Source organism: Klebsiella sp. GG_Kp175 (assembly GCF_040062325.1).
In the GTDB taxonomy this organism is placed as follows: Bacteria; Pseudomonadota; Gammaproteobacteria; order Enterobacterales; family Enterobacteriaceae; genus Klebsiella; species Klebsiella quasipneumoniae.
Genome location: NZ_JBEAFX010000005.1, coordinates 115,344 through 173,014 on the forward strand (window position 1 = coordinate 115,344; position 57,671 = coordinate 173,014).

49 protein-coding genes (1 of these 49 only partly in view) are annotated in these 57,671 nt (G+C 56.7%); 30 read left to right on the forward strand and 19 right to left on the reverse strand.

Annotated features, from left to right (window positions below; all coding sequences use genetic code 11):
- Positions 1-193: 193 nt before the first annotated feature.
- The gene (locus ABLU73_RS12065; protein ID WP_004204315.1) at positions 194-1,090 is read left to right on the forward strand and encodes a LysR family transcriptional regulator; all 897 of its coding nucleotides are present in this window, start codon (positions 194-196) and stop codon (positions 1,088-1,090) included.
- A 37-nt stretch (positions 1,091-1,127) separates the two neighbouring features.
- Here ABLU73_RS12065 and aroD read toward each other — a convergent pair whose 3' ends face one another.
- From aroD to leuL, 9 genes are all read right to left on the reverse strand, one after another.
- The gene (gene aroD, locus ABLU73_RS12070) at positions 1,128-1,883 is read right to left on the reverse strand and encodes a type I 3-dehydroquinate dehydratase (protein ID WP_099441391.1); all 756 of its coding nucleotides are present in this window, start codon (positions 1,881-1,883) and stop codon (positions 1,128-1,130) included.
- A 30-nt stretch (positions 1,884-1,913) separates the two neighbouring features.
- Positions 1,914-3,128, reverse strand: a complete 1,215-nt coding sequence (locus ABLU73_RS12075) for an MFS transporter (protein ID WP_062914367.1) — start codon at positions 3,126-3,128, stop codon at positions 1,914-1,916.
- A 10-nt stretch (positions 3,129-3,138) separates the two neighbouring features.
- Positions 3,139-4,002 carry a shikimate dehydrogenase gene (locus ABLU73_RS12080; protein ID WP_017901194.1) on the reverse strand — a complete coding sequence of 288 codons (864 nt, stop codon included), beginning with the start codon at positions 4,000-4,002 and terminating at the stop codon, positions 3,139-3,141.
- Positions 4,003-4,013: 11 nt separating this feature from the next.
- Positions 4,014-6,047: an FAD-dependent oxidoreductase gene (locus ABLU73_RS12085; protein ID WP_004204320.1), complete on the reverse strand. Its 2,034-nt coding sequence runs from the start codon at positions 6,045-6,047 to the stop codon at positions 4,014-4,016.
- A gap of 397 nt (positions 6,048-6,444) precedes the next feature.
- A complete protein-coding gene (leuD, locus tag ABLU73_RS12090; RefSeq protein WP_264923628.1) occupies positions 6,445-7,050 on the reverse strand; it encodes a 3-isopropylmalate dehydratase small subunit in 606 nt (201 codons plus the stop codon).
- Between the two features lie 10 nt (positions 7,051-7,060).
- Positions 7,061-8,461, reverse strand: a complete 1,401-nt coding sequence (leuC, locus tag ABLU73_RS12095; protein WP_004177417.1) for a 3-isopropylmalate dehydratase large subunit — start codon at positions 8,459-8,461, stop codon at positions 7,061-7,063.
- Between the two features lie 2 nt (positions 8,462-8,463).
- A complete protein-coding gene (gene leuB, locus ABLU73_RS12100) occupies positions 8,464-9,555 on the reverse strand; it encodes a 3-isopropylmalate dehydrogenase (RefSeq protein ID WP_017901193.1) in 1,092 nt (363 codons plus the stop codon).
- Positions 9,555-11,126 carry a 2-isopropylmalate synthase gene (gene leuA / locus ABLU73_RS12105; protein WP_004204323.1) on the reverse strand — a complete coding sequence of 524 codons (1,572 nt, stop codon included), beginning with the start codon at positions 11,124-11,126 and terminating at the stop codon, positions 9,555-9,557. The genes leuB and leuA overlap by 1 nt, the downstream gene beginning before the upstream one ends.
- A 95-nt stretch (positions 11,127-11,221) precedes the next feature.
- Entirely contained in the window at positions 11,222-11,308 is an 87-nt protein-coding gene (gene leuL, locus ABLU73_RS12110) for a leu operon leader peptide (RefSeq protein ID WP_017901192.1), read from the reverse strand.
- A 614-nt stretch (positions 11,309-11,922) separates the two neighbouring features.
- Here leuL and leuO point away from each other — a divergent pair.
- The 23 genes from leuO to mutT all read left to right on the forward strand — a co-directional run bounded on the left by leuO (position 11,923) and on the right by mutT (position 39,239).
- Positions 11,923-12,891 carry a transcriptional regulator LeuO gene (gene leuO / locus ABLU73_RS12115; protein WP_072140386.1) on the forward strand — a complete coding sequence of 323 codons (969 nt, stop codon included), beginning with the start codon at positions 11,923-11,925 and terminating at the stop codon, positions 12,889-12,891.
- Between the two features lie 394 nt (positions 12,892-13,285).
- Positions 13,286-15,010 (forward strand): acetolactate synthase 3 large subunit, encoded by a 1,725-nt coding sequence (gene ilvI / locus ABLU73_RS12120; protein WP_017901190.1) that lies wholly within the window; start codon positions 13,286-13,288, stop codon positions 15,008-15,010.
- Positions 15,011-15,012: 2 nt separating this feature from the next.
- A complete protein-coding gene (gene ilvN, locus ABLU73_RS12125) occupies positions 15,013-15,504 on the forward strand; it encodes an acetolactate synthase small subunit (RefSeq protein ID WP_002888536.1) in 492 nt (163 codons plus the stop codon).
- 180 nt (positions 15,505-15,684) lie between these two features.
- The gene (gene cra / locus ABLU73_RS12130) at positions 15,685-16,689 is read left to right on the forward strand and encodes a catabolite repressor/activator (RefSeq protein ID WP_004145952.1); all 1,005 of its coding nucleotides are present in this window, start codon (positions 15,685-15,687) and stop codon (positions 16,687-16,689) included.
- A 640-nt stretch (positions 16,690-17,329) separates the two neighbouring features.
- Positions 17,330-17,788, forward strand: coding sequence for a division/cell wall cluster transcriptional repressor MraZ (mraZ, locus tag ABLU73_RS12135; protein ID WP_004204327.1), 459 nt, complete (start codon positions 17,330-17,332; stop codon positions 17,786-17,788).
- Between the two features lie 2 nt (positions 17,789-17,790).
- Positions 17,791-18,732, forward strand: coding sequence for a 16S rRNA (cytosine(1402)-N(4))-methyltransferase RsmH (rsmH, locus tag ABLU73_RS12140; protein WP_064795061.1), 942 nt, complete (start codon positions 17,791-17,793; stop codon positions 18,730-18,732).
- Positions 18,729-19,094 carry a cell division protein FtsL gene (gene ftsL / locus ABLU73_RS12145; RefSeq protein WP_002888550.1) on the forward strand — a complete coding sequence of 122 codons (366 nt, stop codon included), beginning with the start codon at positions 18,729-18,731 and terminating at the stop codon, positions 19,092-19,094. The genes rsmH and ftsL overlap by 4 nt, the downstream gene beginning before the upstream one ends.
- 15 nt (positions 19,095-19,109) lie before the next feature.
- Positions 19,110-20,876 (forward strand): peptidoglycan glycosyltransferase FtsI, encoded by a 1,767-nt coding sequence (locus ABLU73_RS12150; RefSeq protein WP_004204330.1) that lies wholly within the window; start codon positions 19,110-19,112, stop codon positions 20,874-20,876.
- The gene (murE, locus tag ABLU73_RS12155; RefSeq protein WP_264923627.1) at positions 20,863-22,350 is read left to right on the forward strand and encodes a UDP-N-acetylmuramoyl-L-alanyl-D-glutamate--2,6-diaminopimelate ligase; all 1,488 of its coding nucleotides are present in this window, start codon (positions 20,863-20,865) and stop codon (positions 22,348-22,350) included. The genes ABLU73_RS12150 and murE overlap by 14 nt, the downstream gene beginning before the upstream one ends.
- Positions 22,347-23,705, forward strand: a complete 1,359-nt coding sequence (gene murF / locus ABLU73_RS12160; RefSeq protein ID WP_053810767.1) for a UDP-N-acetylmuramoyl-tripeptide--D-alanyl-D-alanine ligase — start codon at positions 22,347-22,349, stop codon at positions 23,703-23,705. The genes murE and murF overlap by 4 nt, the downstream gene beginning before the upstream one ends.
- Positions 23,699-24,781, forward strand: coding sequence for a phospho-N-acetylmuramoyl-pentapeptide-transferase (gene mraY / locus ABLU73_RS12165; protein ID WP_004204335.1), 1,083 nt, complete (start codon positions 23,699-23,701; stop codon positions 24,779-24,781). The genes murF and mraY overlap by 7 nt, the downstream gene beginning before the upstream one ends.
- A 2-nt stretch (positions 24,782-24,783) precedes the next feature.
- Complete coding sequence (gene murD / locus ABLU73_RS12170; RefSeq protein ID WP_004204336.1) at positions 24,784-26,100, forward strand: UDP-N-acetylmuramoyl-L-alanine--D-glutamate ligase; 1,317 nt, start codon at positions 24,784-24,786, stop codon at positions 26,098-26,100.
- A complete protein-coding gene (ftsW, locus tag ABLU73_RS12175; protein ID WP_004204337.1) occupies positions 26,100-27,374 on the forward strand; it encodes a cell division protein FtsW in 1,275 nt (424 codons plus the stop codon). Before murD ends, ftsW begins: the two co-directional genes overlap by 1 nt.
- The gene (gene murG / locus ABLU73_RS12180) at positions 27,371-28,441 is read left to right on the forward strand and encodes an undecaprenyldiphospho-muramoylpentapeptide beta-N-acetylglucosaminyltransferase (protein ID WP_048294155.1); all 1,071 of its coding nucleotides are present in this window, start codon (positions 27,371-27,373) and stop codon (positions 28,439-28,441) included. Before ftsW ends, murG begins: the two co-directional genes overlap by 4 nt.
- A gap of 47 nt (positions 28,442-28,488) precedes the next feature.
- Positions 28,489-29,964, forward strand: coding sequence for a UDP-N-acetylmuramate--L-alanine ligase (gene murC, locus ABLU73_RS12185; RefSeq protein ID WP_264923626.1), 1,476 nt, complete (start codon positions 28,489-28,491; stop codon positions 29,962-29,964).
- Positions 29,957-30,877 carry a D-alanine--D-alanine ligase gene (locus ABLU73_RS12190; RefSeq protein WP_043522234.1) on the forward strand — a complete coding sequence of 307 codons (921 nt, stop codon included), beginning with the start codon at positions 29,957-29,959 and terminating at the stop codon, positions 30,875-30,877. Before murC ends, ABLU73_RS12190 begins: the two co-directional genes overlap by 8 nt.
- Position 30,878: 1 nt before the next feature.
- Complete coding sequence (gene ftsQ, locus ABLU73_RS12195) at positions 30,879-31,709, forward strand: cell division protein FtsQ (RefSeq protein WP_004204342.1); 831 nt, start codon at positions 30,879-30,881, stop codon at positions 31,707-31,709.
- Positions 31,706-32,968, forward strand: coding sequence for a cell division protein FtsA (ftsA, locus tag ABLU73_RS12200; protein WP_004204343.1), 1,263 nt, complete (start codon positions 31,706-31,708; stop codon positions 32,966-32,968). Before ftsQ ends, ftsA begins: the two co-directional genes overlap by 4 nt.
- A gap of 62 nt (positions 32,969-33,030) precedes the next feature.
- Positions 33,031-34,182: a cell division protein FtsZ gene (ftsZ, locus tag ABLU73_RS12205; protein WP_002888628.1), complete on the forward strand. Its 1,152-nt coding sequence runs from the start codon at positions 33,031-33,033 to the stop codon at positions 34,180-34,182.
- Between the two features lie 100 nt (positions 34,183-34,282).
- Positions 34,283-35,200 carry a UDP-3-O-acyl-N-acetylglucosamine deacetylase gene (gene lpxC, locus ABLU73_RS12210; RefSeq protein ID WP_002888632.1) on the forward strand — a complete coding sequence of 306 codons (918 nt, stop codon included), beginning with the start codon at positions 34,283-34,285 and terminating at the stop codon, positions 35,198-35,200.
- Positions 35,201-35,523: 323 nt separating this feature from the next.
- Entirely contained in the window at positions 35,524-36,021 is a 498-nt protein-coding gene (secM, locus tag ABLU73_RS12215) for a secA translation cis-regulator SecM (RefSeq protein WP_004204345.1), read from the forward strand.
- 62 nt (positions 36,022-36,083) lie between these two features.
- Positions 36,084-38,789, forward strand: a complete 2,706-nt coding sequence (gene secA / locus ABLU73_RS12220; RefSeq protein ID WP_004204346.1) for a preprotein translocase subunit SecA — start codon at positions 36,084-36,086, stop codon at positions 38,787-38,789.
- A 57-nt stretch (positions 38,790-38,846) separates the two neighbouring features.
- Entirely contained in the window at positions 38,847-39,239 is a 393-nt protein-coding gene (gene mutT, locus ABLU73_RS12225) for an 8-oxo-dGTP diphosphatase MutT (protein ID WP_017901183.1), read from the forward strand.
- A gap of 52 nt (positions 39,240-39,291) precedes the next feature.
- Here the strand turns inward: mutT and yacG are convergent, their stop codons facing one another.
- Genes yacG through coaE form a run of 3 tightly spaced genes read right to left on the reverse strand, consistent with a single transcriptional unit; the run spans position 39,292 to position 40,859 of the window.
- A complete protein-coding gene (gene yacG / locus ABLU73_RS12230; protein WP_004204348.1) occupies positions 39,292-39,486 on the reverse strand; it encodes a DNA gyrase inhibitor YacG in 195 nt (64 codons plus the stop codon).
- A 9-nt stretch (positions 39,487-39,495) separates the two neighbouring features.
- Positions 39,496-40,239: a cell division protein ZapD gene (zapD, locus tag ABLU73_RS12235; RefSeq protein ID WP_017901182.1), complete on the reverse strand. Its 744-nt coding sequence runs from the start codon at positions 40,237-40,239 to the stop codon at positions 39,496-39,498.
- Positions 40,239-40,859, reverse strand: coding sequence for a dephospho-CoA kinase (gene coaE / locus ABLU73_RS12240; protein ID WP_048294157.1), 621 nt, complete (start codon positions 40,857-40,859; stop codon positions 40,239-40,241). Before coaE ends, zapD begins: the two co-directional genes overlap by 1 nt.
- A gap of 343 nt (positions 40,860-41,202) precedes the next feature.
- Here coaE and ABLU73_RS12245 point away from each other — a divergent pair, with 343 nt between their 5' ends.
- Positions 41,203-42,246: a GMP reductase gene (locus ABLU73_RS12245; protein WP_004204353.1), complete on the forward strand. Its 1,044-nt coding sequence runs from the start codon at positions 41,203-41,205 to the stop codon at positions 42,244-42,246.
- A 36-nt stretch (positions 42,247-42,282) separates the two neighbouring features.
- On the opposite strand, the gene hofC is transcribed toward ABLU73_RS12245, so the two are convergent.
- The 4 genes from hofC to nadC all read right to left on the reverse strand — a co-directional run bounded on the left by hofC (position 42,283) and on the right by nadC (position 46,379).
- Complete coding sequence (gene hofC / locus ABLU73_RS12250) at positions 42,283-43,488, reverse strand: protein transport protein HofC (RefSeq protein ID WP_264923624.1); 1,206 nt, start codon at positions 43,486-43,488, stop codon at positions 42,283-42,285.
- The gene (gene gspE, locus ABLU73_RS12255; RefSeq protein WP_032455557.1) at positions 43,478-44,863 is read right to left on the reverse strand and encodes a type II secretion system protein GspE; all 1,386 of its coding nucleotides are present in this window, start codon (positions 44,861-44,863) and stop codon (positions 43,478-43,480) included. The genes hofC and gspE overlap by 11 nt, the downstream gene beginning before the upstream one ends.
- Before the next feature lie 10 nt (positions 44,864-44,873).
- Positions 44,874-45,305 (reverse strand): prepilin peptidase-dependent pilin, encoded by a 432-nt coding sequence (gene ppdD, locus ABLU73_RS12260; protein WP_004204358.1) that lies wholly within the window; start codon positions 45,303-45,305, stop codon positions 44,874-44,876.
- Between the two features lie 180 nt (positions 45,306-45,485).
- Positions 45,486-46,379 (reverse strand): carboxylating nicotinate-nucleotide diphosphorylase, encoded by an 894-nt coding sequence (nadC, locus tag ABLU73_RS12265; RefSeq protein ID WP_017901176.1) that lies wholly within the window; start codon positions 46,377-46,379, stop codon positions 45,486-45,488.
- A gap of 133 nt (positions 46,380-46,512) precedes the next feature.
- Here nadC and ampD point away from each other — a divergent pair, with 133 nt between their 5' ends.
- Together ampD and ampE are read left to right on the forward strand one after the other, a co-directional pair.
- On the forward strand, positions 46,513-47,076 hold the full coding sequence (ampD, locus tag ABLU73_RS12270) for a 1,6-anhydro-N-acetylmuramyl-L-alanine amidase AmpD (protein ID WP_017901175.1): 564 nt from the start codon (positions 46,513-46,515) through the stop codon (positions 47,074-47,076).
- Positions 47,073-47,927: a beta-lactamase regulator AmpE gene (ampE, locus tag ABLU73_RS12275; RefSeq protein WP_004204361.1), complete on the forward strand. Its 855-nt coding sequence runs from the start codon at positions 47,073-47,075 to the stop codon at positions 47,925-47,927. Before ampD ends, ampE begins: the two co-directional genes overlap by 4 nt.
- Positions 47,928-48,150: 223 nt before the next feature.
- Here the strand turns inward: ampE and ABLU73_RS12280 are convergent, their stop codons facing one another.
- From ABLU73_RS12280 to aroP, 3 genes are all read right to left on the reverse strand, one after another.
- The gene (locus ABLU73_RS12280) at positions 48,151-49,101 is read right to left on the reverse strand and encodes a family 43 glycosylhydrolase (protein WP_264923623.1); all 951 of its coding nucleotides are present in this window, start codon (positions 49,099-49,101) and stop codon (positions 48,151-48,153) included.
- A complete protein-coding gene (locus ABLU73_RS12285) occupies positions 49,101-50,507 on the reverse strand; it encodes an MFS transporter (protein WP_017901173.1) in 1,407 nt (468 codons plus the stop codon). Before ABLU73_RS12285 ends, ABLU73_RS12280 begins: the two co-directional genes overlap by 1 nt.
- A 185-nt stretch (positions 50,508-50,692) precedes the next feature.
- Positions 50,693-52,063 carry an aromatic amino acid transporter AroP gene (gene aroP, locus ABLU73_RS12290; protein WP_017901172.1) on the reverse strand — a complete coding sequence of 457 codons (1,371 nt, stop codon included), beginning with the start codon at positions 52,061-52,063 and terminating at the stop codon, positions 50,693-50,695.
- A gap of 644 nt (positions 52,064-52,707) precedes the next feature.
- On the opposite strand from aroP, the gene pdhR reads away from it, so the two are divergent.
- From pdhR to aceF, 3 genes are all read left to right on the forward strand, one after another.
- Positions 52,708-53,487 carry a pyruvate dehydrogenase complex transcriptional repressor PdhR gene (pdhR, locus tag ABLU73_RS12295; RefSeq protein WP_002888699.1) on the forward strand — a complete coding sequence of 260 codons (780 nt, stop codon included), beginning with the start codon at positions 52,708-52,710 and terminating at the stop codon, positions 53,485-53,487.
- Between the two features lie 137 nt (positions 53,488-53,624).
- On the forward strand, positions 53,625-56,288 hold the full coding sequence (aceE, locus tag ABLU73_RS12300; RefSeq protein WP_004204365.1) for a pyruvate dehydrogenase (acetyl-transferring), homodimeric type: 2,664 nt from the start codon (positions 53,625-53,627) through the stop codon (positions 56,286-56,288).
- A 14-nt stretch (positions 56,289-56,302) separates the two neighbouring features.
- Positions 56,303-57,671: the 5' portion of a pyruvate dehydrogenase complex dihydrolipoyllysine-residue acetyltransferase gene (gene aceF / locus ABLU73_RS12305; protein WP_264923621.1), read on the forward strand. It continues 515 nt past the right edge of the window; 1,369 of the gene's 1,884 nt are visible here — the first part of the coding sequence; the start codon lies at positions 56,303-56,305; its stop codon lies off the right edge, out of view.

Consider the following 57,671-nt stretch of genomic DNA (forward strand, 5'->3'; position numbering starts at 1 on the left):
TTTGTATATGCAAAAACATCTCCGGGAACTATAGGTAGTATCTATGAATGGCAACGCTTTGTGGCACATTCATACGCTTCAGAAAATAATATTTGATACACCGCCGATATTTACCCGCTCATGCGCATTATTGGTGGCTTGCATGGTATATTAGCATCAGTGGATTTATTCTTATATTATACGGGCAAAAATAATGAACCTAAAGCAACTTTATTATTTTAAACGTCTGTCTGAAACTGAACATTATACCGAAGCGGCCTCCAGTCTGTGCATCACCCAGCCTTCGCTAAGCCATGCGATATCAGAGCTGGAGAAGGAGTTAGGGGTCGCGCTGTTCGCCAGACAGGGACGGAACGTTAAAATTACGCAAAACGGCAAGCGTTTTCTGCCGTATGTCGAAGATGCCCTGGCCTCACTGGAAAATGGCCGCACAGTTTTGCAAAAAAACGGCGCTGAAAATAAAGAAAACATTCGTATCGCCTTTATTTACACGATGGGCGAATATGTTGTTCCGCAGTTAATTAATAAATATTCTCTTTCACCTGAGTTTCACAATGTGACTTTTTCTTTTACTCAAGGGACCTCGCTGACGCTGTTGCAGGAGCTGAAAGCGGGAAAAGTCGATCTGGCGATCTGCTCTTATATTGCCGATGAGCCCGATATCGATTTTATTCCGGTTATTCAGCAGGAGCTGGTGGTGGTGACCGCCAGGGATCATCCGCTGGCCCGTCTGTATGAACATGAAGTCGACCTCGTGGAGACGATTCATTATCCCTATATCTATTTTTCAGAAAATAGCGGCTTACGTCCGTTTATCGATAATGTATTTATGCAGCAAAAGCTGGTGCCGGAGATTGCCTGCTACGTGGAAGAGGATACCGCGATGGCCGGGCTGGTCAGCATTGACTACGGGATCGCGATCATGCCGCGGATCTCGGCGCTCTCCCATTACAACGTCCATATCCTGAAGATTAAAAACACCCTCCCTCCGCGCTATATCTATCTGGCGACCATGAAAGACCGGGGACTTTCCCCGGCGCTGCAGTCGTTTAAAAATGTGGTCATCCACGACAGCCAGAAGATCTGTTAGCGAATAGCCCGGAGAGGTCCTCCGGGCTAAGGGGTTATCAGGAGAGAATATCCATCACTTCACGCAGCTTATTGATGGCGATCTGTCCCGGCGCGGAAGCCTGACCCACGGTACCGAAGGTCATGGCTGAGCCAAAAAGACGCCCGGTCACCCGGCTGACGCCGCCTGATTTTCCCATCGACATGGTGATCAGCGGGCGGGTGGCATACTTCTCTTTCATGGTCAGCGTGGCGGCGAGCAGGGTCAGAACATCCTGCGGCGATTGCGGCATCACCGCGATCTTCGGCAGATCGGCACCCAGATCCTGCATGCGGCGTAGGCGATAGATGATATCTTCCTGGGCGGGGGTTTTATGAAAATCATGGTTACTCATGATCACTTTGACGCCCGCGGCATGCGCATCGTCAACCAGCGCGCGGATCTGCGCTTCATCATTGAACAGCTCGACATCGATGATATCAACCAGTCCACTGCGCGCCGCTTCGCGGTTGAGCGCGAAGTAGGCATCGTCGCTGAGCTCGGTCTCGCCGCCTTCTTTCTTGCTGCGGAAGGTGAACAGCAACGGCAGCGCTTTCAGCGCACCACGGATTTCCGCCAGCGCGGCCATCACCTGGGCCATCTCTCTGACCTGCGTAAAGTGGTCAACGCGCCATTCGATGATATCGGCGCCGGCGTCGACCAGGCCGTGGGCGTTACCCAGTATTTCATCCAGCGTTTTGCCGATCAGCGGTACACAAATTAAGGTTTCCCCTTCCTGGAAGGTGATGTTCTTTACGGTAACTGCATTTGTCATGTAGGCATCCATTATTATTCGCGTTGAACCTCAGGCGGTGACTGCGGTGGGTGATACTTTTTGCGCCGCCCGAGCCTGCAGTTGACGATAGCCGATGTACAGGGCGATCACAAAGCCGATCACGGCGATCGCAAAATCAAACCACATAATGCTGGCAATACTGATCTGCGAAAGTTTGGCGGTGATCAGCGGGATCGTGAAGCTGGCGATACTGCCGGCGGTGTAGAAGATCCCGGTTGCCTTGCCTTTCCCGTTCGGGAAGCTCATCGCCATGATCGTCGCTCCCAGCTGTAGCACTCCGCCCGCGGCGGCAAAGCCGATGACAAAGGCGAAGCCGGTAACCATCATCGGCGTCGGGAACAGGCACACCAGCAGCAGCGAGACCATCGACAGGCCAGTATAGATGATCATGGCGACGGCAGAGCTGAACACCTCTTTGACGAAGGCAGCAGTCACGAAGACGCAGACCAACGACCCAACGGTATAGATGCTGAGCAGCTTAATCGCCGAGGCATAGGGCAGCCCGACCACGAACTGGCCGTACTGCGCCAGCCACTGGCTGACCAGATAGAACGTCGCCATGCCGATATAGCCGTACAGCGTGAAGATCATCATATCCAGTTTGTTGGCCTGCGGACGGGCGAACGTTTCCGCCTGTGGCTCAGGAGATTCCTCTTTTTTCGCTGCCTGGCTGTCAGGGAATGGCATTTTAAGCAGGTAAATCCCGCTCAGTACAAAGAGCGCCGCCGCAATCACGAACGACCAGCCGAACCATAGATTCGCCCAGATCAGGAAGCTGATAATGAACGGCAGCAGGAACTGCCCGGCGGAAACGAAGGCTTTGATCAGCACGTTGGCCCGGCTGGCGGAGTGCGGGAAAGATTCCATCAGCGCCGGATAGGTGCCGGAGTCGAGGAAGCTGTTCGCCAGGCCCGCCATAATGCCGAAGACATAGGCCAGATAGATATTTTTGGTCAGCAGAATGCCGACGAAAAAGATCAGGTAGCTCAGGATCCCAAGATAGATAAAGGGCTTGCGACCGAAGCGATCCGAGAGAAATCCGGTAACGATGGTCGCTAACTTACCAATACCTAACGAGGAGATAACGATCGATACGCCGGCTTTATCTGTTCCCCACTGCTCCTGAAGATGGGCCATGTTGAGGGTGATTAACAGCACCCCCATGCCGTGGATCAGGTAGTTGAGGTACAGCCCTGCCGCGGTAGGGACGTATTTATTTTTCATCGCTTGCCCCTTAGAACAGGATGCTTTTGATGTAATCAACCGGCATCTGTTTACCCGTCCAGATTTCGAACGCGCGCGCGCCTTGCCACAGCATCATCCCGAGGCCGTTTAGCGTGCGGCAGCCTTTTTTCTCAGCCACTTCCAGCAGGTGGGTTTTGCGCGGGTTGTATACGACGTCGGAGACGATCAGATCCGGACGCAGAAAGCTGTCGTCCGGCAGCAGCATCTGGCCTTCGAACGGCTTCATGCCGACCCCGGTGGCATTGGTCAGGATCACGCTGCTATCGATTTCGGCACGCAGTTTGTCATGATCGTCAAGATCGAACAGATGGATCTCACAGCGCGTGTTGTTGCGGATCTTGGCGACCGTTTCTTCGGCGTTGGCGAAGAATTTATCGCGACGGTTGAAGATGGAGATCGCCTTCACGCCATCCAGTGCCGCCTGGACGCAGAGTGCGGTCGCCGCACCGCCGGCACCGAGCACGGTCATCTTCTTGCCAATGATATCGATACCCGCTTCGCTAAGGGCGCGCATATAGCCGGTGCCGTCGGTGATATGCCCGGTCAGGACGCCGTCGTCATTGACCACGGTATTCACCGCCCCGACCAGCTGCGCCGCCGGCGACAGCTTATCGAGATACTGGCAAATCTCGGTTTTGTTCGGCATAGAGACGTTAAAGCCGCGCAGCTTCAAAGCCCGGAAGCCCTGGACAACGTCTTTCAGCTCCTGATTACCGACTTCAAAAGCCAGGTAGACGTAGTCCAGCCCGAGATGGGCGAAAGCCTCGTTGTGCATGGTGGGCGACATGCTGTGGCGAATCGGGGTGGCGATCAGACCAATCAGCTCAGTGTGTCCAGTAATACGTTCTGCCATGACAAAAATCCTCAATAAGTTAGAAAGGGAATTCGTTGTGCTTCGCGGCTGCCCAGCGCACCCATGTCTTCGAGGGTGTCCAGCACGTTGCGGCCTTCGCGGATGCCGTCGATAATGCGTCGCGCCATCACGCTGTCGCCGATATTCATGATTTTGACGTTATTGGCATTGGCCCAGCGTTCGATCTCGTCGAGACCCGTCCGGTTGGCGCGCATCCCCAGACAGACAAAGCCGTAGTCGAAGGGGATATCGAAGGTGTGCTGTGTATTTTTCACCTGGAAATGGTCGGCAGCCACCGCCATCAGTTGCGTATTCATGTGCTGTTCGACCTGGTGCTCGTCGAGCATGGTCAACATGGCATTCTTGGTAATGATGTCGAGATCGCGACCGGCGGCGTCCTGCATTTCGATTAAGACCGCCTGCGCGCCGCGAGCGGTAAAGTATTCGATGACGTCGAGGCCAACGGCGCCCGCGCCGACAACGGCGATGCGTTTGCCCTCGACATGGGTAAATTTCGCCAGATTGTCGATCATGCCGGTAATGGAGAAGACTTTGCCTTCCGCGGCGTCAATATTCTCCCGCAGTCCAGCAATGGGCGGCAGCAGGGGGGTTGAGCCGGTGGCATTGACGATCAGATGTGGACGCAGGGCGGAAACCGAGGCCACGTCTGCCCGTTTGCCGACCTGCAGCATCAGGTTGTCCAGCGCGGCGATGCGGTTTTTCATAAACTGCGGGAAATCCGCGATGCGTTTTTTCTCCGGCAGACGGGCGATATCGCTGGCGAGACCGCCGACGTGATTTTTCGCCTCCAGCAGCCAGGTGTGGCAGCCGACTTCCGCCGCGGTGCAGGCGGCCTCCATCCCGGCAGTGCCGGCGCCGATGACGACCACGTTCGTTTCGCGATTAACGCGCCGCGTTTTGTAGGCATCGCCGTGAATGATGTCCGGGTTAATTGAACAGCGCAGCGGACGCGAGCGGGCGATGCGATGGTCGGCGCAGCCGATGTTGCAGGAGATGCATTTGCGCATCACGCGCTCTTTACCGCTTTGCACCTTCTGGACCCACTCCGGCTCGGCAATCAGACCGCGACCAATGGCAATGAGATCGGCATCGCCGCTGGCGAGGATATCCTCGGCCACCTGCGGGGTACGGATATTGCCGGCGATGACCGTGGGCTTATGGAATTTATCGCGCACCGCGCGGGAGAGGTAACGCTTCCAGCCATCCTCCAGCGACATCTGGTCGATTTGCAGATTCAGGTTGTCGTTCTGCGCCGCCGAGACGTTGATGATATCGACCTTCTCCTGACAGAGCTCAAGGATGCGCAAGGAATCTTCGAGGGTATTGCCGCCTTTGAGGAAGTCGTCGGCGCTGATGCGCAGGCTGACCGGAAAACGTGGCCCGACGCAGGCGCGAACTTTATCGACAATCAGACCTAATATTCGAGTGCGGTTTTCGACGCTGCCGCCAAATTCATCGGTGCGTTTGTTAAATAACGGCGATAAAAACTGGCTAATTAAATAGGAGTGGCCGGCATGAATTTCGACGCAGTCAAAACCCGCGCGACGAACGCGCTCTGCGGCGTCCCCGAATTTTTCCACCGCGTGATAAATTTCCTCATGGGTCATTGGCCGCGGAATATTACCGTGCTTTTTCGAGGGCGTCGTCGAGGAGGAGAGCGGTGTCTGACCCTCGAGGCGGTAGGCATAAGCGGAAGCGCCAGCGTGATTTAACTGAATGGATACGCAGGCGCCGTGTTTATGCAGGGTCTCGGTTAATTTAAACAGCCGCGGGATATATTGATCGTTATCGATCCGCAGTTGGGTGGTGCCGTTGGAAGCGAAAGGGAAATCAATACAGATGTTTTCGATGGTGATAAGACCGGTGCCGCCTTTGGCCCGTAGTTCGTAGTATTCCAGCTGTTCCTGCGAGACCTCGCCATTGAGCGTAGCCATATTGGTGCCCATCGGGGGCATAATAATGCGGTTTTTTAGCGTCATGCCGTTGATGGTCAACGGACTGAAAAGGTGCGGATAGTGGCTCATCTCTTCTCTCCACAGGAGGCCGGGAGGCCGCTATGCGGGGGCCCGGGCGTGTCCTTAGTTAATATTTCTCTGTGGAAAAAGATAGCGAGGGGAAAAATTGAAAAATAATGTTTTTTTTTGCTGTGAGCTATAGGGGTTCTCTATGAGATTAACGCTTCTTTCACATTGTTATATTTTTATATTAAACACTCATACCTTATTTTTACTTGCAGTGAAAGGTTAATACATAAACCGCGCAGGTCAGGGGGAAGAAAGCGAAATCATTCGTCTTTATCGCGTCGGGCAGGCCAACGTCATGGGCTGACGTTCGAAGAATTAATATTGTTTTTTGTGCGTGAGATCTCAATTTTCTGCCGCAATAAATTAAAAAGCCCGGCCAAATGACCGGGCGCGAAGCTTAATTCATAAACGCCGGCAGCTTGTGCTCATAGTCGTAAATCGCCGCTTCATGTTGCAGCGTCAGGCCGATGCTATCCAGGCCATTAAGCATGCAGTGGCGACGGAAATCGTCGATCTTAAAGCTGTAGGTTTTATCCCCCGCTTTCACCACCTGCGCTTCCAGGTCCACTTCAAACGTAATGCCCGGGTTGGCCTGCACCAGTCTGAACAGCTCGTCGACCTGCTCATCGCTCAGCGTCACCGGCAGCAGCTGGTTGTTGAAGCTGTTGCCGTAGAAAATATCGGCAAAGCTTGGGGCGATAACGACTTTAAAACCGTAATCGGTCAGCGCCCACGGCGCATGCTCGCGGGAGGAGCCGCAGCCGAAGTTTTCCCGCGCCAGCAGGATAGAGGCGCCTTTGTACTCAGGAAAGTTCAGCACGAACTCCGGGTTCGGCTGTTGACCTTTATCATCGAGGAAGCGCCAGTCGTTGAACAGGTGCGCGCCAAAGCCGGTGCGGGTCACTTTCTGCAGAAACTGCTTGGGAATAATCGCGTCGGTATCGACGTTTGCAGCATCCAGCGGAACCACCAGGCCGGTATGTTGGGTAAATTTCTCTGCCATGATGGTCTCCTTACTTCAGATTACGGATATCGGCGAAATGGCCGGTCACAGCCGCCGCCGCGGCCATTGCCGGGCTCACCAGGTGCGTGCGTCCGCCGCGGCCCTGACGGCCTTCAAAATTACGGTTGCTGGTGGAGGCGCAGCGCTCGCCCGGGTTCAGGCGGTCGTTGTTCATCGCCAGACACATCGAGCAGCCCGGTAAGCGCCACTCAAAGCCGGCTTCGATAAAGATCTTATCCAGGCCTTCCGCTTCCGCTTGCGCTTTCACCGGACCGGAACCTGGTACCACCAACGCCTGGACGCCCGGCGCCACTTTACGCCCTTTGGCGATTTCCGCCGCGGCGCGCAAATCTTCGATACGCGAGTTGGTACAGGAGCCGATGAACACTTTATCGATAGCCACTTCCGTCAGCGGGATGCCGGATTTCAGTCCCATATAGGCCAGCGCTTTCTCAGCGCTGGCGCGTTCCACCGGGTCGCTGAATGACGCAGGATCGGGGATATTATCGGTGACCGAAATCACCTGGCCTGGGTTGGTGCCCCAGGTCACCTGCGGAGCAATCTCAGCCGCCTGCAGCGTCACCACGGTGTCAAATGTGGCGCCGTCGTCGGTTTTCAGGGTTTTCCAGTACGCCACCGCATCGTCAAAATCTTTGCCTTTCGGCGCGTGCAGACGGCCGCGTACGTAATTGAAGGTGGTTTCATCCGGCGCGACCAGGCCCGCTTTGGCGCCCATCTCGATCGCCATGTTGCACAGGGTCATGCGACCTTCCATGCTCAGATCGCGGATCGCTTCGCCGCAGAATTCCACCACGTGGCCGGTGCCGCCGGCGCTGCCGGTTTTACCAATGATCGCCAACACGATATCTTTGGCGGTGATGCCCGGCGCCGCTTTGCCTTGCACTTCGATTTTCATGGTTTTCGCACGACCCTGTTTCAGGGTCTGGGTCGCCAGCACATGTTCCACTTCGGAAGTGCCGATGCCGAAGGCCAGCGCGCCGAACGCGCCGTGGGTGGCGGTATGGGAGTCGCCGCATACAATGGTCATCCCCGGCAAGGTCACCCCTTGTTCCGGGCCCATTACGTGAACGATGCCCTGGTACGGGTGATTCAGGTCGTACAGCTCAACGCCGAACTCTTTACAGTTCTTAATCAGCTCCTGCATCTGAATGCGGGCCATCTCGCCGGACGCGTTAATGTCTTTGGTCTGCGTCGAGACGTTGTGATCCATGGTGGCGAAGGTTTTACCCGGCTGGCGCACCTGGCGGCCGTGGGCGCGCAGGCCGTCAAAGGCCTGCGGGGAGGTAACTTCATGCACCAGATGGCGGTCGATATACAACAGCGGGGTTTCGTTTTGCGCCTCATACACCACGTGCGCATCAAACAATTTTTCGTATAACGTCTTCGCCATGATTACACCCCTTCTGCGACATAGCGGGCAATGATATCGCCCATTTCATCAGTGCTGACCGCCGCCGTGCCGCGCGCTAAGTCGCCGGTACGAACCCCTTCCTCCAGAGCGCGGTTAATCGCGCTTTCAATTGCGCTCGCCGCCTCGTTAGCGTCAAGGCTATAGCGCAGCAGCAGCGCCAGGGAGAGGATCTGCGCAATCGGGTTAGCGATATTTTTGCCAGCGATATCCGGCGCCGAGCCGCCTGCAGGCTCGTACAGCCCGAAACCTTGTTCGTTAAGGCTGGCGGACGGCAGCATACCCATCGAGCCGGTGATCATTGCGCACTCGTCGGAGAGGATGTCGCCGAACAGGTTGGAGCACAGCAGCACGTCGAACTGAGACGGATCTTTAATCAGCTGCATGGTGGCGTTATCGATATACATATGCGCCAGCTCAACGTCCGGATACTCTTTGCCGATCTCACTGACGATTTCGCGCCACAGAATAGAGGACTGCAGAACGTTGGCTTTATCGATGGAGGTCACTTTGTGACGACGTTTACGGGCAGATTCAAAAGCGATGCGCGCGATACGTTCGATTTCAAAGCGGTGATACACCTCGGTATCAAAAGCTTTCTCATGCTGACCGCTGCCTTCGCGGCCTTTCGGCTGGCCGAAGTAGATGCCGCCGGTCAGTTCGCGAACGCAGAGAATGTCGAAGCCGTTGGCGGCGATGTCGGCGCGCAGTGGGCAGAACTCTTCCAGCCCCTGATACAGTTTGGCCGGGCGCAGGTTGCTGAACAGTTTGAAGTGTTTACGCAGCGGCAGCAGGGCGCCGCGCTCTGGCTGTTCTGCGGGCGGCAGGTGTTCCCACTTCGGGCCGCCAACGGAGCCGAACAGGATCGCGTCCGCCTGCTCGCATCCGGCGACCGTCGCCTGCGGCAGGGGAGTTCCCTGGCGGTCGATGGCCGCGCCGCCGACGTCGTACTGGCTGGTGGTAATGTGCATGGCAAAACGTTGGCGCACGGCTTCCAGTACTTTCATCGCCTGGTTCATCACTTCCGGGCCAATGCCATCACCCGGCAAAACGGCAATATGGTAATTCTTCGACATTACACGGTTTCCTTATTGTTCTCTTTATTCTGAGCTTTGCGTTGCAATTCTTTTTCGACTTCGGCGGCGCGCCAGATGTTGTTCAGCACATGAACCATCGCTTTGGCTGACGACTCTACGATATCCGTTGCCAGACCAACGCCGTGGAAACGGCGGCCGTTGTAGTCAACGACGATATCCACCTGGCCCAGGGCGTCTTTGCCGTGGCCTTTCGCGCTTAAGCCATATTTCACTAATTCAATGTTGTAATTGGTGACGCGGTTAATCGCCTGGTAGATAGCATCGACCGGACCGTTGCCGTTGGCGGCTTCAGTTTTGATCTCATCCCCGCAGACCAGTTTGATCGAGGCGGTGGCGATATCGCTGGAGCCGGACTGAACGTTGAAGTAATCCAGGCGGAAATGCTCTGGCTCTTCCTGCTGCTTGTTGATAAAGGCCAGCGCTTCCAGATCGTAATCGAAGACCTGTCCTTTTTTGTCCGCCAGCTTCAGGAACGCGTCATACAGATGATCCAGGTTGTAATCGCTCTCCTGGTAGCCCATCTCTTCCATCCGGTGTTTCACCGCCGCGCGGCCGGAACGGGAGGTCAGGTTCAACTGCACCTGGTTCAGACCGATGGATTCCGGGGTCATGATCTCGTAGTTTTCGCGGTTCTTCAGCACGCCGTCCTGGTGGATACCGGAGGAGTGGGCGAAGGCGCCGGTGCCGACGATGGCTTTGTTCGCCGGGATCGGCATGTTGCAGATCTGGCTGACGGTCTGGCTGGTGCGCCAGATTTCATGGTGGTTGATATTGGTGTGCACGTTCATGATGTCTTTGCGCACTTTAATCGCCATGATGACCTCTTCCAGCGCGCAGTTGCCGGCGCGCTCGCCGATACCGTTCATCGCGCCTTCTACCTGGCGAGCTCCGGCGTGGACCGCGGCGAGGGCGTTGCCGACGGCAATGCCCAGGTCATCATGGGTGTGAACGGAGATAATGGCTTTGTCGATATTCGGTACGCGCTCATACAGGCCGCTGATAATGTTGGCGTACTCGAACGGCATGGTGTAGCCGACGGTATCCGGAATATTTATGGTGGTGGCGCCAGCGTTAATCGCTGCTTCCACGACGCGAGCCAGGTCAGCTATTGGCGTACGGCCGGCGTCTTCACAGGAGAATTCGACATCGTTAGTGTAATTCCGCGCCCGCTTCACCATATAAACCGCTCGCTCAATGACTTCATCCAGGGTGCTGCGCAGTTTGGTGGCGATATGCATCGGCGAGGTGGCGATGAAGGTGTGGATACGGAACGCTTCGGCCACCTTTAAGGATTCCGCCGCCACGTCGATATCTTTCTCAACGCAACGCGCCAGAGCGCATACGCGGCTGTTTTTGATGGTACGCGCGATGGTCTGCACGGATTCAAAATCGCCCGGAGAAGAAACCGGGAAACCGACTTCCATCACGTCAACACCCATGCGCTCGAGGGCCAGAGCGATCTGCAGCTTCTCTTTGACACTCAGGCTTGCCTGTAACGCTTGTTCGCCATCACGTAAGGTCGTATCGAAAATAATGACTTGCTGGCTCATGGTTTGGATCCTTAGTCTGTATCCTGGCGCCTTGTTGACGAGCATAAAAAAACCCGCGCCAAGGCGCGGGTTTTATAGTCTTGCTGGAAGATGACTTAACGCTGAACGTCGCCCAACAGCCTACCGCGCAAATGGCATGCGTTTAGTAGTAGTAGGCTGGTGATACGAGTGGTGCGAATCATTGCGTCAAACTCCAGATGAAATCGTTATGCTTTTAGAGTTACTGGATAGCCGTTTCAAAGTCAACCCCTGGCATGGAAAAAGCGTTTTTGGCCCACGGCGTGAATTAGCTAATTGTGCTGATGTTTGCCCTTTTTTGCCGAAGATCCTTTTTTGGCCCTGCGGGAGCGCACTGGGATATGTTTCATTTGACAATGTACTTTGCATTAAAGGCTTCGCTCACGATGCGCCGCGAGCGAGGCGGCAAAAAATCGCTATCTAAATGAAAAGATTATATTTATTTTTCGTGTGAATATCTCCACCCCTTAGCGGCTCTTTTTTCAATGATAAATGGTTGTTAATTTTATGGGGTGGAAAATAAAATGCTTTATTATTGCTTAAGTTACAGTTAATCATTGGTGTTGTTTTTATTTTTCTGAATTATGGTTAAACTCATCATCATTAAGTAACTAGTATGGTTTGAGCAGTTCACCTATTCCGGCGGTACCGGATTTACACTGCCACTCATAGCCTTGATATATTCCTAAAATACACCTTTGCTATTTTGCAAATGTCATTAGCATGATAAATGATATTTTCGCCGCTAATCATAGCGGTTTAGTAAAGGGAATTCATCGTGACGGCGGAACTAGATATGTTAATTGAAAGTCCAGAATATAAATCAGCCCCCGGACAGGAAGTCGTAAAACCTCAACTACGGATGGTTGATCTCAATCTGCTTACCGTTTTTGATGCGGTTATGCAGGAACAGAATATTACCCGTGCCGCCCATACGCTAGGCATGTCTCAACCGGCGGTGAGCAACGCGGTTTCACGTCTGAAAGTGATGTTTAATGATGAACTGTTTGTGCGCTATGGCCGCGGTATTCAGCCGACGGCGCGGGCCTATCAGCTCTTTGGCTCAGTGCGCCAGGCGCTGCAGCTGGTGCAAAACGAATTGCCAGGCTCCGGTTTTGAACCACTGAGCAGTGAGCGTGTTTTCAATCTGTGCGTCTGTAGCCCGCTGGATAACATCCTGACGTCGGTGATATTTAATAAAGTCGCTGAAATCGCGCCCAATATTCATTTAGTCTTTAAATCAGCGCTTAATCAAAATACGGAACATCAGCTACGTTATCAGGAAACGGAATTTGTGATCGGTTATGAAGAGTTCCGTCGCCCTGAGTTTGCCTGTGTGCCGCTATTCAAAGATGAAATGGTTCTGGTGGCCAGTCGCAACCATCCGCGTATCTCCGGACCGGTGATGGAGGCTGATATTTATCGCGAGGAGCATGCCGCGGTGGCTCTCGATCGGTATGCCTCATTCAGTCTGCCGTGGTATGACACGGCCGATAAACAAGCGCGCATCGCATATCAAGGTAATGCGATGGTCAGCGTATTAAACGTGGTGTCACAAACACAGATGGTGGCCATTGCGCCGCGCTGGTTGGCAAATGAGTTTGCCGATAAGTTAGCGCTGCAAATATTACCTCTGCCGCTGAAGGTGAATAGCCGGACCTGCTATCTCTCCTGGCACGAAGCGGCGGGTCGCGATAAAGGCCATCAGTGGATGGAAGAGCTGCTGGTGGATATTTGTCAGCGCTGAGCCGATGGCAATGATCATGAAAGGGGCTTCGGCTCCTTTTTTTATATGATTGAATTACAAGAATGCAGAATTTTATGCTGTTTGCTCTTTCAGTTGCTCTCCTCCTGTTAACAAAAAATGGATCAATTCCTGCTATCGCGCCTTTTCTCCGAGTATTTACTATTCTCTTTTCTTATCTCTGAAGCATTCCACCATATTTTCCTCTCTCCGCTTGTTTTTCTTCTTATTCCACTTAGAAAGCCCCTGTCGTGGCGAATTGCCTGCCTGCTGGCGAGCAGTTATGGTAGTGGCATGCAGTCCATTCACCTCAGTGCGGAGGGGTACCCCTTCGCATCGTGCGAGCGCGCGGAAATTGAGTTCCGCTGTCGTAAAACAATAAGCCTGGAGGCAAACCATGGAGATGTTGTCAGGAGCCGAGATGGTCGTCCAATCGCTTGTCGATCAGGGCGTCAAGCAAGTATTCGGCTATCCCGGAGGCGCAGTCCTCGATATCTATGATGCGTTACATACCCTTGGCGGTATCGATCATGTGCTGGTTCGCCACGAGCAGGCGGCGGTGCATATGGCGGATGGTCTGGCGCGAGCGACCGGGGAGGTCGGTGTGGTGCTGGTGACCTCAGGGCCTGGGGCGACGAACGCCATCACCGGTATCGCGACGGCCTATATGGACTCTATCCCGCTGGTGATCCTCTCAGGGCAAGTGGCGACATCGCTTATCGGCTACGATGCCTTCCAGGAGTGCGACATGGTGGGGATTTCCCGCCCGGTGGTGAAGCACAGTTTCCTGGTGAAGCAGACCGAAGATATTCCCGGCGTGCTGAAGAAAGCCTTCTGGTTAGCGGCCAGCGGTCGCCCCGGGCCGGTGGTGGTCGATCTGCCGAAGGATATACTCAATCCGGCGAAGAAACTGCCGTACGTCTGGCCAGACGCGGTCAGCATGCGCTCGTATAACCCGACGACCAGCGGCCATAAAGGCCAGATTAAACGCGCCCTGCAGACCCTGGTGGCGGCGAGCAAGCCGGTCGTCTACGTCGGCGGCGGGGCGATCAATGCGCAATGCGAACCACAGCTGCGCGAACTGGTGGAAAAGCTGAAGCTGCCGGTGGCCTCCTCCCTGATGGGGCTGGGCGCTTTCCCGGCGACGCACTCGCAGGCGTTGGGGATGCTGGGCATGCACGGCACCTATGAAGCCAACATGACCATGCACCATTCAGACGTGATTTTTGCCGTCGGCGTTCGCTTTGACGATCGGACCACCAATAACCTGGCCAAATACTGTCCGAACGCGACTGTGCTGCATATTGATATCGATCCGACCTCAATCTCGAAAACCGTGCCGGCAGATGTGCCGATCGTCGGCGATGCCCGGCTGGTGCTGGAACAGATGCTGGAGCTGCTGGAACAGGAAGAGGCGCAGCAGCCGCTGGACGATATTCGCGACTGGTGGCTACAGATTGAGCAGTGGCGCGCCCGCCATTGTCTGCGCTACGACGACCAGAGCGATAAGATCAAACCGCAGGCGGTGATTGAAACGATCTGGCGACTGACCCAGGGCGATGCCTATGTCACTTCCGATGTGGGTCAGCACCAGATGTTCGCCGCCCTTTATTACCCCTTCGACAAACCGCGGCGCTGGATTAACTCCGGTGGTCTCGGCACCATGGGCTTTGGCCTACCGGCAGCGCTGGGGGTCAAAATGGCTCTGCCGGACGAAATGGTCGTCTGCGTGACCGGTGACGGCAGTATCCAGATGAATATTCAGGAACTTTCTACCGCGCTGCAATATGAACTGCCGGTCCTGGTGCTTAACCTCAACAACCGCTATCTGGGGATGGTGAAGCAGTGGCAGGATATGCTCTATTCCGGGCGCCACTCGCAGTCCTATATGGAGTCGCTGCCGGACTTTGTGCGTCTGGCGGAAGCCTATGGCCACGTTGGCATCCGCATCAGTGAGCCACAGGAACTGGAGACGAAGCTTGCTGAAGCCCTGGAGCAGGTGCGACAGCGCCGGCTGGTGTTTGTCGATGTCACCGTCGACGGCAGTGAGCATGTGTACCCCATGCAGATCCGCGGCGGCGGCATGGATGAAATGTGGTTGAGCAAAACGGAGAGGACCTGATTATGCGCCGGATATTATCGGTATTACTGGAAAACGAATCGGGCGCATTGTCCCGCGTTATCGGCCTCTTTTCCCAGCGCGGCTATAATATAGAAAGCCTGACTGTCGCGCCGACAGACGATCCGACCCTCTCCAGGATGACCATCCAGACCGTGGGCGATGAAAAAGCGATCGAGCAGATTGAAAAGCAACTGCACAAGCTGGTGGATGTCCTGCGGGTCAGCGAACTGGGGCAGGGGGCTCATGTCGAACGTGAAATCATGCTGGTGAAGGTCCAGGCCAGCGGTTACGGCCGTGAAGAAGTGAAGCGCAACACCGAAATCTTTCGTGGACAGATTATCGACGTGACGCCTTCTATCTATACCGTCCAGCTCGCCGGCACCAGCGATAAGCTCGACGCCTTCCTGGCCTCGCTGCGCGATGTCGCTCGGATCGTGGAAGTGGCTCGCTCCGGCGTGGTCGGCCTGTCTCGCGGTGATAAAATCATGCGCTGAGGATCGGGAATTGATGCAAAAATAGCCCGGCAGCGACTGTCGGGCTTTTTTTTTGCGAAATCAGTAGGAACTGTAAGCGAAAGCGGTTGCTGCGCTAACTATTCTGCGTTTAGATGTTATAAAAAGGGTTCCATACCTGAATAATGGTTATGTTTGGCACTTCTTACCCAAGGGGCAATTGTGAAACTGGATGAAATCGCCCGGCTGGCCGGTGTTTCAAGAACCACCGCGAGCTATGTGATTAATGGCAAAGCGAAGCAGTACCGCGTAAGCGACAAGACGGTCGAAAAGGTGATGGCTGTCGTGCGAGAGCACAACTATCATCCGAATGCGGTCGCTGCTGGCCTGCGTGCAGGACGCACACGCTCTATCGGTCTGGTGATCCCGGATCTGGAAAACACCAGCTATACCCGCATTGCAAATTATCTGGAGCGGCAGGCGCGCCAGCGCGGCTATCAGCTGCTGATTGCCTGCTCGGAGGATCAGCCCGATAACGAAATGCGCTGTATCGAGCATCTGCTACAGCGCCAGGTGGACGCCATCATTGTTTCCACCTCGCTGCCGCCGGAGCACCCTTTCTACCAGCGCTGGGCTAACGATCCGTTTCCGATTGTCGCCCTCGACCGCGCCCTTGATCGCGAGCACTTCACCAGCGTCGTCGGCGCTGATCAGGATGACGCCGAGATGCTCGCCGCCGAGCTGCGGACTTTTCCAGGCGAAACGGTGCTTTATCTTGGCGCGCTGCCGGAACTGTCGGTGAGCTTCCTGCGCGAGCAAGGCTTCCGTAAAGCCTGGCAGGACGATCCGCGTGAGGTGCATTATCTCTATGCCAACAGCTATGAGCGAGAAGCGGCGGCCCAGCTGTTTGAAAAATGGCTTGAAACCCATCCGATGCCGCAGGCGCTGTTTACCACCTCTTTCCCGCTGCTGCAGGGCGTCATGGATGTGACGCTGCGCCGTGAGGGTAAACTGCCTTCCGAGCTGGCGATCGCCACCTTCGGCGATAATGAGCTGCTCGATTTCCTGCAGTGTCCGGTACTGGCCGTGGCCCAGCGCCATCGCGATGTTGCTGAGCGGGTGCTCGAGATCGTCCTCGCTAGCCTCGATGAACCGCGCAAGCCGAAGCCAGGCCTCAGCCGTATTCGTCGTAATCTTTATCGCCGCGGCAGCCTGAATCGCCGTTAAGGGCGCAATATCGTCAGCATCCAGGATTATTCCTGGCAGGCCTGCCAGAGAGCAGGCCGCTGGCGATAAATCAGGCAACTGACGTCCAGAATGCAAAACTGAATATATTTCAGACAAATCCCTAAACTTCTTTACGCGTTATTTTGTTTTATTCCCTGGCAATCGTTTTGTGACTCAAAACAGGACACAAAAAATGATTGTGCAGGCTTTAATTGTATTATTTTGTTACATTCACCAGGTTAATTGCTGAATTAACACCCATTTTGTTCGCCACCACCGTTCTCCCCTGCCCTATCCCGCGCCTGGTCCACCCCTCAGGCAGCAACAGGTACTGTTAACGGCCGGCATAATGGCCTAAAATGCCGCTCGCGTCGCAAACTGACACTTTATATTTTCCCGCCGAAGATATTTTGTTGTTTATAACTGTTACGAGTTTGTTGGTTATTTTCTTACACGTATTCATAACGTTAATTTGCCTCGCCTGTTGATGATTTTTTCATCAGGGCTAATGTCGGCTGTAAATAATGGGTTTTTGAGCTCCGTTGGCATTCGTGCTGGCTTGACAAGCTTTTCCTCCGCTCCGTAAACTCCTTCTGGTGGGAATTTGTGGGATAAAGTGGCGAAAAGGGGTGAGGCTGGCATGTTCCGTGGAGCAACGTTAGTCAATCTCGACAGCAAAGGCCGCCTGGCCGTGCCAACGCGCTATCGCGATGGGCTGATCGAGGACGCTGCCGGTCAATTGGTATGCACCATTGACATTCATCACCCGTGCCTGCTGCTTTATCCATTGCCTGAATGGGAAGTCATCGAGCAGAAATTGTCGCGTTTATCGAGCATGAATCCCGTTGAGCGGCGCGTACAGCGTTTGCTTCTGGGTCATGCCAGCGAATGTCAGATGGATAATGCTGGTCGCTTGCTGATTGCGCCGGTGTTACGGCAGCATGCCGGGCTGACAAAAGAAGTGATGCTGGTCGGGCAGTTTAATAAATTTGAACTGTGGGACGAAACGACCTGGTATCAACGGGTCAAGGAAGATATCGACGCTGAGCAGTCCGCGACCGGTGAACTGTCGGAGCGCCTGCAGGATTTGTCTTTATAAAAATGATGGAAAATTTTAAACACACTACGGTACTTCTGGATGAAGCCGTCAACGGCCTCAATATTCGTCCAGACGGTATCTATATTGATGGTACCTTTGGTCGCGGCGGTCACTCGCGCCTGATCCTCTCCCGGCTGGGAGCGGAAGGACGCTTGCTGGCAATCGATCGCGATCCACAGGCGATTGCCGTCGCGCAAACCATCGATGATCCCCGCTTTTCCATCGTACATGGTCCATTTTCACAGCTTGCTGAGTACGTCGGCGAGCGCAATCTTACCGGTAAGATCGACGGCATTCTGCTCGATCTCGGCGTCTCTTCCCCACAGCTTGACGATGCGGAACGCGGTTTTTCCTTTATGCGCGACGGACCGCTGGATATGCGCATGGATCCGACGCGCGGTCAGTCTGCGGCCGAATGGTTGCAGACCGCTGAAGAAGCGGATATCGCCTGGGTGATTAAAACCTTCGGCGAAGAGCGTTTCGGCAAACGGATCGCCCGCGCGATCGTCGAACGTAATCGCATTGCACCGATGACCCGCACCAAAGAGCTGGCGGAGGTCATCGCCGCGGCGATGCCGGTAAAAGATAAGCACAAACATCCCGCGACCCGTACCTTCCAGGCGGTGCGCATTTGGGTAAACAGTGAACTGGAGGAGATAGAGCAGGCGCTAAAAAGCTCGCTCAGCGTGCTGGCCCCAGGCGGGCGGCTGTCGATCATTAGTTTTCATTCGCTGGAAGATCGCATTGTAAAGCGCTTTATGCGCGAGCAAAGCCGCGGTCCGCAGGTTCCGGCGGGAATACCGATGACCGAATCGCAGCTCAAAAAACTGGGCGGCCGTGAGTTACGAGCACTAGGCAAGTTGATGCCGGGCGAAGAAGAGGTGGCAGAGAATCCACGTGCCCGTAGTTCAGTGCTGCGTATTGCAGAGAGGACGAACGCATGATCGGCAGAGTGACAGAGGCCTTAAGCAAGGTTAAAGGGTCGATTGGAAGCAACGAGCGCCATGCTTTGCCTGGCGTGATCGGGGACGACCTTCTGCGGTTTGGGAAACTGCCACTCTGCCTGTTCATTTGCATCATTATTACGGCGATTACCGTGGTCACCACCGCGCACCACACGCGCCTGCTGACCGCGCAGCGTGAACAACTGGTTCTGGAACGCGACGCCCTGGACATTGAATGGCGCAACCTGATCCTCGAAGAGAACGCGCTCGGCGATCACAGTCGGGTTGAGCGGATCGCGACCGAGAAGTTGCAGATGCAGCACGTCGATCCATCCCAAGAAAATATCGTTGTACAGAAATAAGGATTATTGCGACGGATGAAAGCAGCGCCAAAAACGCCTAAAGCAAAACGTCAGGAAGAACAGGCCAACTTTATCAGTTGGCGTTTTGCGTTGCTGTGCGGCTGTATTCTACTGGCGCTGGCTTTTCTGCTGGGGCGGGTTGCCTGGCTACAGGTAGTCAGCCCGGACATGCTGGTGCGCCAGGGCGATATGCGTTCTCTGCGCGTACAGGAAGTATCCACCGCGCGCGGGATGATTACCGACCGCTCCGGTCGTCCGCTTGCGGTCAGCGTGCCGGTGAAGGCTATCTGGGCCGATCCAAAAGAACTTCATGATGCCGGCGGGGTAACCCTGGATACGCGCTGGAAGGCGCTGGCGGATGCCCTCAATATGCCGCTGGATCAGCTGGCGACGCGCATCAATACCAATCCGCGGATGCGTTTCATCTATCTGGCGCGTCAGGTTAACCCTGACATGGCCGACTACATCAAAAAACTGAAGCTGCCGGGCATTCATCTGCGTGAAGAATCCCGTCGTTACTACCCTTCCGGGGAAGTGACCGCTCACCTCATCGGCTTTACCAACGTCGACAGCCAGGGGATTGAAGGGGTCGAAAAGAGCTTTGATAAATGGCTTACCGGCCAGCCGGGCGAGCGTATCGTGCGTAAAGACCGCTATGGCCGGGTAATTGAAGACATCTCTTCCACCGACAGCCAGGCGGCGCACAACCTGGCGCTGAGCATCGACGAGCGTCTGCAGGCGCTGGTCTATCGTGAGCTGAACAACGCCGTGGCCTTTAACAAAGCCGAGTCCGGCAGCGCGGTGTTAGTGGACGTGAACACCGGCGAAGTGCTGGCGATGGCCAACAGCCCGTCCTACAACCCAAACAACTTTGCCGGCACGGCGAAAGACACCATGCGTAACCGCGCCATCACCGACGTGTTCGAACCGGGTTCGACGGTGAAGCCGATGGTGGTGATGACGGCGCTGCAGCGCGGTATCGTCAACGAAAATACCGTGCTCAATACCGTGCCTTATCGAATTAACGGCCACGAAATTAAAGACGTGGCGCGCTACAGCGAATTGACCCTGACCGGGGTGCTACAGAAGTCGAGTAACGTCGGTGTTTCTAAGCTGGCGTTAGCGATGCCGTCCTCAGCGTTAGTAGATACTTACTCACGTTTTGGGCTTGGAAAGGCGACCAATTTGGGGTTGGTCGGAGAACGCAGTGGCTTATATCCTCAAAAACAACGGTGGTCTGACATAGAGAGGGCCACCTTTTCTTTCGGCTACGGGCTAATGGTAACCCCGTTACAGTTAGCGCGAGTCTACGCAACGATTGGCAGCTACGGCATCTATCGCCCGCTGTCGATTACCAAAGTTGATCCACCGGTTCCGGGCGAACGTGTCTTCCCGGAATCACTCGTTCGTACCGTCGTTCATATGATGGAAAGCGTGGCGCTGCCTGGCGGCGGCGGCGTGAAGGCGGCGATCAAAGGCTATCGCATCGCGATTAAAACCGGTACGGCGAAAAAAGTGGGGCCGGATGGCCGCTACATCAACAAATATATTGCTTACACCGCAGGCGTTGCGCCCGCCAGCCATCCGCGCTTTGCGCTGGTGGTGGTGATCAACGACCCGCAGGCAGGTAAATACTACGGTGGCGCCGTTTCCGCGCCGGTGTTCGGTGCCATCATGGGCGGTGTATTGCGCACCATGAACATCGAGCCGGATGCGCTGGCAACGGGCGAAAAAAGTGAATTTGTAATTAATCAAGGCGAGGGAACAGGTGGCAGATCGTAATTTGCGCGACCTTCTCGCTCCATGGGTGCCAAACGCACCGGAGCGCATTCTGCGAGAGATGACGCTGGACAGCCGGGTGGCTGCTTCCGGCGATCTCTTTATCGCGGTACAGGGTCATCAGGCGGACGGGCGTCGTTATATCCCGCAGGCGATAGCGCAAGGTGTGGCTGCCATTATTGCTGAAGCCCAGGGCGAAGCTAAAGACGGTGAGATCCGTGAAATGCACGGCGTGCCGGTTATCTACCTGAGCCAGCTTAACGAACGCTTATCGGCGCTGGCCGGGCGTTTTTATCATCAGCCGTCGCAGCAGCTGCGTCTGGTGGGCGTGACCGGTACCAACGGCAAAACCACCACCACCCAGCTTCTGGCGCAATGGGCGAAACTGATCGGCGAAACCAGCGCGGTGATGGGGACCGTCGGCAACGGCCTGCTGGATAAAGTGGTCCCGAGCGAAAACACCACCGGTTCTGCGGTCGATGTTCAGCACGTGCTTTCCGGCCTGGTCGAGCAGGGGGCAACCTTCGGCGCGATGGAAGTCTCTTCCCACGGGCTGGTGCAGCACCGCGTGGCGGCCCTGCAGTTTGCCGCCTCGGTATTTACCAACCTGAGCCGCGACCACCTCGACTACCATGGCGACATGGCGCACTACGAAGCGGCGAAATGGCTGCTGTACTCCACCCACCATTGCGGCCAGGCCATCGTCAACGCTGACGATGAAGTCGGTCGTCGCTGGCTGGCGAAGCTGCCGGACGCGGTGGCGGTGTCGATGGAAGATCATATCAATCCGAACTGCCACGGCCGCTGGCTGAAGGCCACCGCGGTTAACTATCACGACAGCGGTGCCACCATCCAGTTTGACTCCAGCTGGGGCAACGGTGAAATCGAAAGCCGCCTGATGGGCGCCTTTAACGTTAGCAACCTCCTGTTGGCGCTGGCCACGCTGCTGGCGCTGGGCTATCCGCTGGCCGATCTGCTGAAAACTGCGGCGCGTTTACAGCCGGTATGCGGCCGTATGGAAGTGTTCAGCGCGCCCGGTAAACCGGCGGTGGTGGTGGATTATGCCCATACCCCTGACGCGCTGGAAAAAGCACTGCAGGCCGCGCGCCTGCACTGCAGCGGCAAGCTGTGGTGCGTCTTCGGCTGCGGCGGCGACCGTGACAAAGGCAAGCGTCCGCTGATGGGGGCGATTGCAGAAGAGTTCGCCGATATCGTGGTCGTCACTGACGACAACCCGCGTACCGAAGAACCGCGGGCGATTATCAACGATATTCTGGCCGGCATGCTCGATGCAGGTCATGCAAAAGTGATGGAAGGCCGTGCGGAAGCGGTGACCAACGCCGTGATGCAGGCGCAGGAGAACGACGTGGTGCTGGTGGCGGGTAAAGGCCATGAAGATTACCAGATCGTCGGTAACCGTCGTCTGGATTATTCCGACCGCGTCACCGTCGCGCGTCTGCTGGGAGCGGTAGCATGATTCGCTTTACGTTAAGCCAGCTCGCCGCGATCGCCCATGGCGAACGGCAGGGTAGCGATATCGCTATCGACGAGGTAACCACCGACACCCGTAAAGTCACAGCGGGCTGCCTGTTTGTGGCGCTAAAAGGCGAGCGTTTCGACGCCCATGATTTTGCCGAACAGGCGAAAGCGGCAGGCGCCGGCGCGCTGCTGGTGAGCCGTCCGCTGGCCTGCGATCTCCCGCAGGTGATCGTGAAAGATACCCGGCAGGCTTTCGGCGAGTTAGCCGCCTGGGTCCGTCAGCAGGTGCCGACCCGCGTCGTCGCCCTAACCGGCTCGTCCGGTAAAACCTCGGTCAAAGAGATGACCGCGGCGATCCTCAGCCAGTGCGGCAATACGCTGTATACCGCCGGCAACCTGAACAACGATATCGGCGTACCGATGACTCTGCTGCGTCTGACCGAAGAACATCAGTACGCGGTGATTGAGCTCGGCGCCAACCACCAGGGCGAAATCGCCTGGACCGTCAGCCTGACGCGTCCTGAAGCGGCGCTGGTCAACAACCTTGCCGCCGCGCACCTTGAAGGTTTCGGCTCGCTGGCGGGCGTGGCGAAGGCGAAGGGCGAAATCTATACCGGACTGCCGGAAAACGGCATCGCCATTCTCAATGCCGACAACAACGACTGGCTGAACTGGCAGGCGGTGATTGGCGATCGCAAAGTGTGGCGCTTCTCACCGAATGCGGCCAACAGCGATTTCACTGCGACTAACGTGCAGATCACCAGCCACGGCACCGAATTTACGCTGCAGACTCCAACCGGTAACGTTGATGTACTGCTGCCGCTGCCGGGACGCCACAACATCGCTAACGCGCTGGCGGCGACCTCGCTGGCGATGGCGGTAGGCGCCGATCTGGCGGCGGTGAAAGCCGGTCTGGCGCAGCTGCAGGCCGTTCCGGGACGTCTGTTCCCGATCCGCCTGACCGAGAGCCAGCTGCTGCTGGATGACTCCTACAACGCTAACGTCGGTTCGATGACCGCGGCGGTGCAGGTCCTGTCAGAGATGCCCGGCTTCCGGACGATGGTGGTCGGCGATATGGCCGAACTTGGCGCGGAAAGCGCGGCTTGCCACCGTGAAGTCGGCGAAGCGGCGAAAGCGGCAGGCCTGGATCGCGTTCTCAGCGTCGGCGCCTTGAGCGCGGATATCAGCCACGCCAGCGGCGTGGGCGAACATTTTAACGATAAAGCCGCCGTGGTGGCTCGCCTGCGCGAGCTGCTGGCTGAGCATAAGATAATGACCATTTTAGTGAAGGGTTCACGTAGTGCCGCCATGGAAGAGGTAGTACGCGCATTACAGGAGACTGGGACATGTTAGTATGGCTGGCCGAACATTTGGTCAAATATTATTCCGGCTTTAACGTCTTTTCGTATCTGACGTTTCGCGCCATCGTCAGCCTGCTGACCGCGCTGTTCATCTCTCTGTGGATGGGCCCGCGCATGATCGCCCGTCTGCAAAAACTCTCCTTCGGCCAGGTGGTTCGTAACGACGGTCCGGAGTCTCATTTCAGTAAGCGCGGTACCCCGACCATGGGGGGGATCATGATCCTCACCGCGATCACCGTGTCGGTGCTGCTGTGGGCTTACCCGTCCAACCCGTACGTCTGGTGTGTGCTGACGGTGCTGATCGGCTACGGCATCATCGGCTTCGTTGATGACTACCGTAAAGTGGTGCGCAAAGACACCAAAGGCCTGATCGCCCGCTGGAAGTACTTCTGGATGTCGGTGATTGCCCTTGGGGTCGCCTTTGCCCTGTATCTGGCGGGGAAAGACACCCCGGCGACCGAGCTGGTGGTGCCGTTCTTTAAAGACGTCATGCCGCAGCTGGGGCTGTTCTATATCCTGCTGGCCTACTTCGTGATCGTCGGCACCGGCAACGCGGTTAACCTGACCGACGGTCTCGACGGCCTGGCGATCATGCCCACCGTCTTCGTCGCGGCGGGTTTTGCGCTGGTGGCGTGGGCGACCGGTAACATGAATTTCGCCAACTACCTGCACATTCCTTATCTGCGCCACGCCGGCGAACTGGTGATCGTCTGTACGGCGATCGTCGGCGCGGGGCTAGGCTTTCTGTGGTTTAACACCTACCCGGCGCAGGTCTTTATGGGCGACGTCGGTTCGCTGGCGCTCGGTGGCGCGCTGGGTATTATCGCCGTGCTGCTGCGTCAGGAATTCCTGCTGGTGATTATGGGCGGCGTTTTCGTGGTGGAGACCCTGTCGGTGATCCTGCAGGTTGGCTCCTTTAAGCTGCGCGGTCAGCGTATCTTCCGCATGGCGCCGATCCACCACCACTATGAACTGAAAGGCTGGCCGGAGCCGCGCGTTATCGTGCGCTTCTGGATTATTTCGCTGATGCTGGTGCTGATTGGCCTGGCGACGCTGAAGGTACGTTAATCATGGCAGATTATCAGGGTAAAAAAGTCGTCATTATTGGGCTGGGCATGACCGGCCTGTCATGCGTGGACTTTTTCATGGCGCGCGGCGTAACCCCGCGCGTGATGGACACCCGCGTCGCGCCTCCTGGGCTGGATAAATTGCCTGAATCGGTCGAATGCCATGTCGGTGGCCTCAATGATACCTGGCTGCTGGCGGCGGATCTGATTGTCGCCAGTCCTGGCATCGCGCTGGCCCATCCTTCGTTGAGCGCGGCGGCAGACGCTGGCGTAGAGATCGTTGGCGATATCGAACTGTTCTGCCGCGAAGCGCAGGCGCCGATCATCGCCATTACCGGCTCGAATGGCAAAAGCACCGTCACCACCCTGGTGGGCGAGATGGCGAAAGCGGCCGGGATTAACGTCGGCGTGGGCGGCAATATCGGCCTGCCGGCGCTGATGCTGCTGGATACCGATCGTGAGCTGTATGTACTGGAGCTCTCCAGCTTCCAGCTGGAAACCACCTCCAGCCTGCAGGCGGTGGCGGCAACCATCCTCAACGTGACTGAGGACCATATGGACCGCTACCCGCTGGGGCTGCAGCAGTATCGCGCGGCGAAGCTGCGGATTTACGAGAATGCGAAGACCTGCGTGGTCAACGCGGACGATGCACTCACCATGCCGGTACGCGGCGCGGACGATCGCTGCATCAGCTTTGGTATCGACGTCGGTGACTATCACCTTAACCGTCAGCAGGGCGAGACCTGGCTGCGCGTAAAAGGTGAGAAAGTCCTCAATGTGAAAGAGATGTCTATCACGGGTCAGCATAACTACAGCAACGCCCTGGCGGCGCTGGCGCTGGCCGATGCCGCGGGTCTGCCGCGTGCCAGCAGCCTGAAGGCGCTGACCACCTTTACTGGCCTGGCGCATCGCTTCCAGCTGGTGTTGGATCACAACGGCGTGCGCTGGATTAACGACTCGAAGGCAACCAACGTCGGCAGTACCGAGGCGGCGCTGAACGGCCTGCAGCTTGATGGCACGCTGTATCTGCTGCTGGGCGGCGACGGCAAGTCCGCTGATTTCACTCCGCTGAAGCGCTACCTTGGCGGCGATCGTATCCGTCTGTACTGCTTTGGTCGCGACGGCGCCGAGCTCGCCGAGCTGCGTCCTGAGGTGGCGGTACAAACTGAAACCATGGAGCAGGCGATGCGTCAGATAGCGCCCCTGGTGAAGGCGGGCGATATGGTTCTCCTGTCGCCAGCCTGCGCCAGCCTGGATCAGTTTAAGAACTTTGAACAACGGGGCGAGATGTTTGCCCGCCTGGCGAAGGAGTTAGGTTGATGCGTTTCTCTCTCCCACGCCTGAGAATGCCGCAGCTGAGCTTGCCTCGGTTGAGACTGCCGCGACTGCCGGGGATGTTTATCTTCGCCTGGCTGTTCGCCGCGCTGAAAGGCTGGGTGATGGGCTCGCGCCCAAAAGATAACGACAGTCTGGTGATGTATGACCGGATGCTGCTGTGGCTGACCTTCGGTCTGGCGGCGATCGGCTTTATTATGGTGACCTCGGCATCAATGCCGGTGGGACAGCGCCTGGCGAACGATCCTTTCCTCTTCGCCAAACGTGACGGCTTGTACATTGTGCTGGCCTTTGTCCTCGCGCTGGTGACGCTGCGCCTGCCGATGGATTTCTGGCAGCGCCACAGTACCGCGATGCTGATTGCCTCGATCGTCATGCTGCTGATCGTGCTGGTGGTGGGTAGCTCGGTAAACGGCGCATCGCGCTGGATCGCCCTCGGTCCGCTGCGCATCCAGCCGGCGGAGTTCACCAAGCTGTCGCTGTTCTGCTACATCGCCAACTATCTGGTGCGCAAAGCCGACGAAGTGCGCAACAATCTGCGCGGCTTCTTAAAACCGATGGGCGTGATTTTCGTGCTGGCGATCCTGCTGCTGGCGCAGCCTGACCTCGGTACGGTGGTGGTGCTGTTCGTCACCACGCTGGCGATGCTTTTCCTCGCCGGCGCCAAGCTGTGGCAGTTCATCGCTATTATCGGCATGGGCATCTCGGCGGTGGTCCTGTTGATCCTCGCCGAACCGTACCGTATTCGCCGCGTGACCTCCTTCTGGAACCCGTGGGAAGACCCGTTCGGCAGCGGCTATCAGCTGACCCAGTCGCTGATGGCCTTTGGCCGCGGCGAGATGTGGGGGCAGGGACTCGGCAACTCGGTGCAAAAACTGGAGTATTTGCCGGAAGCGCACACTGACTTTATCTTCGCCATCATCGGCGAAGAACTCGGTTATATCGGTGTGGTACTGGCGCTTTTAATGGTATTCTTCGTCGCTTTCCGCGCCATGTCGATTGGCCGAAAAGCGCTGGAGATCGATCATCGCTTCTCCGGCTTCCTCGCCTGTGCGATTGGTATCTGGTTTAGCTTCCAGGCGTTAGTTAACGTCGGGGCGGCGGCGGGGATGCTGCCGACGAAAGGTTTGACGCTGCCGCTGATCAGTTATGGTGGTTCCAGTCTGCTGATTATGTCGACGGCCATCATGTTGTTGTTGCGAATTGATTATGAAACGCGTCTGGAAAAAGCCCAGGCGTTTACACGGGGTGTTCGATGAGCGGTCAGGAAAAGCGGTTGATGGTGATGGCGGGCGGTACCGGCGGGCATGTATTCCCGGGACTGGCGGTCGCACACTATCTAATGGACCAGGGCTGGCAGGTTCGCTGGCTGGGTACCGCCGATCGTATGGAAGCGGATTTAGTGCCGAAAAACGGCATCGAGATTGATTTTATCCGTATCTCCGGCCTGCGTGGCAAAGGGATTAAAGCACAGCTGCTGGCGCCGATACGGATCTTCAACGCCTGGCGCCAGGCGCGGGCGATCATGAAGCGTTTCCAGCCGGACGTGGTGCTGGGCATGGGCGGCTATGTGTCCGGGCCTGGCGGCCTGGCGGCGTGGTCGCTGGGGATCCCGGTGGTCCTCCACGAACAAAACGGCATTGCCGGCCTGACCAACAAATGGCTGGCGAAGATTGCGAAGAAAGTGATGCAGGCGTTTCCCGGCGCCTTTCCGCATGCGGACGTGGTCGGGAATCCGGTGCGCACAGATGTGCTGGCGCTGCCGCTGCCGGGGCAGCGTCTGGTGGGCCGTCAGGGGCCGATTCGCGTGTTGGTGGTCGGTGGCTCTCAGGGCGCGCGCGTCCTGAACCAGACCATGCCGCAGGTGGCGGCGAAGCTCGGCGATACGGTGACCATCTGGCATCAGAGCGGTAAAGGCGGCCAGCAAACCGTACAGCAGGCCTATGCCGCCGCGGGGCAGCCGCAGCATAAAGTGACGGAATTTATTGATGATATGGCCGCGGCGTATGCCTGGGCAGATGTTGTGGTATGCCGTTCCGGCGCCCTGACGGTTAGCGAAATCGCGGCTGCGGGCTTACCGGCGCTGTTTGTACCGTTCCAGCACAAAGATCGTCAGCAGTACTGGAATGCGCTGCCGCTGGAGAAAGCCGGCGCGGCGAAAATTCTCGAACAGCCGGCGTTCACGGTTGAGGCGGTAGCCTCTACTCTGGCGAGCTGGGATCGGGAAACCTTGCTGGATATGGCGGAACGAGCGCGTGGCGCTTCGATTCCGGACGCTACCGAGCGGGTAGCAGAAGAGGTCAGCGCCGTAGCTTTGGCGCGCTAATTGCGGTGATTTTCACCGCCCGAATACAGAAGTTGATGGCGTAAAGAATGAATACACAAGATTTGGCAAAACTGCGTTCCATAGTGCCCGAGATGCGTCGCGTCCGGCACATTCACTTTGTCGGCATCGGCGGTGCCGGTATGGGCGGTATTGCCGAAGTGTTGGCTAACGAAGGTTATCAGATCAGCGGCTCCGACCTGGCGCCGAATCCGGTGACCCAGCAGCTGTCGCAGCTTGGCGCCACTATTTATTTCAATCATCGCCCGGAAAACGTGCGCGATGCCAGCGTGGTCGTAGTTTCCAGCGCGATTTCCGCCGATAACCCGGAAATCGTCGCCGCGCACGAGGCGCGTATCCCGGTGATCCGTCGTGCGGAAATGCTGGCGGAGCTGATGCGCTTCCGTCACGGGATCGCCATTGCCGGGACCCATGGCAAAACCACCACCACCGCGATGGTATCCAGTATTTACGCCGAAGCCGGGCTGGACCCGACTTTCGTCAACGGCGGGTTGGTGAAAGCGGCGGGCGTCCATGCGCGCCTCGGCCATAGCCGTTACCTGATTGCGGAAGCGGATGAGAGCGATGCATCGTTCCTGCACCTGCAGCCGATGGTGGCCATTGTTACCAACATCGAAGCCGACCACATGGACACCTACCATGGCGACTTCGAGAATCTGAAGCAGACCTTTATTAACTTCCTGCACAACCTGCCGTTCTACGGACGCGCGGTGATGTGTGTGGATGACCCGGTGATCCGGGAACTGCTGCCGCGCGTCGGCCGGCAGATCACCACCTACGGTTTTAGCGAAGACGCCGACGTCCGCGTAGAAGACTACCGTCAGGTTGGAGCGCAGGGGCATTTCCGCCTGGTGCGTCAGGATAAAGAACTGCTGCAGGTGACGCTCAATGCCCCGGGACGCCATAACGCGCTGAACGCGGCGGCGGCGGTCGCCGTGGCGACGGAAGAGGGGATTGACGATCAGGCGATCCTGCGCGCGCTGGAAAGCTTCCAGGGTACCGGCCGTCGTTTCGACTTCCTTGGCGAATATCCGCTGGCGGAAGTCAACGGCAAAGCGGGCAGCGCGATGCTGATCGATGACTATGGCCACCACCCGACGGAAGTCGACGCCACTATCAAAGCGGCGCGTGCCGGCTGGCCGGATAAAAATCTGGTCATGGTATTCCAGCCGCACCGTTATACCCGTACTCGCGATCTGTACGATGATTTCGCCAACGTGCTGACCCAGGTCGATGCGCTGCTGATGCTCGATGTCTACCCCGCAGGCGAAGCGCCGATCCCGGGTGCCGACAGCCGCTCGCTGTGCCGTACAATCCGTGGTCGCGGTAAAGTTGACCCGATTCTGGTGTCCGACCCGACGCAGGCCGCGGCGATGCTGGCGTCGGTGCTGACCGGCAACGATTTAGTGCTGGTGCAGGGGGCCGGAAACATTGGAAAAATCGCCCGTCACCTGGCTGAAATCAAACTGATCCCGCAAAAAACGGAGGAGGAGCGCCATGGCTGATAAAATCGCGGTGCTTTTCGGTGGAACCTCCGCTGAACGTGAAGTGTCGCTGAATTCAGGCGCCGCGGTGCTGGCCGGGCTGCGTGAAGCCGGGGTGGATGCCCATCCGGTTGACCCGCGCGATGTCGATATTACCCAGTTGAAAAAGCTGGGCTTTAAGAAAGCGTTTATTGCGCTCCACGGCCGCGGCGGGGAAGATGGCACGCTGCAGGGGCTGCTGGATCTGATCCAGCTGCCTTATACCGGCAGCGGCGTGATGGCTTCGGCGATTTCAATGGATAAACTGCGCAGCAAATGGCTGTGGCAGGGGGCCGGATTACCGGTCGCGCCGTGGGTGGCGCTGACCCGCGCCCAGTTTAGCGCCGGATTGTCTGCTGATGTCGAACAGCAGATTGCGGCGCTGGGTCTGCCGCTCATCATCAAGCCCAGCCGCGAAGGCTCCAGCGTTGGGATGTCGAAAGTCAGCGAAAGCTGTGATTTAGCAAGTGCACTGGCGTTGGCTTTTCAGCATGATGATGAAGTTTTAGTCGAAAAATGGCTCAGTGGGCCGGAATTTACCGTCGCCATCGTCGGTGAAGAAATTTTACCGTCAATACGTATCCAGACGGCTGGAACCTTCTATGATTATGAGGCGAAGTATCTCTCTGATGAGACGCAATATTTCTGCCCAGGATTGGAGGATCCAGCGCGTGAGGCAGCCATTCAAAGCCTGGTGCTTAAAGCCTGGAATGTTCTGGGTTGCAAAGGCTGGGGCCGTATTGACGTCATGCTGGACAGCGATGGCCAGTTTTATCTGCTGGAAGCGAATACTTCTCCGGGCATGACCAGCCATAGCCTTGTACCGATGGCGGCGCGTCAGGCAGGAATGAGCTTCTCCCAGCTTGTTGTACGAATTCTGGACCTGGCGGGGTGATATGTCGCAGGCTGCGCTGAATACGCGGAACCATGAAGAGGACGTTTCTTCTTCGCGTCGGAGTAATGGAACGCGGCTGGCAGGGATCGTTTTCCTGCTGGCGGTGCTGTTTACCGTGCTGGTCAGCGGGTGGATGGTTCTTGGCTGGATGGAGGACGCGCAGCGTTTACCGCTGTCGAAGATGGTGGTGACCGGCGAGCGTCACTATACGCGCAATGATGACATCCGCCAGGCGATCCTGGCGCTGGGTTCGCCGGGCACCTTTATGACTCAGGACGTGAACATCATTCAGAGTCAGATTGAACGTCTGCCGTGGATTAAGCAGGCGAGCGTCCGAAAGCAGTGGCCCGATGAATTGAAGATTCATCTGGTTGAATATGTGCCGATTGCGCGCTGGAATGATCAACATATGGTGGATGCAGAGGGAAATGCCTTCAGCGTGCCGGCGGATCGCACCAGCAAACAGAATTTACCGATGTTATACGGCCCGGAAGGCAGCGAGAACGAAGTGCTGCAAGGGTATCGTGACATGGGGCAGGTGCTGGCAAAGGATAAATTCACGTTGAAAGTGGCGGCGATGACCGCCCGTCGCTCCTGGCAGTTGACGCTTAATAATGACATTAAGCTCAACCTTGGTCGTGGCGACACCATGAAACGGCTTCAGCGCTTTATGGAACTCTACCCGGTTCTTCAGCAGCAGGCGCAGACCGACGGCAAACGGATTAGCTACGTTGATTTGCGTTATGACTCGGGTGCGGCAGTGGGCTGGGTACCTGCTCCCGCAGAGGAAACTAATCAACAACAGAATCAGGCACAGGCAGAACAACAATGATCAAGGCGACGGACAGAAAACTGGTAGTTGGACTGGAGATTGGCACCGCCAAGGTGGCCGCTTTAGTAGGGGAAGTTCTGCCCGACGGCATGATTAATATCATCGGCGTGGGCAGTTGCCCATCGCGTGGTATGGATAAAGGCGGTGTGAACGACCTCGAGTCGGTGGTGAAATGCGTACAGCGCGCCATCGACCAGGCCGAACTGATGGCGGATTGCCAGATTTCATCAGTTTATTTGGCTCTTTCGGGTAAACATATAAGCTGTCAGAATGAAATCGGGATGGTACCGATTTCGGAAGAAGAAGTGACGCTGGACGACGTCGAAAACGTGGTCCATACCGCGAAGTCGGTTCGCGTCCGCGATGAGCATCGCGTCCTGCACGTGATTCCGCAGGAATACGCCATTGACTACCAGGAAGGGATTAAAAACCCGGTTGGGCTGTCCGGCGTGCGCATGCAGGCGAAGGTGCATCTGATTACCTGCCATAACGATATGGCGAAAAACATTGTTAAAGCGGTGGAACGTTGTGGTCTGAAAGTTGACCAACTTATTTTCGCCGGTTTAGCGGCCAGTTATTCCGTATTAACAGAAGACGAACGTGAGCTGGGCGTCTGCGTGGTGGATATTGGTGGTGGTACAATGGATATCGCCGTCTATACCGGCGGCGCGCTGCGTCACACCAAAGTGATCCCGTACGCGGGCAACGTGGTGACCAGCGATATCGCCTATGCCTTCGGGACGCCGCCGAGCGACGCCGAAGCCATCAAGGTTCGTCACGGTTGCGCATTGGGTTCCATCGTCGGTAAAGACGAAAACGTCGAAGTACCGAGCGTAGGCGGACGGCCGCCGCGTAGCCTGCAACGTCAGACGCTGGCTGAGGTGATTGAACCGCGCTATACCGAACTGCTTAATCTGGTCAATGAAGAGATCCTGCAGCTGCAGGAACAGCTCCGCCAGCAGGGGGTGAAACACCATCTGGCGGCGGGGATTGTGTTAACCGGCGGCGCGGCGCAAATTGAAGGTCTGGCGGCCTGTGCGCAGCGCGTGTTCCATACCCAGGTGCGCATTGGCGCGCCGCTGAACATCACCGGTTTAACGGACTATGCCCAGGAGCCGTATTATTCGACGGCGGTGGGGCTGCTGCACTACGGAAAAGAGTCACATCTGAGTGGTGAAGCGGAAGTCGAAAAACGCGTGACGGCGTCGGTGGGCTCGTGGATTAAGCGACTCAACAGCTGGCTGCGAAAAGAGTTTTAATTTTTTAAGAGAACGCAGACAATTAGCGTTCTCAGGCGACAGGCACAAGACGGAGAGAAACTATGTTTGAACCTATGGAACTGACCAACGACGCGGTGATTAAAGTCATCGGCGTCGGTGGCGGCGGCGGTAATGCCGTTGAACACATGGTGCGCGAGCGCATTGAGGGTGTTGAATTCTTCGCGGTGAACACCGATGCGCAGGCGCTGCGTAAAACGGCTGTTGGCCAGACTATCCAGATCGGTAGCGGTATTACCAAAGGTCTGGGCGCTGGCGCGAACCCGGAAGTCGGCCGTAATGCGGCGGACGAAGACCGTGAAGCGCTGCGTGCGGCCCTTGATGGCGCAGACATGGTGTTCATCGCGGCAGGCATGGGCGGCGGTACCGGTACCGGCGCGGCGCCTGTTGTTGCCGAAGTGGCTAAGGATCTGGGGATCCTCACCGTTGCGGTGGTCACTAAGCCGTTTAATTTTGAAGGTAAGAAGCGCATGGCGTTTGCTGAGCAGGGGATCACCGAGCTGTCCAAGCACGTTGACTCACTGATCACCATCCCAAACGACAAGCTGCTGAAAGTACTTGGCCGCGGTATTTCTCTGCTTGACGCGTTCGGCGCGGCAAACGACGTCCTCAAAGGCGCGGTGCAGGGTATCGCTGAACTGATCACCCGTCCGGGTCTGATGAACGTTGACTTCGCGGACGTCCGTACCGTGATGTCTGAAATGGGCTACGCGATGATGGGCTCCGGCGTGGCGAGCGGTGAAGACCGTGCGGAAGAAGCGGCTGAAATGGCCATCTCTTCTCCGCTGCTGGAAGATATCGACCTGTCCGGTGCGCGCGGCGTGCTGGTTAACATCACCGCGGGCTTCGACCTGCGTCTGGATGAGTTCGAAACCGTGGGTAACACTATCCGCGCATTTGCCTCGGATAACGCCACCGTGGTTATCGGTACCTCTCTGGACCCGGATATGAACGACGAACTGCGCGTCACCGTAGTGGCGACCGGTATCGGCATGGACAAGCGTCCGGAAATTACCCTGGTGACCAACAAACAGGTTCAGCAGCCGGTGATGGATCGCTACCAGCAGCACGGTATGTCCCCGCTGACGCAAGAGCAGAAGCCGGCGGCAAAAGTGGTGAACGACAATACGCCGCAAACCGCGAAAGAGCCGGATTATCTGGATATCCCAGCCTTCCTGCGTAAGCAAGCCGATTAAGAATCGACTGGAAGTTGGGCATCTGCGCTCTTTGTGCTAAACTGGCCTCCCGATAGTGGTGTACACTTCGGTTGGATAGGTAAATTGGCGAGATTATACGATGATCAAACAAAGGACTCTTAAACGTATCGTTCAGGCGACTGGTGTCGGTTTGCATACCGGCAAGAAAGTCACACTGACGTTACGCCCTGCGCCGGCAAATACCGGGGTCATCTATCGTCGCACCGACTTGAATCCACCGGTAGATTTTCCGGCTGATGCCAAATCTGTGCGTGATACCATGCTCTGTACTTGCCTGGTTAATGAGCATGACGTGCGGATTTCTACGGTTGAACACCTGAACGCCGCATTGGCTGGCCTGGGTATCGACAACATTATTGTTGAAGTCGATGCACCGGAAATCCCGATTATGGACGGCAGTGCGGCTCCGTTCGTTTATCTGTTGCTGGACGCCGGCATCGATGAACTGAACTGCGCCAAGAAATTTGTACGTATCAAAGAGACGGTTCGCGTCGAAGATGGCGACAAATGGGCTGAATTCAAACCGTACAATGGTTTTTCGCTGGACTTCACCATCGATTTTAACCATCCGGCGATTGATGCCAGTACCCAGCGCTATACGCTGAACTTCTCGGCCGATGCGTTCATGCGTCAGATTAGCCGTGCGCGTACCTTCGGTTTCATGCGCGATATCGAATATCTGCAGTCCCGCGGCCTGTGCCTGGGCGGCAGCTTCGATTGTGCCATCGTTGTTGACGATTATCGCGTACTGAACGAAGACGGTCTGCGCTTTGAAGACGAATTTGTTCGCCACAAAATGCTGGATGCGATCGGTGACCTGTTTATGTGTGGTCACAACATTATCGGCGCATTCACGGCGTACAAATCGGGTCACGCGTTGAACAACAAACTGCTGCAGGCTGTTCTGGCAAAACAGGAAGCCTGGGAGTATGTGACCTTCGAAGACGACGCAAAATTGCCAATGGCGTTCCGCGCACCGTCGATGGTTCTGGCGTAAGCCTGACCATTCAGTAAATTCGACTGGTAACCTGGTACTCTCTCCGACCAGGGAACCAGTCGTTTTTCTTTTATAGCCTCTTCCCGTTATTTTTCGCTGCGATCGCTGGGTAATAATTAGCGCGCGTTCGCTGCTTTATTAAGCGTTTTCCCCGGGCAACGGCCTTCATTCATGCTGCCTCAGCGCGCTATTAATGTTAGTATTTGAGCGCAAAATTATTTCTCCGGGTTGCTTTACCCCGTGGACATCAGGTTGTCCTGCGAAAAACGTCAATAAAGAGACAGCCTGAACGACGACGGGTATACCAAAGAAAGGTAATGAACGTGAGTGGATTGCTGACGCGCTGGCGACAGTTTGGCAGACGGTATTTTTGGCCGCATCTCCTGTTGGGGATGGTCGCGGCCAGCCTCGGCCTGCCTGCGCTAAGCAACGGCCATGAGACCGCGACGCCAGCAAAGGCGACCGCCAGCAACCACAACCCGAGTAAAGTTAATTTCTCCCAGCTGGCGCTGCTGGAGACGAATCGCCGGCCCAACTTTACCGTCGACTACTGGCATCAGCATGCCATTCGCACCGTTATTCGTCATCTCTCTTTCGCCATGGCGCCGCAGGCGTTGCCGGTGGCGGAAGAAGCGTCTCCGCTGCAGGCGCAGCATCTGGCGCTGCTCGACACGCTCAGCGCGCTGCTGACGCAGGACAGTACGCCGCCGGTAGTGATCCGCCAGGCGGTGTATATCCCTTCCTCATATTCTGCCTTCCGCGTCAGCGCCTGGATAAGCCAGGTGGCGGGGATCCGTGCAGGGCCTCAACGTCTCAGCTGAAAATAACCACGGACCATCCTATTTTTTGTGACTCCGCACCGCGGGGCGTTTGAGATTTTATTATGCTTATTAAAATGTTAACTAAGGTTTTCGGCAGCCGTAACGACCGTACGCTGCGTCGTATGCGCAAAGTCGTCAATATCATCAACGGTATGGAACCGGCGATGGAAAAACTCTCTGATGACGAGCTGAAAGCGAAAACCGCTGAATTCCGCGCGCGCCTGGAAAAAGGCGAAGTGCTGGAAAACCTGATCCCTGAAGCGTTCGCCGTCGTTCGCGAAGCCAGTAAGCGTGTGTTCGGCATGCGCCACTTCGACGTCCAGCTGCTGGGCGGTATGGTGCTTAACGATCGCTGCATCGCCGAGATGCGTACCGGTGAAGGTAAAACCCTGACCGCGACCCTGCCGGCCTACCTCAATGCGCTGACCGGCAAAGGCGTTCACGTGGTGACCGTCAACGACTATCTGGCGCAGCGTGACGCCGAAAATAACCGCCCGCTGTTTGAATTCCTCGGCATGACGGTTGGCATCAACATGTCCGGCCTGCCGGCGCCGGCGAAGCGTGAAGCCTACGCTGCCGATATCACCTATGGCACCAACAACGAATACGGCTTCGACTACCTGCGCGACAACATGGCCTTCAGCCCGGAAGAGCGCGTTCAGCGTAAACTGCACTATGCGCTGGTGGATGAGGTGGACTCCATCCTGATCGATGAGGCGCGTACGCCGCTGATCATTTCCGGCCCGGCGGAAGACAGCTCTGAAATGTACCGTAAGGTCAACAAGATCATTCCGCACCTGATCCGTCAGGAAAAAGAAGATTCGGACACCTTCACCGGCGAAGGCCACTTCTCGGTGGATGAAAAAGCGCGTCAGGTTAACCTGACCGAACGTGGTCTGGTGCTGATTGAAGAGCTGCTGGTACAGGAAGGCATTATGGATGAAGGTGAGTCCCTGTACTCCCCGACCAACATTATGCTGATGCACCACGTCACCGCCGCGCTGCGCGCCCATGCGCTGTTCACCCGCGACGTTGACTACATTGTTAAAGATGGCGAAGTTATCATCGTCGATGAGCACACTGGTCGTACAATGCAGGGCCGCCGCTGGTCCGATGGTCTGCACCAGGCCGTTGAGGCCAAAGAGGGCGTGGAGATCCAGAACGAGAACCAGACCCTGGCCTCTATCACCTTCCAGAACTATTTCCGTCTGTATGAGAAACTGGCGGGGATGACCGGTACCGCCGATACTGAAGCCTTTGAATTCAGCTCTATCTATAAGCTGGATACCGTGGTCGTGCCGACCAACCGTCCGATGATCCGTAAAGACATGGCGGATCTGGTCTATATGACCGAAGCGGAAAAAATTCAGGCGATTATCGAAGATATCAAAACCCGTACCGCAGCCGGTCAGCCGGTGTTGGTGGGGACAATCTCGATCGAAAAATCGGAAGTGGTTTCCCGTGAGCTGACCAAAGCCGGCATTAAGCACAACGTTCTGAACGCCAAGTTCCATGCCAGCGAAGCGGATATCGTCGCTCAGGCAGGCTATCCTTCCGCGGTGACCATCGCTACCAACATGGCGGGCCGTGGTACCGATATTATGCTCGGCGGTAGCTGGCAGGCGGAAGTCGCGGCGCTGGAAAATCCAACGCCTGAGCAGATTGAAAAAATCAAAGCCGACTGGCAGGTGCGCCACGATGCGGTACTGGCCGCAGGCGGCCTGCACATTATCGGTACCGAGCGTCATGAATCACGCCGTATCGATAACCAGCTGCGCGGCCGTGCCGGTCGTCAGGGGGATGCCGGTTCTTCCCGCTTCTACCTGTCGATGGAAGACGCCCTGATGCGTATCTTCGCCTCCGATCGCGTTTCCGGCATGATGCGTAAACTGGGGATGAAACCCGGCGAAGCCATTGAGCACCCGTGGGTCACCAAGGCTATCGCCAACGCGCAGCGTAAAGTTGAGAGCCGTAACTTCGATATTCGTAAGCAGTTGCTGGAATATGATGATGTGGCCAACGACCAGCGCCGGGCGATTTACACCCAGCGTAACGAACTGCTGGACGTGTCTGACGTCAGCGAAACCATCAACAGCATCCGCGAAGACGTGTTTAAGGCGACTATCGATGCCCATATTCCGCCGCAGTCGCTGGAGGAGATGTGGGATATCGAAGGCCTGCAGGAGCGTCTGAAAAACGACTTCGACCTCGACCTGCCAATCAAAGAGTGGCTGGATAAAGAGCCGGAGCTGCATGAAGAGACCCTGCGCGAACGTATTCTGCAGAGCGCGGTAGAGACCTACCAGCGTAAAGAGGAAGTGGTCGGCGCTGAAATGATGCGCCACTTCGAGAAAGGCGTGATGCTCCAGACTCTGGATTCACTGTGGAAAGAACATCTGGCGGCGATGGACTACCTGCGCCAGGGTATCCACCTGCGCGGCTATGCGCAGAAAGATCCGAAGCAGGAGTACAAGCGCGAATCGTTCTCTATGTTTGCCGCGATGCTGGAGTCACTGAAGTATGAAGTGATCAGCACCCTGAGCAAAGTGCAGGTGCGGATGCCGGAAGAAGTCGAGGCGATGGAGCAGCAACGTCGTGAAGAGGCCGAGCGCCTGGCGCAGATGCAGCAGCTCAGCCATCAGAGCGATGATGAAGCCGCTGCACAGGATCTGGCGGCACAAACCGGCGAACGTAAAGTGGGGCGTAACGATCCTTGCCCGTGCGGTTCCGGTAAAAAATACAAACAGTGCCATGGCCGTCTGAGCTAAGGGCTGATAAAAAAACAAAGGCGCAGAGTTCTGCGCCTTTTTTATGGAGCTGATTCAATGAAAAAACTGCAAATCGCCGTAGGGATAATTCGCAATCCAGAAGGCGACATCTTTATTACCCAGCGCGCCGCGGATGCCCATATGGCGAATAAGCTGGAGTTCCCGGGCGGGAAGATTGAATCTGATGAAACGCCGGAGCAGGCGTTGATCCGCGAGCTGCAGGAAGAGGTGGGAATTACGGCCACTACCTTTTCACTATTTGATAAGCTGGAGTATCAGTTCCCCGATCGCCACATTACGCTGTGGTTTTTCCTCGTGGAAAGTTGGGAAGGCGAGCCCTGGGGTAAAGAGGGGCAGCCGGGACAGTGGATGACGCGGCAGGCGCTGGATCCGGAAGCGTTTCCCCCGGCGAATGAACCGGTTATCCGCAAACTTATCGCCCAGGGCTGAACCCCAGGTTGGGAGGCTAACCCAACTGGCGTTGGGTTAGCGTGCCGTCAAATCAGGGCTGCTGCTCGCTCCAGTCATCGCTATCGGAGAGATCGCCCGCGCTGGGGATGCGCTTCTCCTCTGCTGCCCATTCTCCCAAATCGATCAGCTGGCAGCGTTTGCTGCAAAATGGACGATAGGGGCTTTGTTCGCCCCATACCACGTTTTTGCCGCAGGTCGGACAATTGACGATAGTCTCTTCTGACATGTTATCTCCTTAACAGCAGGCCAGTTCAAAATCAAAGCGCTCCGGCACGATCCCATACTCACTGTCCAGCGGCAGGAAGCGGATGGCGAAACGGCTCTTATGGCCAGAGATCTGCGGATAAAGCTGGTGGGCCAGATCGAGACGCAGGCGCAGCAGATCGGCATCTTCGCCATTATCCTGATAAAAGCCATTGAGGCTGGTCTGTTTGCGAAACTGTCCGGAGTTACGAATCAGATCGAGGATCAGGCTCAGGGACTGGACCAATGGATCGAGGCTGGCAAGCCAGCTGGCCACCTGCTCGTCACGATGCGCCTGCGGCATATGGAGCCAGATATGCAGGGTCGGTAAATCGAAGCTGCAGCAGCCGCCAGGGATACTCAGGCGCTGGCGCACTAGCGCAATCAGGCGATCTTCACGCAGAAACTGACCAATGCGCGGCGCGGCCATCAGGGTGCTGGAAGACTGCTTGAGCTGCTGGCGCAGCGCGTTAATGCGCTCCTGATCGACTCCCGGCACTTCTGCCCAGGACTGGAGCTTACGCTGCTGGCGCTCCAGCTCTTTGACCAGATCGGTACGCACCTCGCCGCGCTCCAGGACATCCAGCAGATCGCCGGCGTTACGGAAAAAATGGAGCGCATCGGCATGGCTGGCAATCATCGGATGGAAAGCCATCTGCTGGATCAGAAATTCGATGCGCAGCCAGGTGCGCATTTTCTCATTAAGAGGATGTTCAAACAGAACGGGGGTATGCATTACGAGTTTTCCTGTGAGGCGGCCTGCAATGCCAGCGTTAAATACTTTTCGTGCAGGCGGGCAACATCCGATGCCACTGCATCCGGAGTGCCAGTGTTTTCAATAACATCGTCCGCGATGGCCAGGCGCTGCTCGCGCGTGGCCTGGGCGGCAAGAATATGTTCAGCATGTTCGCGGCTGACCTTATCGCGCAGCATGGTGCGTTCGATTTGCGTCTCTTTTGGCACATCGACGACCAGTACGCGATCGGCCTGGCTGGACAGGCGGTTTTCGACCAGCAAAGGTACGACCCAGAGGAGATAAGGGGAGGTGGCGGCCTGCATCTGGCGGCGCGTTTCCTGCTGAATCAGCGGATGCAACAGCGCGTTGAGCCAGGCTTTTTCCTCCACCTGAGCAAAAATTTTTTCCCGCAGCAGACGGCGGTTTAGCGTGCCGTCGGGGGCAATCATCTGTGGCCCGAAGTGGCCGGCAATGGCCTGGAGCGCCGGGGTGCCAGGTTCGACCACCTGGCGGGCGATAACATCGGCATCGATAACCTTAATCCCGAGCTGCGCGAAGGCGTCGGCGACCGTACTTTTACCGCTGCCAATCCCGCCTGTTAACGCGACTGTGTACCCCATATCTTCTGACCCTGAAACGGATTGCTCGTATTTTTGGTATTCAGACAGCGAGGACGGGCAGTATGCCGGAGAGGCGACAGCGATCTTGTCGTGATGGCACCGTGCCAGCCGGGAGCGCCGTCCGCTATTCTGTTTCTTTTAATCAAGCAAATCAAATGGTTAAAAATAATGCGCTGGCGGGTGGAGATATAAGCGCTTTTTTCTCCATTCACCAGGTAAATTTATACGATTGTAGCGTAAAAAAAGTGAAAATCGCAGTCTTGCGCGGGCCTGATTCGTGCGTATGATAACGTCACTGGAGTTGTGCTCTCACATTAATGCCATTAACCCCAGGAATTCGCACATGCGTATTGAAGAAGATCTGAAGCTTGGTTTCAAAGACGTTCTTATCCGCCCGAAACGCTCTACCCTCAAAAGCCGTTCTGATGTCGAGCTGGAACGTGAATTCACCTTTAAACATTCAGGCCTGACCTGGTCCGGTGTGCCGATTATTGCGGCTAACATGGACACCGTCGGCACCTTCAGCATGGCGAAAGCGCTGGCCACTTTTGGCATTCTGACGGCAGTACACAAGCACTACACCGCGGAAGAATGGCAGGCGTTTGTCCAGAGCGTATCCGCAGACGTTCTCAAGCATGTGATGGTTTCCACCGGTACTTCCGATGCGGATTTTGATAAAACGCAACAGATCCTCTCTCAGAACCCACAATTGAACTTTGTGTGCATTGACGTCGCCAATGGCTACTCTGAACACTTCGTCCAGTTTGTGGCGAAGGCGCGCGAAGCCTGGCCGCAAAAAACCATTATTGCCGGGAACGTGGTCACCGGTGAAATGTGTGAAGAGCTAATCCTCTCCGGCGCCGATATTGTCAAAGTTGGCATTGGCCCGGGCTCCGTCTGCACCACCCGCGTCAAAACCGGTGTCGGCTACCCGCAGCTCTCCGCCGTGATCGAGTGTGCTGATGCCGCACATGGCCTTGGCGGCCAGATCATCAGCGACGGCGGTTGCACCATGCCGGGCGATGTGGCGAAAGCCTTCGGCGGCGGCGCTGATTTCGTGATGCTCGGCGGTATGCTGGCGGGCCACGAAGAGAGCGGCGGTACTGTGGTTGAAGAGAACGGTGAAAAATTCATGCTGTTTTACGGTATGAGCTCCGAATCGGCGATGACCCGCCATGTGGGCGGTGTCGCGAAATACCGCGCGGCGGAAGGGAAAACCGTTAAGCTGCCGCTGCGTGGCCCGGTGGACAATACCGCGCGCGACATTCTCGGCGGCCTGCGCTCTGCCTGCACCTACGTTGGCGCCTCGCGACTGAAAGAGCTGACCAAACGCACCACCTTTATCCGCGTTCAGGAACAAGAGAACCGGGTATTCAATAGCCTGTAACCGGCTGCGCTGGCGCCTGCGCGGTGCCAGCGTTGCTTATCCTCCCGCCCCGCCAATGGCATCGCCCAGATGAAAAACGGGCAAATACATTGCCACCACCAGAATCCCGACCAGCGAGCCGGTTATCACCAGCATCATGGGTTCAAGATGCGCAGCCAGACTATCGGCTCGCTGATAGGTTTGCTCGCGATGATGATGCGCCAGGTTTTCCAGCATCTGATCCAGCGCTCCCGCGCTTTCCCCCGTGCGGATGAGCTGCAGGCACAGCGGTGTAAAACCGCCGCAGCGGCTTAACGCCTGCCAAATCGGCTCCCCCTGAACGATCAGCGCGCGGGCCTGCGCCAGACGCTGGCTCCATAGCGGGCACGACAGGGACTCTTCAACGCTTTGCAGCCCCTGCAGAAAGCTAATACCGGCGCTTTGGGTTAACGCCAGGATGGTGAAGATCAGGCTCAGCTGTTGTCCGCCGATCAGGGAACCAATGAGAGGGAGCGCGTTAAGCAACCGCTGGCGGCGCAGCAGCCAGTCGCTGCGCCGCCGGATCAGCTGGTTGAGCAGCAGCGGGCTCAGCAGCGAGGCCAGCAGCAGCGGCCAGCCGCGACTTAGCATGTCGCCTGCCGCAACGACCATCCGCGTCAATAGCGGTAGCGGCGTACTGAACGTCTGGTAGATGGCGGTGAACTCGGGCAGGACAAAATAGAGCATCCCCAGCACCACCAACAGCGCCAGAGAGAGCACGATCAGCGGGTAGCGCAGCGCTTTTTTGACTTTGCTGGCGAGCCGCTGCTGCTCCTGCTGCTGATTCGCCAACTGCAGGCAGCAGATATCGAGCTTGCCCGTCAGTTCGCCGGTGCTAATCATCGCCAGATATAGGGGCGGAAAAGCCTGGGGCCACTGCGCCAGCGCGGCAGAGAACGCCACGCCCTGGGCCAGCTCGCGGCCTAGCGCCTCAAGCAGCGCCTGCCACTGGGCATGCGACTGCTGCTGCGCCAGCAGCGATAACCCTTCCGCCAGCGGCAGGCCGGCCTGCAGCAGGGTTGCCAACTGGCGGATTGTTTCGCTGCTGTAGCGCGGGTGCCACAGGCTTTGCTTCACCGTACAGCGGCGTATAGCCAGCGGCAGGATGCGCTGCTGCTGGAGGTGATGCAGCACCTCCGGACGACTGGCTTGCCATAGCATCCCCTGACAAGGAGCGCCTTGCGCATCGACGCCTCGCCAGCGCCAGAGACGCTTAGTCGCCATGGGGGATCCCCAGCACCCGCACCACCTCTTCGAGGCTGGTCAAGCCCTGTTCGATAGCCTGACATCCGCTTTCGAAGAGCGTCATCATGCCCGCGGCTCGCGCCAGAGATTCGATCTCAATGGCGTTGAGCCCCTGGACTATCCCCTGACGTAGCCCCTGAGTGACAGGCAAGACCTCGAACAGCGCCAGCCTGCCGTGATACCCGTGATAACAGTGTTCGCAGCCCGCAGCCTGCCAGCGCGGCAGTGGGCGGGGCCACAGACTGTGCGGCAGGTCGGCGGCACTGCCGGCATTGCGCCGGCAGTGGGGGCACAGCTTGCGGACCAGACGCTGGGCGATAACCAGCGAGAGCGCAGAGGAGATCATCCAGCGGGCGATGCCCATTTGCTGCAGGCGGGTGAGGGTTTCGCTGGTGGAATTGGTGTGCAGAGTAGAGAGCACCAGATGACCCGTTTGGGCGGCTTTCAGCGCGATTTCAGCGGTTTCGGCATCGCGGATTTCACCCACCATCACAATATCCGGGTCCTGACGTAACAGGGCGCGCAGTACGCTGTGAAAGGTCAGCCCGGCGCGCGGGTTGATTTGCGTCTGGTTCATCCCGGCGATGGGGATCTCCAGAGGATCCTCGACGCTACAGATGTTCACTTGCTCCCGGTTTCGCGCCTGCAGGGCGCTGTAGAGGGTTACCGTTTTCCCGCTTCCGGTTGGGCCAGTGACCAGCAGCAGCCCCTGCGGCTGATTCAGCGCCTGGCGGAAGGCCGCCAGCTGAGAGGATGAGAGGCCGAGCGCCTCCAGATCCAGCGCCTGGTCAACCTGATGCAGAAGGCGCAGGACAATTTTCTCGCCATAGCGGCAGGGCAGAGTGGCGATGCGAAAGGAGAGCTGCCGTCCGGCGAGGTTCAGCGCGAACTGACCATCCTGCGGCAAACGATGCTCGGCGATATCGAGACTGGCCATCACTTTGAGTCGTGCGATAACCGGCGCGGCCAGCTCGGGCGCCAGCAGCGGCAGGGCGTGTAGCACGCCATCGACACGCAGGCGGATCCGTAAGTGCGTTTCCGTGGGTTCGATATGAATATCGGAGGCCCGCTGACGCAGGGCCTGCTCGAGGATCTGATTGACCCGTTCGGCGATGTTTTCCGGGCCTGCATTTTGCGCCAGCAGCGCCTGCTTTTCCTGGACTTGCAGGCGCTTATCCATCTGCTCCTGGCTCCAGCATTCAATATCGATCCGTTTTTGCGTCGCGAAACGTAGCGCCTCCATTAGCTCCGTCGGCGGGGTATCGACCACCGCAATGGATATCGTCTGCTCATCGCTGTGCAGCAGCAGGGCGTGATGGCGACGACAGAGAGGGATCAGCTGTTCTGTTTTCATGTTGTCGCCCTCACTTCACGCGGAAGACGTCTTCGCAGGCCTGCTGAAGCGCGCTGTTGTCGGTGATAGTGCATACCCGCTGCCAGCCGGTGACGCCCTCGGCGTTATCCCAGGTCGGGGTTAGGGTGACGCCCAGTCCGTTGAGACTTTCCTGGCCGGTGAGGGTAACGACCCCTTTTGCCACGCTCATGGCGGAGAGGTAGCGCGTGGTGGTTGGCGAGGGGATGCCATTGCTGCCGCCGTCGCATGTCGTCAGGCCGCCATGATCGAGCGCGCAAAGTTCAATTGCCGTCCGGTAGGGGACAAAGGTCTGCAGCAGATCGGTGAGGGCGGCTTTACGCAGGTAGTTCTGGTAGGCCGGGATGCCGATGGCGCTGAGAATGGCGATGATGCCGATGACCACCATCAGTTCAATCAGGGTAAAACCTCGTTGTTTATCCATAAGTCGCTCCTTGTTGTGACAGAAGCACTGTGACGGGATTCAGGGGGACAGGCGAGGAGACGAAAACGATCCGGGAAACCGGGTTCCAGGGTTTTTAGCGGGATTGCATGGTGAGCAAGAGCGGCTGCGAGTCGGGTCGCAAATTCAGGCCTTCACGCCGGAAACGTGAAGGCCCAATCTTCAGCGAAAACGCATCGACAGGTCGAGCGCCTGCACATGTTTGGTCAGGGCCCCGACGGAGATATAGTCGACCCCGGTGTCGGCAAATTCGCGGATGGTGTCAAAGGTGACGTTGCCGGAGACCTCGAGCGCCGCCTGGCCAGCGGTGATTTTCACCGCCTCGCGCATCAGGTCGGTGGTGAAGTTATCGAGCATAATGATATCGGCCCCGGCTTTTAACGCCTGCTCCAGCTCATCCAGCGTTTCCACTTCCACTTCCACCGGCACATCAGGATGCAGCCAGAACGCCTTTTCCACCGCCTGACGGATCGAGCCGGAGGCGATGATGTGGTTTTCTTTAATCAGGAAAGCGTCGAACAGCCCCAGGCGGTGGTTGGCGCCGCCGCCGCAGAGAACCGCGTATTTCAAAGCGGTACGCAGCCCTGGCAGCGTTTTGCGCGTATCCAGGAGTTGGGTTTTGGTGCCCGCCAGCAGGTCGACATAGCGGCGGACAACGCTGGCGACGCCGGAGAGGGTTTGTACAAAGTTCAGCGCCGTACGTTCGCCAGTGAGCAGAATGCGCGATGGGCCTTCCAGCTCGAACAGGGGTTGATCGGCTTTGACCGCATCGCCATCGGCGACGTGCCAGGTGATATTCACGTCGTCACCGGCGAGCTGAATGAAGACCTCTTCCACCCAGCGTTTACCACAGAAGACGCCATCTTCGCGGGTAATGACCACCGCATGGGAGCGTGCATCCTGCGGCAATAATTGTGCGCTAATATCGTTGCTGGCGTCGACTTCGCCGCCCAAATCTTCCCGCAGGGAGTGTGCGACAGCATCGGTAATATCGAGATTAATACGTTCCAGCAGCACGTCACGGCGGCGGTCGGGGTTGTAACGACGAGGCGACATGATAAAGCTCCAGATAGATAAGATTCAGAAGTGGGAAACATGCTAACCTGAACGACGTTTCAGTACCATACACACTTCATCCTTTGGGCCGGCGTGTGGCCCGGAAGCATGAGTTCGCGAAAGGAGATCCCGCATGCAGTTGAACGAGGGATGGCTGGTCGGCGCGCGGCGGGTTCCCTCGCCGCACCATGACTGCCGTCCGGATGAAGAGGCCCCTTCCTTATTGGTGGTGCATAATATCAGCCTGCCGCCAGGTGAATTTGGTGGTCCATGGATTGACGCGCTGTTCACCGGCACCCTGGATCCTCACGCGCATCCTTTCTTTGCCGAGATCGCTCATCTGCGCGTTTCGGCGCATTGTCTGATTCGCCGTGATGGTGAAATCGTGCAGTATGTGCCTTTCGATAAGCGTGCATGGCATGCGGGTGTCTCCAGCTATCAGGGGCGTGAACGCTGCAATGACTTTTCCATCGGTATAGAGCTGGAAGGCACGGATACCCTGGCGTATACCGATGCGCAGTACCAGCAGCTGGCGGCGGTGACGGATCTGCTTATCACGATTTATCCTGCCATCGCCGCAAACATCACGGGCCATAGCGATATCGCGCCCGTGCGCAAGACGGACCCGGGACCGGCCTTTGACTGGAAAAAATTTCGTGCGCTGCTCAGCGCGCCGTCCGAAAAGGAGACCTCATGACGCTGTTTACTACGCTGCTGGTGCTTATCGCTGAACGCCTGTTTAAACTGGGCGAACACTGGCAGCTTGATCATCGGCTGGAGGTGGCGTTCCGCCGGATAAAACATTTCTCGTTGCCGGGAACGCTGCTGATGACCCTGGTCGCCGTCGCGGTGGTCTACATTATTCAGCGCTTGCTGCAGGGGCAGCTGTTCAACGTACCGCTGCTGGTGTTCTGGATTTTGCTAGGCCTGCTGTGCATCGGCGCCGGTAAGGTTCGGCTGCACTATCATGCCTATCTGAAAGCGGCGTCGCGCAATGACAGCCGCGCCTGCGATGCGATGGCCAGCGAGCTGACGTTGATACACGGCGTCCCCCCGGGCTGTGATGAGCGCGAGTACCTTAGCGAACTGCAAAATGCGCTGCTATGGATTAACTATCGTTACTACCTGGCGCCACTCTTCTGGTTTGTGGTCGGTGGGGCGTGGGGGCCGCTGACGCTTATCGCCTATAGCGTCCTGCGTGCCTGGCAGACGTGGCTGGCGCGCTACCAGACGCCGCATCATCGTTTGCAGTCTGGAATCGATGGTATCCTGCATATTGTGGACTGGCTGCCGGTGCGTCTGGTGGGGGTTGTCTATGCTCTGGTGGGGCATGGAGAGAAAGCGCTCCCGGCGTGGTTTGCATCGTTAGGCGACCGCCATTCGTCGCAGTATCAGGTATTGACCCGCCTGGCGCAGTATTCCCTGGCTCGTGAACCGCACGTGGATAAAGTGGCGACCCCGAAGGCCGCGGTGTCGATGGCCAAGAAAACCTCGCTGGTGGTGGTGGTGATCATGGCGCTGCTGACGATTTACGGCACCCTGGTGTAACGGCCTGCGCTCGTACTCTACCTGCCACGATACCCTCACATCTGGGGCGTTAATTGCCGGATGGCGTTGCGCTTATCCGGCCTGGAGACCCACACTGCGCAGGCCCGGCAAGCAACAGCGGCGCCGGATTCTATATCAGACGCCGTACCTGGCATGTTGCCGGGCGGCGGTTTCGCCTGACCCGGCCTGGAGAACCCGCGCCAGCGGGCCGCATACCGAACCGCTACAGCGTATCCGCCGGCGGGATGCCGAAGTCGGGCATGCCGTCCTCTCTCCAGCTGACGAGTTTTAGCCGGGTATGACGATTGGGGTCATACAGCGGGTCGCCTTCAATCTCGGTGTAATTCCGCGCGTGGTAGACCAGCACATCTTCCCCCGCCGGCGTTTGGGTAAAACTATTATGGCCCGGGCCATACTGGCGGTTTTCATAGCTGGTCCGGAACACCGGCTGCGGGGCTTTATGCCAGTTTGCCGGCTGCAGCGGATCGGCCTGCCGGTCAATCCAGAGCAACCCCATGCAGTAGTTTTCGTCGGTGGCGCTGGCGGAATAGCTGATGAACAGCTTATCGCCATGCACCAGCACCGCGGGTCCTTCATTGACCTTAAATCCCCGACACTCCCAGTCGAACTCCGGCTTGCTCAGCATGACCGGCTCGCCTTTTAGCGTCCACGGGTTGGCCATTTCAGCGAGATACAGGTTTGAGTTGCCCTCGATATGCGGCGATTTTTGCGCCCACAGGTACCAGCGTTTGCCCTGATGGATAAAGGTGGTGGCATCGAGGGCGAAGGTATCGAAAGGGGTGACCACCTGGCCTTTTTCCTGCCAGCGGCCGGTCAGCGGATCGTTGTCGGCGCACTCGATAACGAACATACGATTCTGGAACATGCCCAGCGCATCCAGATCGTGGGTATGGGTGGCGGCAAAATAGATATACCACTTCCCGTCTATCTCATGTAGCTCCGGCGCCCAAATCAGCTGGCTCATCGGCCCGCTTTGCGGTGCGCGCCAGACCACTACCGGCTCCGCATCGCGTAATCCTTCAAGGGTCGCCGCGCGCCTGATCTCCAGCCGGTCGTATTCCGGCACCGAGGCAATAAAGTAGTAGTGATTAAGGTGGCGCAGAATAAAGGGATCTGCGCGCTGTTCAATAAAGGGGTTGGGCCAGTTATTCATCAGGCTTTCCTTACGTGTTCACTGGTTTTCAGTTCCTGGTATTCATTCAGCTCGCTGTAGTTGCTGCGGCGCTTCTCTAAATCGCTCTGGATCTGGCGCATCAGGGTGCGGTCAACTTTCAGCAGGCGCACCACGCCGGCGGTGATCAGGTAGCCGACGCCGGGGATAACCGAGAACAGCAGCACGATGCCGTTGAGGGCGGAGGCGCTTTGCGCTTTGGCGCCAGCGTCGTAGCCGTACCATGACAACAGGAATCCGACCATCGCCCCGGCGACCGCCAGGCCGACTTTGAGGAAGAACAGATTGCCGGAGAAGCTAATGCCGGTGATGCGCTTGCCGGTTTTCCACTCGCCGTAGTCGTCAACATCGGACATCAGCGACCAGTGCAGCGGGGAGGGAATTTGATGCAGGATGTTGAGCAGGAAGTAGAGCACCATAATCAGCGTGGTGGCGTGCGGATTAAAGAAATAGAAGGCGCAGGAGAAGATCGCCAGCACGATATTGGTCCAGAAGAAGACCTGCAGTTTGCACCAGCGGTCGGTGAGGACTTTTGCCAGCATGCTGCCAATCATCATCCCGACCACGCCGAGGCTGATAAACAGAGTGGCAAAATGGGTGCTTTGCCCCATTACCCAGGTGACGTAGTACATGGTGGCGGCCATGCGGATAAAGCCCGGACAGACGTTGCACAGCGTGAGCAACAGGATGCGTACCCACTGGTCATTTTTCCACACATCTTTGAGATCTTTTTTCAGTTCATCATTGGTCTGTACCGCCGGGTGGATGCGTTCGCGCACGGTAGCGAAGCAGAACAGGAACATACACATGCCGATGAAGGCCAGCACGGTCATCGCCATCTGATAGCCCTTCGCTTTATCGGCGCCGCCGAACCAGTCGGCCATTGGCAGCAGCGTTAATGACAGCAACAGCGTGGCGATACCCACCATCACGAAACGATAAGACTGGCAGGCAACGCGCTCTTTCGGATCGGCGGTCATCACCGTTCCCAGCGAGCAGTAGGGGATGTTAATCGCGGTATAGGTAATCGACAGCAGAAAGTAGGTGACAAACGCATAGATGACTTTGCTGTTATAGGTCCACTCAGGAGTGGTGAACATCAGGACGCTGAACAGGGCGTAGGGGAAAGCAATCCACAGCAGCCATGGACGAAAGCGGCCATATTTACTGCGGGTGCGGTCGGCGAGGGCGCCCATGATCGGGTCGGTCACCGCATCGATGACGCGCACCGACAGCAGCAGTACGCCCACCAGCGCCGGCGCCAGACCGAAAATATCGGTATAAAAATAGTTAACAAACAGCATGATGGCGCCAAAGATGATATTGCATCCGGCATCCCCCATCCCATAACCAATCTTTTCTTTTATTGAAAGTCTATTGTCTGCCATGTGCGGTCTCTCCGTTGCAGTATGGAGAGAATTATTGGCTGCTATCGAGAGAATTACGTTGCAGGAACGCGTTGACGATATGGATAAAAAAGCTATGGAGGGGAAAGTGTGAAGCAGATAACAATGCTCTGCGCCCGTCATTCAGGGAGGGGGCGCAGAGCAAAGAGAATTATTGATGAGATGTATTATTGTGCTTTTATGGTGGCGGCGGCTTTCTGTTTAAACAGATAGCCCACGCCCAGCACGGCGATCCATACCGGGATCAGCCAAACGGAAATCGCCATCCCCGGGGTCATCAGCATAATTACCAGCACCGCGGCCATAAACAGCAGGCACACCCAGTTACCCAGCGGGTAGAAGAGGGCGGGGAAGCGAGTGGTGACCCCCTGCTGCTGTTTGGCGCGACGGAATTTGATATGCGCGAGGCTGATCATCGCCCAGTTGATCACCAGGGCGGAGACTACCAGCGCCATCAGCAGGCCAAATGCGGATTCCGGCGCCAGGTAGTTGATCAGCACACACAGGGCGGTGACCACGGCGGAGACGAGAATGGTATTCACTGGCACGCCGCGTTTGTCGACGCTGAGCAGCGCTTTCGGTGCGTTCCCCTGCTGGGCAAGACCGAACAGCATACGGCTGTTGCAGTAGACGCAGCTGTTATACACCGACAGGGCCGCCGTCAGCACCACTACGTTGAGGGCGTTTGCCACCAGCGTATCGCCAAGCTCATGGAAAATCAGGACGAACGGACTGGTGTCCGCAGTCACACGCGTCCACGGCAGCAGCGAGAGCAGTACCGCCAGCGAGCCAACATAGAAGATCAGGATACGGTAGATAACCTGGTTAGTGGCTTTCGGGATGCTTTGCTCCGGGTTATCCGCTTCCGCCGCGGTGATACCCACCAGCTCCAGACCGCCGAAGGAGAACATGATGATCGCCATCATCATTACCAGTCCGGTAAAGCCGTGCGGCAGGAACCCGCCTTGATCCCAGAGGTTACGTACTGTCGCCTGCGGGCCGCCGTTACCGCTGAACAGCAGCCAGCCGCCGAACAAAATCATCGCCACAACGGCGACCACTTTGATAATGGCAAACCAGAACTCCATTTCCCCGAACACTTTCACGTTGGTCAGGTTAATGGCGTTGATGGCGATGAAGAAGACCGCCGCTGAGGCCCAGGTTGGGATTTCCGGCCACCAGAACTGGATATATTTGCCGACGGCAGTGAGTTCCGCCATGGCCACCAGGACATACAGCACCCAGTAGTTCCAGCCGGAGGCGAAGCCGGCAAAGCCGCCCCAGTATTTATAAGCAAAGTGGCTAAACGAACCGGCTACCGGCTCTTCCACCACCATTTCGCCCAGCTGACGCATGATCAGAAAGGCGATAAAACCGGCAATCGCGTAACCAAGAATGATACCCGGGCCGGCGGACTGAATGACGGACGCGCTCCCCAGAAACAGGCCGGTGCCGATAGCCCCGCCCAGCGCGATGAGCTGGATGTGGCGGTTTTTCAGGCCGCGCTTCAGCCGATCGCCGTGCTGTTGACCTTCCATATGAAACCTCGTGTGTGATTATTTTTTGTGTACGTCATCCGTCAGGTTGCTGCTTCACTGCTGTCCCTGCCAGAAAGCATAGCCAGCGAAAATTTGGGCGAAGTGGCCCACTTTTTACCTGAGTGATGGCGCGCACATATTGTTGTGTTTGTGTATTTAGCGACTTCCGTTTCTGTATTGTTTTGTTTACGGAAGGCGGTGCGGTAATTCAGAAAAAGGCCTTTCGTCTCAGGGAGAATAGTGGTAAGCGCGTTTGAATGCACCTGCTTTATGAAGGGATGATGACCATGTGTCTAAAAAGACATCAATAGACACATTCTGTATTATTCCGATGCACTGCTTCTTTCTGATTATTTATTCAATGATATTGTCTTTATATTCATTTATTGGGTCGTTGAATCGGTTCAGATAGCGTAATTTTTCGTTTCCATTAAGTTAATGCTACCTCTTTATGAGTAAACGTAACATTTGTGCAAGGTTACATTTCTGAAATGTTATTTCTGTAAGGTTGTTAAAATGTCCGTCGTTTACTGATTTCAATCAAAACCTGTATGGACAGAAGGTGAATACTTTGTTACTTTAGCGCTACGAACTTTAAATTGGTAAGACCAATTGACTCCGGGCTAATGGCAGAGACAGGGAATATGGCCTACAGCAAAATCCGCCAACCAAAATTATCCGATGTGATAGAGCAGCAGCTGGAGTTTCTGATCCTTGAGGGGACCTTGCGCCCCGGTGAAAAACTCCCGCCTGAACGCGAACTGGCTAAACAGTTCGACGTTTCCCGCCCCTCGCTGCGTGAGGCGATTCAACGCCTCGAAGCCAAGGGCCTGTTGCTTCGTCGTCAGGGAGGTGGAACGTTTGTTCAGAGCCGCCTGTGGCAGAGCTTCAGCGATCCGCTGGTCGAGCTGCTGTCCGATCACCCTGAATCCCAATTCGATCTGCTTGAGACCCGTCACGCGCTGGAAGGCATTGCGGCTTATTACGCGGCGCTGCGCAGCAATGATGAAGATCGCGACCGTATCCGCGAGCTGCATCAGGCTATTGAGCGGGCTCAGCAGTCGGGCGATCTGGACGCTGAGTCCGGCGCCGTCGTCCAGTACCAAATCGCCGTCACCGAGGCGGCACACAATGTGGTTTTGCTTCATCTGCTAAGGTGTATGGAGCCGATGCTGGCGCAAAACGTGCGTCAGAACTTTGAATTGCTGTATGCCCGCCGGGAAATGCTCCCGTTGGTCAGCAACCATCGCACTCGCATTTTCGAGGCGATAATGGCCGGGGAGCCGGAGCAGGCGCGTGAGGCGTCGCACCGTCACCTGGCGTTCATTGAGGAAATTTTGCTGGACCGTAGCCGTGAGCAGAGTCGTAGAGAACGCTCGCTGCGTCGTTTACAGCAACGAAAGGACGAGAACTCCGGTTCTTAAGCGCCATTTTTAGAGCGCGGCAACTAAACGCAGAACCTGTCTTATTGAATTTTTGGTTGTTCAAAGGTGAAGAACGAAGAGTTCAATGGGACAGGTTCCAGATTAATCAACGATTAGATAGATAAGGAATACCCCCCATGTCAGAACGTTTACCAAATGACGTGGATCCGATCGAAACTCGCGACTGGCTACAGGCGATCGAATCGGTCATCCGTGAAGAAGGTGTTGAGCGCGCTCAGTATCTTATTGATCAACTCCTTTCTGAAGCCCGCAAAGGCGGGGTGAAAGTGGCTGCTGGCGCATCAACCGGCGGTTACGTCAACACTATTGCCGTTGAAGATGAGCCGGAATATCCGGGTAATCTGGATCTGGAACGTCGTATCCGTTCTGCGATCCGCTGGAACGCCATCATGACCGTTCTGCGCGCATCGAAAAAAGATCTCGAACTGGGCGGCCACATGGCTTCTTTCCAGTCTTCCGCAACCTTCTACGAAGTGTGCTTCAACCACTTCTTCCGCGCACGCAATGAGCAGGATGGCGGCGACCTGGTGTACTTCCAGGGTCACATCTCTCCGGGCGTTTATGCGCGTGCGTTCCTGGAAGGTCGTCTGACTGAAGAGCAGATGAACAACTTCCGTCAGGAAGTTCACGGTAAAGGTCTGTCCTCTTATCCGCACCCGAAACTGATGCCGGAATTCTGGCAGTTCCCGACCGTTTCTATGGGCCTGGGCCCAATCGGGGCGATTTATCAGGCTAAATTCCTGAAATATCTGGAACACCGTGGTCTGAAAGACACCTCCAAACAAACCGTTTACGCGTTCCTGGGCGACGGTGAGATGGACGAGCCGGAATCTAAAGGCGCGATCACCATCGCAACCCGTGAGAAGCTCGACAACCTGGTGTTCGTTATCAACTGTAACCTGCAGCGTCTTGACGGTCCGGTCACCGGTAACGGCAAAATCATTAACGAACTGGAAGGCATCTTCGCGGGCGCTGGCTGGAACGTTATCAAGGTTATCTGGGGCGGTCGTTGGGATGAGCTGCTGCGTAAAGACACCAGCGGTAAGCTGATTCAGCTGATGGAAGAAACCGTTGACGGCGATTACCAGACCTTTAAATCCAAAGACGGCGCTTATGTGCGCGAGCACTTCTTCGGTAAATATCCGGAGACCGCTGCGCTGGTTGCCGACTGGACTGACGAGCAGATTTGGGCCCTGAACCGCGGTGGCCACGATCCGAAGAAAGTTTATGCTGCTCTGAAAAAAGCGCAGGAAACCAAAGGCAAAGCGACCGTTATCCTCGCCCATACCATCAAAGGTTACGGCATGGGTGACACTGCTGAAGGTAAGAACATCGCTCACCAGGTTAAGAAAATGAACATGGACGGCGTTCGCTACGTCCGCGATCGTTTCAACGTGCCGGTTGCCGATGCCGATCTGGAAAAACTGCCGTACGTCACCTTCCCGGAAGGTTCCGAAGAGCACACCTATCTGCACGCTCAGCGTCAGAAACTGCACGGCTATCTGCCGAGCCGTCAGCCGAACTTCACTGAGAAGCTGGAGCTGCCGACGCTGGAAGATTTCCGCCCGCTGCTGGAAGAGCAGAATAAAGAGATCTCTACCACTATCGCGTTCGTTCGTGCCCTGAACGTGATGCTGAAGAACAAATCCATCAAAGACCGCCTCGTGCCGATCATCGCCGACGAAGCGCGTACTTTCGGTATGGAAGGTCTGTTCCGTCAGATCGGTATCTACAGCCCGAACGGCCAGCAGTACACCCCGCAGGACCGTGAGCAGGTTGCATACTACAAAGAAGACGAGAAAGGTCAGATCCTGCAGGAAGGGATCAACGAGCTGGGCGCAGGCGCATCCTGGCTGGCTGCGGCGACCTCTTACAGCACCAACAACCTGCCGATGATCCCGTTCTACATCTACTACTCGATGTTCGGGTTCCAGCGTATCGGCGACCTGTGCTGGCAGGCAGGCGACCAGCAGGCTCGCGGCTTCCTGATCGGGGGTACTTCCGGTCGTACGACGCTGAACGGCGAAGGTCTGCAGCACGAAGATGGCCACAGCCATATTCAGTCTCTGACTATCCCGAACTGTATCTCTTACGATCCGTCCTACGCCTACGAAGTGGCGGTCATCATGCATGACGGCCTGGAGCGTATGTACGGTGAGAAACAAGAGAACGTTTACTACTACATCACTACCCTGAACGAAAACTACCACATGCCGGCCATGCCGGAAGGCGCCGAGGAAGGTATCCGCAAAGGTATCTACAAACTCGAAACCATCGAAGGTAGCAAAGGTAAAGTTCAGCTGCTGGGCTCCGGTTCTATCCTGCGTCACGTCCGTGAAGCAGCGCAGATCCTGGCGAAAGACTACGGCGTGGGCTCTGACGTGTACAGCGTCACCTCCTTCACCGAACTGGCGCGTGATGGCCAGGATTGCGAACGCTGGAACATGCTGCACCCGCTGGAAACCCCGCGCGTGCCGTACATCGCTCAGGTGATGAACGACGCTCCGGCAGTGGCATCCACTGACTATATGAAACTGTTCGCCGAGCAGGTTCGTACCTACGTACCGGCTGACGATTACCGCGTACTGGGTACCGATGGCTTCGGTCGTTCCGACAGCCGTGAAAACCTGCGTCACCACTTCGAAGTCGATGCTTCCTATGTGGTCGTTGCAGCGCTGGGCGAACTGGCTAAACGTGGTGAAATCGATAAGAAAGTGGTTGCGGACGCAATTACCAAATTCAACATCGATGCAGAAAAAGTTAACCCGCGTCTGGCGTAAGAGGTAAAAGAATAATGGCTATCGAAATCAAAGTACCGGACATCGGGGCTGATGAAGTTGAAATCACCGAGATTCTGGTCAAAGTGGGCGACAAAGTTGAAGCTGAACAGTCGCTGATCACCGTAGAAGGCGATAAAGCCTCTATGGAAGTCCCGTCTCCGCAGGCTGGCGTCGTGAAAGAGATTAAAGTCTCCGTCGGCGATAAAACCGAGACTGGCAAACTGATTATGATTTTCGATTCCGCCGAGGGTGCAGCAGCCGCTGCACCTGCGCAGGAAGAGAAGAAAGAAGCCGCTCCGGCCGCCGCTGCTCCAGCAGCTGCCGCGGCAGCGAAAGACGTGAACGTGCCGGACATCGGCGGTGACGAAGTTGAAGTCACTGAAATTCTGGTGAAAGTGGGCGATACCGTTGCGGCTGAGCAGTCTCTGATCACCGTCGAAGGCGATAAAGCCTCGATGGAAGTGCCGGCGCCGTTCGCGGGTACCGTGAAAGAGATCAAGATCAACACCGGCGATAAAGTGTCCACCGGCTCCCTGATCATGATCTTCGAAGTGGCGGGCGCTGCGCCTGCTGCCGCACCTGCTCAGGCTGCTGCTCCGGCGGCGGCTGGCGGTGCGAAAGACGTTAACGTACCGGACATCGGCGGCGACGAAGTTGAAGTGACCGAAGTGATGGTAAAAGTCGGCGATAAAGTGGCTGCTGAGCAGTCCCTGATCACCGTCGAAGGCGACAAAGCGTCTATGGAAGTGCCGGCGCCGTTCGCGGGCACCGTCAAAGAGATCAAAATCAGCACCGGCGATAAAGTCAAAACCGGCTCCCTGATCATGGTCTTCGAAGTGGAAGGCGCTGCGCCTGCCGCCGCACCGGCTCAGGCGGCTGCGCCGGCACCGGCTGCAGCTCCGGCTCAGGCCGCTAAGCCTGCCGCGGCACCGGCTGCGAAAGCGGAAGGTAAAACCGAATTCGCTGAAAACGACGCTTACGTCCACGCCACTCCGCTGATTCGCCGTCTGGCGCGCGAGTTCGGCGTTAACCTGGCGAAAGTGAAAGGCACCGGCCGTAAAGGTCGTATCCTGCGCGAAGACGTTCAGGCTTACGTGAAAGACGCTGTTAAGCGTGCTGAATCCGCACCGGCGGCTGCCGCTGGCGGCGGTATCCCGGGCATGCTGCCATGGCCGAAGGTTGACTTCAGCAAGTTCGGCGAAATCGAAGAAGTGGAGCTGGGCCGTATCCAGAAAATTTCTGGTGCCAACCTGAGCCGTAACTGGGTCATGATCCCGCACGTTACGCACTTCGATAAAACCGATATCACCGATCTGGAAGCGTTCCGTAAGCAGCAGAACGCCGAAGCTGAGAAGCGTAAACTGGACGTGAAATTCACCCCGG

Excerpts from the sequence above, each read along its gene's own strand:
- aroP (WP_017901172.1), bottom strand. The coding sequence starts at position 52,063 with ATGGAAGGTCAACAGCACGGCGATCGGCTGAAGCGCGGCCTGAAAAAC.
- leuA (WP_004204323.1), bottom strand. The coding sequence starts at position 11,126 with ATGAGCCAGCAAGTCATTATTTTCGATACGACCTTACGTGATGGCGAA.
- ABLU73_RS12080 (WP_017901194.1), bottom strand. The coding sequence starts at position 4,002 with ATGGCAGAACGTATTACTGGACACACTGAGCTGATTGGTCTGATCGCC.
- mraY (WP_004204335.1), top strand. The coding sequence starts at position 23,699 with ATGTTAGTATGGCTGGCCGAACATTTGGTCAAATATTATTCCGGCTTT.
- zapD (WP_017901182.1), bottom strand. The coding sequence starts at position 40,239 with ATGCATACCCCCGTTCTGTTTGAACATCCTCTTAATGAGAAAATGCGC.
- aceE (WP_004204365.1), top strand. The coding sequence starts at position 53,625 with ATGTCAGAACGTTTACCAAATGACGTGGATCCGATCGAAACTCGCGAC.
- ftsQ (WP_004204342.1), top strand. The coding sequence starts at position 30,879 with ATGTCGCAGGCTGCGCTGAATACGCGGAACCATGAAGAGGACGTTTCT.
- leuB (WP_017901193.1), bottom strand. The coding sequence starts at position 9,555 with ATGTCGAAGAATTACCATATTGCCGTTTTGCCGGGTGATGGCATTGGC.
- yacG (WP_004204348.1), bottom strand. The coding sequence starts at position 39,486 with ATGTCAGAAGAGACTATCGTCAATTGTCCGACCTGCGGCAAAAACGTG.
- hofC (WP_264923624.1), bottom strand. The coding sequence starts at position 43,488 with ATGGCGACTAAGCGTCTCTGGCGCTGGCGAGGCGTCGATGCGCAAGGC.
- leuD (WP_264923628.1), bottom strand. The coding sequence starts at position 7,050 with ATGGCAGAGAAATTTACCCAACATACCGGCCTGGTGGTTCCGCTGGAT.
- gspE (WP_032455557.1), bottom strand. The coding sequence starts at position 44,863 with ATGAAAACAGAACAGCTGATCCCTCTCTGTCGTCGCCATCACGCCCTG.
- aroD (WP_099441391.1), bottom strand. The coding sequence starts at position 1,883 with ATGACAAATGCAGTTACCGTAAAGAACATCACCTTCCAGGAAGGGGAA.
- ABLU73_RS12245 (WP_004204353.1), top strand. The coding sequence starts at position 41,203 with ATGCGTATTGAAGAAGATCTGAAGCTTGGTTTCAAAGACGTTCTTATC.
- rsmH (WP_064795061.1), top strand. The coding sequence starts at position 17,791 with ATGATGGAAAATTTTAAACACACTACGGTACTTCTGGATGAAGCCGTC.
- lpxC (WP_002888632.1), top strand. The coding sequence starts at position 34,283 with ATGATCAAACAAAGGACTCTTAAACGTATCGTTCAGGCGACTGGTGTC.
- leuL (WP_017901192.1), bottom strand. The coding sequence starts at position 11,308 with ATGATTCGCACCACTCGTATCACCAGCCTACTACTACTAAACGCATGC.
- ftsA (WP_004204343.1), top strand. The coding sequence starts at position 31,706 with ATGATCAAGGCGACGGACAGAAAACTGGTAGTTGGACTGGAGATTGGC.
- ABLU73_RS12075 (WP_062914367.1), bottom strand. The coding sequence starts at position 3,128 with ATGAAAAATAAATACGTCCCTACCGCGGCAGGGCTGTACCTCAACTAC.
- secA (WP_004204346.1), top strand. The coding sequence starts at position 36,084 with ATGCTTATTAAAATGTTAACTAAGGTTTTCGGCAGCCGTAACGACCGT.
- murG (WP_048294155.1), top strand. The coding sequence starts at position 27,371 with ATGAGCGGTCAGGAAAAGCGGTTGATGGTGATGGCGGGCGGTACCGGC.
- ftsZ (WP_002888628.1), top strand. The coding sequence starts at position 33,031 with ATGTTTGAACCTATGGAACTGACCAACGACGCGGTGATTAAAGTCATC.
- ftsW (WP_004204337.1), top strand. The coding sequence starts at position 26,100 with ATGCGTTTCTCTCTCCCACGCCTGAGAATGCCGCAGCTGAGCTTGCCT.
- ftsL (WP_002888550.1), top strand. The coding sequence starts at position 18,729 with ATGATCGGCAGAGTGACAGAGGCCTTAAGCAAGGTTAAAGGGTCGATT.
- nadC (WP_017901176.1), bottom strand. The coding sequence starts at position 46,379 with ATGTCGCCTCGTCGTTACAACCCCGACCGCCGCCGTGACGTGCTGCTG.
- ABLU73_RS12065 (WP_004204315.1), top strand. The coding sequence starts at position 194 with ATGAACCTAAAGCAACTTTATTATTTTAAACGTCTGTCTGAAACTGAA.
- ABLU73_RS12150 (WP_004204330.1), top strand. The coding sequence starts at position 19,110 with ATGAAAGCAGCGCCAAAAACGCCTAAAGCAAAACGTCAGGAAGAACAG.
- ilvI (WP_017901190.1), top strand. The coding sequence starts at position 13,286 with ATGGAGATGTTGTCAGGAGCCGAGATGGTCGTCCAATCGCTTGTCGAT.
- ABLU73_RS12285 (WP_017901173.1), bottom strand. The coding sequence starts at position 50,507 with ATGGCAGACAATAGACTTTCAATAAAAGAAAAGATTGGTTATGGGATG.
- murD (WP_004204336.1), top strand. The coding sequence starts at position 24,784 with ATGGCAGATTATCAGGGTAAAAAAGTCGTCATTATTGGGCTGGGCATG.
- ABLU73_RS12280 (WP_264923623.1), bottom strand. The coding sequence starts at position 49,101 with ATGAATAACTGGCCCAACCCCTTTATTGAACAGCGCGCAGATCCCTTT.
- mraZ (WP_004204327.1), top strand. The coding sequence starts at position 17,330 with ATGTTCCGTGGAGCAACGTTAGTCAATCTCGACAGCAAAGGCCGCCTG.
- ampE (WP_004204361.1), top strand. The coding sequence starts at position 47,073 with ATGACGCTGTTTACTACGCTGCTGGTGCTTATCGCTGAACGCCTGTTT.
- murF (WP_053810767.1), top strand. The coding sequence starts at position 22,347 with ATGATTCGCTTTACGTTAAGCCAGCTCGCCGCGATCGCCCATGGCGAA.
- pdhR (WP_002888699.1), top strand. The coding sequence starts at position 52,708 with ATGGCCTACAGCAAAATCCGCCAACCAAAATTATCCGATGTGATAGAG.
- ppdD (WP_004204358.1), bottom strand. The coding sequence starts at position 45,305 with ATGGATAAACAACGAGGTTTTACCCTGATTGAACTGATGGTGGTCATC.
- mutT (WP_017901183.1), top strand. The coding sequence starts at position 38,847 with ATGAAAAAACTGCAAATCGCCGTAGGGATAATTCGCAATCCAGAAGGC.
- ilvN (WP_002888536.1), top strand. The coding sequence starts at position 15,013 with ATGCGCCGGATATTATCGGTATTACTGGAAAACGAATCGGGCGCATTG.
- ampD (WP_017901175.1), top strand. The coding sequence starts at position 46,513 with ATGCAGTTGAACGAGGGATGGCTGGTCGGCGCGCGGCGGGTTCCCTCG.
- murC (WP_264923626.1), top strand. The coding sequence starts at position 28,489 with ATGAATACACAAGATTTGGCAAAACTGCGTTCCATAGTGCCCGAGATG.
- ABLU73_RS12190 (WP_043522234.1), top strand. The coding sequence starts at position 29,957 with ATGGCTGATAAAATCGCGGTGCTTTTCGGTGGAACCTCCGCTGAACGT.
- coaE (WP_048294157.1), bottom strand. The coding sequence starts at position 40,859 with ATGGGGTACACAGTCGCGTTAACAGGCGGGATTGGCAGCGGTAAAAGT.
- ABLU73_RS12085 (WP_004204320.1), bottom strand. The coding sequence starts at position 6,047 with ATGAGCCACTATCCGCACCTTTTCAGTCCGTTGACCATCAACGGCATG.
- leuC (WP_004177417.1), bottom strand. The coding sequence starts at position 8,461 with ATGGCGAAGACGTTATACGAAAAATTGTTTGATGCGCACGTGGTGTAT.